39 protein-coding genes (2 of these 39 running past the window's edge) are annotated in these 57,671 nt (G+C 69.7%); 27 read left to right on the top strand and 12 right to left on the bottom strand.

Going from position 1 to position 57,671, the window contains the following annotated elements:
* From ACPCUW_RS24400 to ACPCUW_RS24375, 6 genes are all read left to right on the top strand, one after another.
* Positions 1-13,856, top strand: partial view of an amino acid adenylation domain-containing protein gene (locus ACPCUW_RS24400; protein WP_423427319.1) — the 3' portion only. It extends 4,390 nt beyond the left edge of the window; only the last 13,856 of its 18,246 coding nucleotides appear in the window; the start codon falls outside the window, past its left edge; it ends in the stop codon at positions 13,854-13,856.
* A 498-nt stretch (positions 13,857-14,354) separates the two neighbouring features.
* Positions 14,355-16,085 carry an FAD-dependent oxidoreductase gene (locus tag ACPCUW_RS24395; protein WP_423427318.1) on the top strand — a complete coding sequence of 577 codons (1,731 nt, stop codon included), beginning with the start codon at positions 14,355-14,357 and terminating at the stop codon, positions 16,083-16,085.
* A 193-nt stretch (positions 16,086-16,278) separates the two neighbouring features.
* On the top strand, positions 16,279-16,980 hold the full coding sequence (locus tag ACPCUW_RS24390; protein ID WP_082857229.1) for a type 1 glutamine amidotransferase domain-containing protein: 702 nt from the start codon (positions 16,279-16,281) through the stop codon (positions 16,978-16,980).
* On the top strand, positions 16,977-17,327 hold the full coding sequence (locus ACPCUW_RS24385; RefSeq protein WP_063016149.1) for a UBP-type zinc finger domain-containing protein: 351 nt from the start codon (positions 16,977-16,979) through the stop codon (positions 17,325-17,327). The genes ACPCUW_RS24390 and ACPCUW_RS24385 overlap by 4 nt, the downstream gene beginning before the upstream one ends.
* Positions 17,328-17,447: 120 nt before the next feature.
* On the top strand, positions 17,448-18,002 hold the full coding sequence (locus ACPCUW_RS24380) for a flavodoxin domain-containing protein (protein WP_063016147.1): 555 nt from the start codon (positions 17,448-17,450) through the stop codon (positions 18,000-18,002).
* Positions 18,003-18,037: 35 nt separating this feature from the next.
* On the top strand, positions 18,038-18,550 hold the full coding sequence (locus tag ACPCUW_RS24375) for a flavodoxin domain-containing protein (RefSeq protein WP_423427316.1): 513 nt from the start codon (positions 18,038-18,040) through the stop codon (positions 18,548-18,550).
* 31 nt (positions 18,551-18,581) lie between these two features.
* Here ACPCUW_RS24375 and ACPCUW_RS24370 read toward each other — a convergent pair whose 3' ends face one another.
* Entirely contained in the window at positions 18,582-19,043 is a 462-nt protein-coding gene (locus ACPCUW_RS24370; RefSeq protein WP_063016143.1) for a cupin domain-containing protein, read from the bottom strand.
* A gap of 74 nt (positions 19,044-19,117) precedes the next feature.
* On the opposite strand from ACPCUW_RS24370, the gene ACPCUW_RS24365 reads away from it, so the two are divergent.
* Entirely contained in the window at positions 19,118-19,696 is a 579-nt protein-coding gene (locus ACPCUW_RS24365) for a TetR/AcrR family transcriptional regulator (RefSeq protein ID WP_423427314.1), read from the top strand.
* 10 nt (positions 19,697-19,706) lie between these two features.
* On the opposite strand, the gene ACPCUW_RS24360 is transcribed toward ACPCUW_RS24365, so the two are convergent.
* Positions 19,707-20,609: a LysR substrate-binding domain-containing protein gene (locus ACPCUW_RS24360; protein ID WP_423427312.1), complete on the bottom strand. Its 903-nt coding sequence runs from the start codon at positions 20,607-20,609 to the stop codon at positions 19,707-19,709.
* A gap of 79 nt (positions 20,610-20,688) precedes the next feature.
* Between ACPCUW_RS24360 and ACPCUW_RS24355 the strand changes: the two genes are divergently transcribed.
* The 4 genes from ACPCUW_RS24355 to ACPCUW_RS24340 all read left to right on the top strand — a co-directional run bounded on the left by ACPCUW_RS24355 (position 20,689) and on the right by ACPCUW_RS24340 (position 24,482).
* On the top strand, positions 20,689-21,345 hold the full coding sequence (locus ACPCUW_RS24355; RefSeq protein ID WP_423427310.1) for an SDR family oxidoreductase: 657 nt from the start codon (positions 20,689-20,691) through the stop codon (positions 21,343-21,345).
* Positions 21,342-21,899: an ester cyclase gene (locus tag ACPCUW_RS24350; RefSeq protein ID WP_423427308.1), complete on the top strand. Its 558-nt coding sequence runs from the start codon at positions 21,342-21,344 to the stop codon at positions 21,897-21,899. The genes ACPCUW_RS24355 and ACPCUW_RS24350 overlap by 4 nt, the downstream gene beginning before the upstream one ends.
* A gap of 169 nt (positions 21,900-22,068) precedes the next feature.
* On the top strand, positions 22,069-23,295 hold the full coding sequence (locus ACPCUW_RS24345) for a cytochrome P450 (protein WP_423427306.1): 1,227 nt from the start codon (positions 22,069-22,071) through the stop codon (positions 23,293-23,295).
* A 47-nt stretch (positions 23,296-23,342) separates the two neighbouring features.
* Entirely contained in the window at positions 23,343-24,482 is a 1,140-nt protein-coding gene (locus tag ACPCUW_RS24340) for a phosphotransferase family protein (protein ID WP_423427305.1), read from the top strand.
* Between the two features lie 7 nt (positions 24,483-24,489).
* Here the strand turns inward: ACPCUW_RS24340 and ACPCUW_RS24335 are convergent, their stop codons facing one another.
* Positions 24,490-25,392 carry an alpha/beta fold hydrolase gene (locus ACPCUW_RS24335; RefSeq protein WP_423427303.1) on the bottom strand — a complete coding sequence of 301 codons (903 nt, stop codon included), beginning with the start codon at positions 25,390-25,392 and terminating at the stop codon, positions 24,490-24,492.
* Positions 25,393-25,473: 81 nt separating this feature from the next.
* On the opposite strand from ACPCUW_RS24335, the gene ACPCUW_RS24330 reads away from it, so the two are divergent.
* From ACPCUW_RS24330 to ACPCUW_RS24320, 3 genes are all read left to right on the top strand, one after another.
* Entirely contained in the window at positions 25,474-26,061 is a 588-nt protein-coding gene (locus ACPCUW_RS24330; protein WP_423427302.1) for a TetR/AcrR family transcriptional regulator, read from the top strand.
* Positions 26,062-26,284: 223 nt separating this feature from the next.
* Positions 26,285-27,400, top strand: a complete 1,116-nt coding sequence (locus ACPCUW_RS24325; RefSeq protein ID WP_423427300.1) for a GGDEF domain-containing protein — start codon at positions 26,285-26,287, stop codon at positions 27,398-27,400.
* Between the two features lie 136 nt (positions 27,401-27,536).
* Complete coding sequence (locus ACPCUW_RS24320) at positions 27,537-27,836, top strand: hypothetical protein (RefSeq protein ID WP_063016746.1); 300 nt, start codon at positions 27,537-27,539, stop codon at positions 27,834-27,836.
* A gap of 53 nt (positions 27,837-27,889) precedes the next feature.
* On the opposite strand, the gene ACPCUW_RS24315 is transcribed toward ACPCUW_RS24320, so the two are convergent.
* Together ACPCUW_RS24315 and ACPCUW_RS24310 are read right to left on the bottom strand one after the other, a co-directional pair.
* Positions 27,890-28,717, bottom strand: coding sequence for a class I SAM-dependent methyltransferase (locus ACPCUW_RS24315; RefSeq protein ID WP_423427299.1), 828 nt, complete (start codon positions 28,715-28,717; stop codon positions 27,890-27,892).
* A gap of 55 nt (positions 28,718-28,772) precedes the next feature.
* A complete protein-coding gene (locus tag ACPCUW_RS24310; RefSeq protein ID WP_064904366.1) occupies positions 28,773-30,302 on the bottom strand; it encodes a PucR family transcriptional regulator in 1,530 nt (509 codons plus the stop codon).
* Between the two features lie 199 nt (positions 30,303-30,501).
* Here ACPCUW_RS24310 and ACPCUW_RS24305 point away from each other — a divergent pair, with 199 nt between their 5' ends.
* Both ACPCUW_RS24305 and ACPCUW_RS24300 read left to right on the top strand, forming a co-directional pair.
* On the top strand, positions 30,502-30,948 hold the full coding sequence (locus ACPCUW_RS24305) for a GreA/GreB family elongation factor (RefSeq protein ID WP_423427297.1): 447 nt from the start codon (positions 30,502-30,504) through the stop codon (positions 30,946-30,948).
* A gap of 45 nt (positions 30,949-30,993) precedes the next feature.
* Positions 30,994-31,245 (top strand): hypothetical protein, encoded by a 252-nt coding sequence (locus ACPCUW_RS24300; RefSeq protein WP_423427295.1) that lies wholly within the window; start codon positions 30,994-30,996, stop codon positions 31,243-31,245.
* Positions 31,246-31,251: 6 nt separating this feature from the next.
* Here ACPCUW_RS24300 and ACPCUW_RS24295 read toward each other — a convergent pair whose 3' ends face one another.
* A complete protein-coding gene (locus tag ACPCUW_RS24295; protein ID WP_227463174.1) occupies positions 31,252-31,494 on the bottom strand; it encodes a hypothetical protein in 243 nt (80 codons plus the stop codon).
* Between the two features lie 237 nt (positions 31,495-31,731).
* Here ACPCUW_RS24295 and ACPCUW_RS24290 point away from each other — a divergent pair, with 237 nt between their 5' ends.
* From ACPCUW_RS24290 to ACPCUW_RS24280, 3 genes are all read left to right on the top strand, one after another.
* A complete protein-coding gene (locus tag ACPCUW_RS24290; RefSeq protein WP_423427294.1) occupies positions 31,732-32,601 on the top strand; it encodes a class II glutamine amidotransferase in 870 nt (289 codons plus the stop codon).
* Positions 32,602-32,692: 91 nt separating this feature from the next.
* A complete protein-coding gene (locus ACPCUW_RS24285; protein ID WP_423427355.1) occupies positions 32,693-34,216 on the top strand; it encodes an acetyl-CoA acetyltransferase in 1,524 nt (507 codons plus the stop codon).
* A gap of 30 nt (positions 34,217-34,246) precedes the next feature.
* Positions 34,247-36,004 carry a DUF3556 domain-containing protein gene (locus tag ACPCUW_RS24280; RefSeq protein ID WP_423427293.1) on the top strand — a complete coding sequence of 586 codons (1,758 nt, stop codon included), beginning with the start codon at positions 34,247-34,249 and terminating at the stop codon, positions 36,002-36,004.
* Between the two features lie 29 nt (positions 36,005-36,033).
* Here the strand turns inward: ACPCUW_RS24280 and ACPCUW_RS24275 are convergent, their stop codons facing one another.
* Complete coding sequence (locus ACPCUW_RS24275) at positions 36,034-38,331, bottom strand: hypothetical protein (protein ID WP_423427291.1); 2,298 nt, start codon at positions 38,329-38,331, stop codon at positions 36,034-36,036.
* Between the two features lie 290 nt (positions 38,332-38,621).
* Between ACPCUW_RS24275 and ACPCUW_RS24270 the strand changes: the two genes are divergently transcribed.
* Positions 38,622-39,617, top strand: coding sequence for an SMP-30/gluconolactonase/LRE family protein (locus tag ACPCUW_RS24270; protein WP_423427289.1), 996 nt, complete (start codon positions 38,622-38,624; stop codon positions 39,615-39,617).
* Between the two features lie 37 nt (positions 39,618-39,654).
* Here ACPCUW_RS24270 and ACPCUW_RS24265 read toward each other — a convergent pair whose 3' ends face one another.
* On the bottom strand, positions 39,655-41,403 hold the full coding sequence (locus ACPCUW_RS24265) for a serine/threonine-protein kinase (protein ID WP_423427288.1): 1,749 nt from the start codon (positions 41,401-41,403) through the stop codon (positions 39,655-39,657).
* A 110-nt stretch (positions 41,404-41,513) separates the two neighbouring features.
* Positions 41,514-42,776: an MFS transporter gene (locus ACPCUW_RS24260; protein WP_063016801.1), complete on the bottom strand. Its 1,263-nt coding sequence runs from the start codon at positions 42,774-42,776 to the stop codon at positions 41,514-41,516.
* 520 nt (positions 42,777-43,296) lie between these two features.
* Here ACPCUW_RS24260 and ACPCUW_RS24255 point away from each other — a divergent pair.
* From ACPCUW_RS24255 to ACPCUW_RS24245, 3 genes are all read left to right on the top strand, one after another.
* Positions 43,297-45,168: an amino acid transporter gene (locus tag ACPCUW_RS24255; RefSeq protein ID WP_423427353.1), complete on the top strand. Its 1,872-nt coding sequence runs from the start codon at positions 43,297-43,299 to the stop codon at positions 45,166-45,168.
* Between the two features lie 405 nt (positions 45,169-45,573).
* Entirely contained in the window at positions 45,574-49,629 is a 4,056-nt protein-coding gene (locus ACPCUW_RS24250) for a Pls/PosA family non-ribosomal peptide synthetase (RefSeq protein ID WP_423427287.1), read from the top strand.
* A 13-nt stretch (positions 49,630-49,642) separates the two neighbouring features.
* Positions 49,643-51,001, top strand: a complete 1,359-nt coding sequence (locus ACPCUW_RS24245) for a M1 family metallopeptidase (protein WP_423427285.1) — start codon at positions 49,643-49,645, stop codon at positions 50,999-51,001.
* 1 nt (position 51,002) lies between these two features.
* Here ACPCUW_RS24245 and ACPCUW_RS24240 read toward each other — a convergent pair whose 3' ends face one another.
* On the bottom strand, positions 51,003-51,842 hold the full coding sequence (locus ACPCUW_RS24240; RefSeq protein ID WP_423427284.1) for a patatin-like phospholipase family protein: 840 nt from the start codon (positions 51,840-51,842) through the stop codon (positions 51,003-51,005).
* An 86-nt stretch (positions 51,843-51,928) separates the two neighbouring features.
* Here ACPCUW_RS24240 and ACPCUW_RS24235 point away from each other — a divergent pair, with 86 nt between their 5' ends.
* Positions 51,929-52,549, top strand: a complete 621-nt coding sequence (locus ACPCUW_RS24235; protein WP_423427283.1) for a helix-turn-helix domain-containing protein — start codon at positions 51,929-51,931, stop codon at positions 52,547-52,549.
* 47 nt (positions 52,550-52,596) lie between these two features.
* Positions 52,597-53,250, top strand: coding sequence for an enoyl-CoA hydratase-related protein (locus ACPCUW_RS24230; RefSeq protein WP_423427282.1), 654 nt, complete (start codon positions 52,597-52,599; stop codon positions 53,248-53,250).
* A gap of 9 nt (positions 53,251-53,259) precedes the next feature.
* Here the strand turns inward: ACPCUW_RS24230 and ACPCUW_RS24225 are convergent, their stop codons facing one another.
* Positions 53,260-56,235, bottom strand: a complete 2,976-nt coding sequence (locus ACPCUW_RS24225; RefSeq protein ID WP_423427280.1) for a type II toxin-antitoxin system Rv0910 family toxin — start codon at positions 56,233-56,235, stop codon at positions 53,260-53,262.
* A 99-nt stretch (positions 56,236-56,334) separates the two neighbouring features.
* On the opposite strand from ACPCUW_RS24225, the gene ACPCUW_RS24220 reads away from it, so the two are divergent.
* Positions 56,335-56,697: an ArsR/SmtB family transcription factor gene (locus tag ACPCUW_RS24220; protein ID WP_423427278.1), complete on the top strand. Its 363-nt coding sequence runs from the start codon at positions 56,335-56,337 to the stop codon at positions 56,695-56,697.
* Positions 56,694-57,179, top strand: coding sequence for an SRPBCC family protein (locus ACPCUW_RS24215; protein WP_063016773.1), 486 nt, complete (start codon positions 56,694-56,696; stop codon positions 57,177-57,179). The genes ACPCUW_RS24220 and ACPCUW_RS24215 overlap by 4 nt, the downstream gene beginning before the upstream one ends.
* A gap of 190 nt (positions 57,180-57,369) precedes the next feature.
* On the opposite strand, the gene mshC is transcribed toward ACPCUW_RS24215, so the two are convergent.
* A protein-coding gene (gene mshC, locus ACPCUW_RS24210; RefSeq protein ID WP_063016775.1) for a cysteine--1-D-myo-inosityl 2-amino-2-deoxy-alpha-D-glucopyranoside ligase crosses the window boundary here: on the bottom strand, positions 57,370-57,671 show its 3' portion. It continues 937 nt past the right edge of the window; 302 of the gene's 1,239 nt are visible here — the last part of the coding sequence; its start codon lies beyond the right edge, outside the window; its stop codon occupies positions 57,370-57,372.

The raw sequence follows: 57,671 nt of genomic DNA, 5'->3' as shown, positions 1-57,671 counted from the left end.
TCGGCGTCCACGAACAGTCCGGGCCGTGGACACCGACCACGGAATTCACCTCCCTCACCGCGACCGGCGACCCGGCGATGGCGCTGCCCGCCGTCCTGGATGTCAACGCCATTGCCGAACCGGGACCCGACGGCCTCGAACTCGACGCCACCTGGGAATTCGCCACCGACGTGCTGAACAGCGCGGACGTGGAGGAACTGGCCGGACTGTGGGTGCGGGCGCTGCGCGGGCTCGCCGACCACGCCCGCAGCGAAACCGCCGGCGGCTTCACCCCGTCGGATTTCCCGCTCGTGGACCTCACCCAGGACGAGATCGACCGCTGGCAGCTGGAATATCCGACCATGACCGACGTGTGGCCGCTGACCGCACTGCAGTCCGGTCTGCTGTTCCACGCCGTCTACGACACCGACCGCGTCGACGGCTACACCGTGCAGGCGACACTGACCCTCGCCGGGAACGTCGACACCGCCCGCATGCGGGCCGCGGCGCAGGCGGTGATCGACCGGCACGACAGCCTGCGCACCGCATTTGTCGAAAGCGCCGCCGGGCCCCGCCAGATCGTGATGAGCGGCGTGCGCGCCGACTGGCACGACAGCGACCTCACCGAAATCGCCGACGCCGGGGAACGCGACCGCGAACGACGCCGCATCATCGACGCCGCGTCGGCCCCCTTCGATCCGGCCCGGCCGCCGCTGCTGCGTTTCCACCTGATCCGCACCGGCGCAACCGAATTCGAACTGCTGCTCACCAACCATCACATCGTGCTCGACGGCTGGTCGATGCCGCTGCTGATCCACGAACTGCTCACGGTGTACGCCGCGGACGGCGATCCGGCCGCACTGGCACCCGCCGGCACCTACCGCGACTACCTGCACTGGCTGCACAGCCAGGACCGCGACGCCGCGATCACCGCCTGGCAGAGTGTGCTCGCCGGCATCGAAAGCCCGACCCTGGTGACCGGACGCCCGGACCGGACCGTGCCCGCCGACAACGCCGAAGTCAGCCGCAACCTCTCCGCCGAGACGACCGCCGCGATCACCGACCTGTCGCGCGCCTACGGTGTCACCGCCAACACCACCGTGCAGGTGGCATGGGCGCTGCTGCTGACCACCTTGACCGGCCGCTCCGACATCGTGTTCGGCAACACCGTCTCCGACCGCCCACCCCAGCTGCCGGGAGTCGAACGCATGGTGGGGCTGTTCATCAACACCCTGCCCGTGCGGGTCCGGCTCGAACCCGCCGAAACCGTCGCCGACCTGCTGGCCCGGGTGCAGTCCGAACAGGCCGCCACCCTCGATCACCGCCATCTCGGGCTGGCCGAACTGCAACGCGCCACCGGATTCGCCGACATGTTCGACACGGTGACCGTGCTCGAGTCCTATCCGCTCGACCGCGAACAGCTGACCCACAATCTGCGCGAGGCCGGACTGCGGCTCGTCGACGTCGACGCCCACGACGCCACCCCGTATCCGCTGAGCCTGCAGGTGACTCCGCCGCGGCCCGGCCGCGCCGGCGACCCGGATTCGGCCACCTCCGCCACCCACACCGTGATGTTGCGCTTCTCCTGCGACCGGCTCGACATCGAGACCGCCCGCATCCTGCTCGACCGCTACGAACGGATCCTCGACCAGATCGCCGCCGACCCCACCGCCACCGTCGCCGCCATCAGCCCCTGCGCGAATGCCGAACTCGCCGAACTGATTCCGGCGCCACGCAGTGCACCGGCCGGACGCACCCTGCGCGACATCCTCACCGACACCGCCCGCACCCACCCGGACGCGGTGGCCGTGCGGTCGGGAACCACCACGCTCACCTATCGGGCACTCGCCGCGCGGGCGCACCGGCTCGCACAACGGCTACTCACCCGCGGCGCACGCCCGGAAACCGTTGTCGCCGTGGTCGTTCCGCGTTCGATCGAGCTGGCCGTCGCGATCTGGGCGGTCGCCGAAACCGGCGCGGCGTTCCTGCCACTGGATCCGGCCAACCCCGGCGAACGCCTCGCCGAACTGCTCGCCGATTCGGGCACCGCCCTCGGCGTCACCACCCGCGCCCTCACACAGGGGCTTCCCGCCACCGTCGACTGGACCCTCGCCGACACCGACCTGCCCGCCGAACCCGACACCACCGCCGCGCCCGACGAGCTGCGGCTCGACCACGCCGCCTACCTGATCTACACCTCCGGATCGACCGGAACCCCCAAAGCCGTGCACCTGACCCACCGCGGCCTCGCCGGCCTGGCCGCCGCCCACGCCGACGCGTTCGGCGTGAACACCACCTCGGCCGTCTTGCAGGTCGCCTCACCGGGATTCGACGCCTGCCTGTCGGAACTGCTGCTCGCCCACGGCCACGGCGCCTGCCTGGTGATCGCACCGCCCGACGTCTACGGCGGCGCCGCACTCGAGGAACTGCTGCGCGCCCAACGGGTGACCCATGCCATCATCACCCCGTCGGTGCTCAACACGATGGACCCCGCGCAGCTGCCCGCACTGACGACGATCGCGGTCGTCGGGGAGGCCACCGCAGCCGACCTCGTCACCCGCTGGGCGCCCGGGCGGCGGCTGATGAACCACTACGGCCCCACCGAATGCACCGTGTGGGCCACCGGATCCGACGCCCTCACACCCGGGCAACCCGTCACCATCGGCACCCCGATCCCCGGACTGTCGGTGACCGTGCGCGACATGTGGCTGCGGCCGGTCCCCGCCGGCGTCGCCGGCGAACTGTATGTGCGCGGCCCCGCCCTGGCCCGCGGCTACCTCGACCGACCCGCCACCACCGCGGCCCGCTTCGTCGCCGACCCGGAATCGGCTCGCGGAGAACGGATCTACCGCACCGGTGACAGCGTGCGCTGGCTGCACACCTCCCGCGGACCGCAACTGGAATACCTGGGCCGCAGCGACCAGCAGGTCAAGATCCACGGCCTGCGCATCGAACCGGGGGAGATCGACGCCCGCCTGGCCCGCCACGACACCGTGGCCGTCGCCGCCACCGTCGACCGCCCCGGACCCGCCGGTGAACCCGTGCTGGTGTCCTATGTCGTCACCGCACCGGGGGCCACCCTCGACCCGGCCGCCCTGCACGCCGACCTGGAACGCGAACTGGCCCACTACATGAACCCCGCCGCCATCGTGGAACTGGCGGACATGCCCCGCACCCCGGTCGGCAAGATCGACCGGAAAGCGTTGCGCGAACTAGACTTCCGATCCGACGAGGACGCCGGACGGGCACCGGCCACCGCCGACGAACAGCTCATGGCGAAACTGTTCGCCGAAGTCCTGCACCTGGACACCGTGTACGCCGACAGCAACTTCTTCACCCTCGGCGGCGACAGCATCGTATCCATGCGGCTGGTGGCGTTGGCCCGCTCGGCCGGGCTCACCCTCACCCCGCGCGACGTCTTCGAAGCCAAAACCGTTGCCGCACTGGCGGAGCTGGTCGGCGGCACCGTCGCCGTCGACCCGTCGCCGACCCGTGAACCGGCCCACCGCGCCGAAGGCCGCTCCCCGCGCCCATCGGACTTCCCGCTGGTCGAGCTGACCGCCGCCGACGTCGAACGGCTCGACCACCGCTACCCGGACCTGGCCGACGTGTGGCCGCTGTCGCCGATGCAGGCCGGAATCCGATTCCACTCCACCTACAACCCCGGCGCCGGCGACAACTACACCGTGCAAACCGCGATCGGCTTCACCGGCACCGTCGACGCCGAACGCCTGCGCCGCGCCGCCCAAGCCCTCGTCGACCGCCACGACATCCTGCGCGCCGCCTTCACCGACACCAGCGCCGGACCCTGCCAGATCGTGCTCGGCCACGCGCCCGTCCGCTTCCGGCACATCGACCTCACCTCCGGCGCCGACAACGCCGGCCTCGATCAGGTCGCCGCCGACGACGCCGCCGAAGGGTTCGACCTGTCGGCGCCGCCGCTGATCCGATTCACCCTGATCACCGTGCGCCCCGACCGCTACCGGCTGCTCGTCACCAACCACCACGTGATCCTCGACGGCTGGTCCATGCCGCTGCTGATGAGCGAACTGCTCGCCGACTACAGCACCCCCGCCCACATCGACACCGCCGAACCCGCACCCAGCTACCGTGACTACCTGGCCTGGCTGCACCGCCAAGACCTCGCCGCCTCCACCGCCGCCTGGACCGACGAATACGCCGACGTCGAATCACCCACCCGCGTCGCCCGCGCCGACGCCGCCCACCGCGACACCTCCGCCGGCGAAATCGACACCCTGCTACCCGCCCACCGGGCCGCGGACCTGCGCCGCGTCGCCGCCGACGCGGCCGTCACCGTCAACACCGCCGTCGCCGCGGCATGGGCGCTGACCCTGCGCGAACTGACCGGCGACACCGACGTCATCTTCGGATCAGCCGTCTCCGGCCGGCCCCCCGAACTCCCGCAGGTCGACCGCACCCTCGGCATGTTCCTCAACACCGTCCCCGTGCGCGTGCCCCTCGACCCCGCCCACACCGTCGAGCAGCTGCTGACCCGCATCCAGCAACACCAGGCCCGCATGCTCGACCACCACCACATCGGGCTGGCAGACATCCACCGCGCCCTCGGAATGACCGCCCTGTTCGACACCGCCGTCGCCTTCCAGTCCTTCCCCGTCGACCGGCCCGCCCTGCAGCACCTCGTCGACGCCGCGGGCCTGCACATCGACGACATCACCGGCGTCGACGCCACCCCTTACCCGCTCAGCCTCGTCGTCGCCCCCGAATCCGGCGACACCGAACACACCGACACCACCCACACCGACCCGGCCGCGGCACCGGGACTGCGCATCACCCTGCGCTACCTCGACGACGAATTCGACACCCACCGCGCACAGTGGATCCTCGACCGGTTCGTCGCACTCCTGCACCACATCGCCGACGACCCGGCCACCCCGCTGGCACGGCTCACCGCCGCCGACGACACCGAACCCGTCCACCCGGCCCGCGCGCACCGCCGGCCGCGAACCTTCGACGACATCCTCACCGCCACCGCCGCCACCCACCCCGACGCCGTCGCCGCCACCTGCGGCACAGACACCCTCACCTACCGCGACCTCGACCAGCGATCCAACCGGCTGGCCCGGCTGCTGCTGCGCCGCGGCCTCACCCCGCACACCGTGCTCGCCAGCGCCCTGCCACGCTCCCTCGACGCCGTCGTCACCGTGTGGGCAGCCGCGAAAACCGGCGCCACGTTCGTGCCCATCGACCCCCGCCTGCCCGCCGACCGCATCGCCTTCCTGCTCGACGACTCCGGCGCCACCCTCGGCATCACCCACACCGGCACCGCCGACACCGGCACGATCCACCCGCACCGGCACATCGACCGGCTCGTCCTCGACGACCCCGACACCGTCCACGCCCTCGACACCGAATCCGCCGCACCGATCACCGACACCGAACGCGGCGCGACACTCACCCCCGACCGCACCGCCTACCTCATCTACACCTCCGGATCCACCGGAACACCCAAAGGCGTGCTCGTCACCCACCGCGGCCTCACCGACCTCGTCGCCGCCCAGCACCGCATCCTAGGCGTCACCGCCGACTCCGCGGTGCTGCAGGTCGCCTCACCCAGCTTCGACGCCTCGATCTTCGAACTGCTCATGGCCCACGGCGCGGGCGGCCGGCTCGTCGTCTCCCCGCCCGACGTGTACGGCGGGCCCGAACTGGCGAAACTGATTCAGCGCGAACACATCTCGCACGCCGTGCTGACACCGTCGGCGCTGGCGACGATCCCCGGCGACCACGTCGACACCCTGCGGGTACTGGCCACCGCCGGCGAACCCGTCGGCCCCGAACTGGTCGACCGGTGGGCACCCGGACGCACCATGGTCAACCTCTACGGACCCACCGAATCCACCATCTGGGCCACCGCGAGCGCACCGCTGACCCCGGGCGCACCGATCACCATCGGCGCCCCCGCCGGCCCCGTCACCACCACCGTCCTCGACACCTGGCTGCGGCCCGTCCCGCACGGCGTCGCGGGAGAGCTGTACCTGCTCGGCCCCGGACTCGCCGACGGCTACAAAGACCGCACCGCACTGACCGCGACCCGATTCGTCGCCTGCCCGTTCGGCGCACCCGGCACCCGCATGTACCGCACCGGCGACATCGTGCGCCGCACCACCGGCGGCGACCTGGAATTCGTGGGACGCAACGACTTCCAGGTCAAAGTGCGCGGCAACCGCATCGAACTCGCCGAAATCGACGCCGCCCTGGCCGCCCACCCCGGCGTCGCCTTCGCCGTCACCGTCCCACGCACCGACGACGGCCGCCCCACCACCCTCGTGTCCTACGTGACCCCCGCCGCCGACGCCACCCTCTCCGACGCGGACCTGAAAACCGCACTCGCCCAGGCACTTCCGCCCTACATGGTGCCCGCCGCCGTCATGATCCTCGACGAGGTGCCGCTCACCCCGACCGGAAAACTCGACCGCGACCGACTACCCCGGCCACCCGCCACCGCCCGCGCCTTCCGCGCACCCACCACCTGGCAGGAAGACGTCGTCGCCCGCGCCTACGAACAGGTCCTCGACGCCGAACACGTCGGCGCCGACGACGACTTCTTCGCCCTCGGCGGCGACTCGCTCAGCGCCGCCCTCGTCGCCGCCCGCATCGGCGCCGCCCTCGACGTGCGCATCCCCGTGCGCACCATCTTCGAAGAACCCACCGTCGCCGCCCTCGCCCGCCGCGCCCGCACCCTGCACGGCACCGCCCGCCTCCCACTCACCGCAGGGGAGCGCCCCGAACCGCTGCCGCTGTCGCTGGCCCAGCAACGCATGTGGTTCCTCAACCGGTTCGAACCCGAATCGGCCGCCTACAACATCCCCGTCATGCTGCACCTGTCCGGGCGCCTCGACACCACCGCACTGAGCGCCGCCCTCGACGACGTCATCGCCCGCCACGAAGTACTGCGCACCATCTACCCCGAAACCGACGGCGAACCACGCCAGCTCATCCTCGACCGGGCACCGATCACCCTCGAAACCGGCCACCCCGCCCGCGACACCCTCCCACAGCTGCTCACCGAATTCGTGCGCCGCGGCTTCGACGTCGCCACCCAGGTACCGATCCGCGTCGCCCTGTTCGACATCACCACCGACACCGACGACACCGGTCAGTACATGCTCGTCCTGGTCGTGCACCACATCGCCGGCGACGGACAATCCATGGGCCCGCTGGCCCGCGACGTCATGACCGCCTACGCCGCCCGCCACACCGGACAACCCCCGCAGTGGCAGCCCCTGCCGGTGCAGTACGCCGACTTCGCGCTGTGGCAACGCCGCATCCTCGGCGCCGCCGACGACCCCACCTCGCTGATGTCCACCCAGCTCGACTACTGGCGCACCACCCTCGACCGGGTACCCGACCTGCTCGACCTGCCCACCGACCGGCCCCGCCCCACCGTCGCCACCCTCACCGGCGGCCGCGTCCCCCTCGACATCCCCGCACCCCTGCACCGGCAACTGCAGACAGTGGCCCGCGACCACGGCACCTCCCTGTTCATGGTCGTCCACGCCGCATTCGCAGTGCTGCTCGGGCGGCTCGCCGACACCGACGACATCGTCATCGGCACCCCCGTCGCCGGCCGCGGCGAACCCGGCCTCGACGACCTCGTCGGCATGTTCGTCAACACCCTCGCCCTGCGCACACCCATCGACCGCAGCGAACCGTTCACCCAACTGCTGGCCCGCACCCGCGACACCGACCTGCACGCCCTCGACCACGCCGACGTCCCCTTCGAACGCATCGTCGAAGAACTCAACCCGCACCGCACCACCGCCGCGCACCCCCTGTTCCAAGTGGTGCTCGCCTTCCAGAACACCGGCGCCATCGACATCGCCCTGCCCGACGTCGCCGTCTCCCGCGCCGACGTCGACACCGGCACAAGCCAATTCGACCTTCAGCTCGTCATCTCCGACACCAGCACCGAAACCGGTGCCGCCCAAGGCCTGTCCGGCATGATGATGTACGCCCGCGACCTGTTCGACCCCGACACCGTCACCAGCTTCGTCCAGCGACTGCTGCGGATCCTCGACACCGTCGCCACCAGCCCCGACACACCCGTCGGCGACATCGACTGGCTGCACCCCCGCGAACACCACGCCCTGCTCACCAGCATCGGCCCACGCACCGCACCCACCCCCGAATCACCACTGCTGCCCGACGTATTCGCCGACGCCGTGCGCCGCAACCCCGACGGCCTCGCCGTCCGCACCGGCGAGGACGGCCTCACCTACACCGAACTCGACCAGCGCTCCAACCGCCTGGCCCGGCTGCTCATCGAACACGGCGCCGGACCCGAAATCCCCGTCCTCGCCGCCGCGCCCCGCTCCGCCGAATCCGTCCTCATCTGGTGGGCCGTGGTGAAAACCGGCGCCACCTACGTCCCCGTCGACCCCGCCTACCCGGCCCACCGCATCGACCACATGATCACCGATTCGGCTGCCGCACTGGGCATCACCGTCACCACCGCACGCCCCGCGCTACCCGACACCGCCGACTGGATCATCCTCGACGCACCCGAAACCACCGCACACCTGCACACCCGCCCCGACAGCCCCCTCGACGACCACGACCGGCTGCGGCCGCTGCGCGCCACCGACACCGCCTACGTGGTCTTCACCTCCGGATCCACCGGACGCCCCAAAGGCGTCGCCGTCACCCACACCGGCATCGCCGACCTCATCGCCACCCAACGCGCCGACTACCACATCGAACCCGGCTCCCGATTCCTGCACTTCGCCTCACCGTCCTTCGACGCCGCACTGATGGAGATCCTGTTCGCCACCGCCGGCGCCGCCACCCTCGTCATCGCACCCACCGGAACCTACGGCGGCGAGGACCTCGCCGACCTGCTGCGCACCCAGCACGTCACCCACGCCTTCGTCACCCCCGCCGCCCTCGCCTCCGTCGACCCCACCGGACTCGACGACCTGCAACTGGTGCTGTCCGGCGGCGAAGAAGTCCCCGCCGAACTCGTCAAACGCTGGGCAGGCACCGACCGCCGCGGCACCCGCGAATTCCGCATCCTCTACGGACCCACCGAAACCACCATCCTCGCCACCGCCACCCGGGCCCTGAACGCGGGGGACCGGCCCACCATCGGCACCCCACTACCCGGCATGCAGGCCTTGATCCTCGACACCCGCCTGCATCCCGTCCCCGCCGGCGTGGTCGGCGAGCTCTACCTCGCCGGCCCCGCACCGGCCCGCGGCTACCTCAACCGCCCCGCCACCACCGCCGCCCGATTCGTGCCCTGCCCGGCCGGCGAACCCGGCACCCGCATGTACCGCACCGGCGACCTCGTCCGCTGGAACACCCACGGCGACATCGAATTCGTCGGACGCAACGACTTCCAGGTCAAAGTCCGCGGCTACCGCATCGAACTCGGCGAAATCGACGCCGTCCTCGACGCCCGCGCCGACACCGCCTTCGCCGCCACCATCGCCCACCGGCAAGGCAACGCCCCCGCCATGCTGGTCACCTACGTCGTGCCCGCACCCGGCGCCACACCCACCGCCGCCGAACTCACCACCGCACTCGCCGACGCGCTCCCGCCCTACATGGTGCCCGCCGCCGTCATGATCCTCGACGCGATCCCACTGTCGCCCAACGGAAAACTCGACCGCAACGCACTACCCGAACCCATCCTGCACACCGAAACATTCCGCGCACCCGCCTCACCGGTCGAAGAAATCGTCGCCGGCATCTTCGCCGACCTCCTCGGCCTCGACACCACCATCGGCGCCGACGACAACTTCTTCGACCTCGGCGGCAACAGCCTCGTCGCCACCCGCGCCGCCGCCCGCATCGGCGCCGCCCTCGACACCCGCGTCCCCGTGTCGATGATCTTCGACGCGCCCACCGTCGCCAAACTCGCCGCCCGCGCCGAATCCCACGCCGACACCCGCCGCATCGCCCTCACCGAACAACCACGCCCACAACACATCCCACTGTCCTACGCACAACAGCGGATGTGGTTCCTCAACCGCTTCGAACCCGACACCCCCGCCTACAGCATCCCCATCGTCATCCGGCTCACCGGCCGCCTCGACACCCACGCCCTGCACGCCGGCATCGGCGACGTCATCGCCCGCCACGAAGTACTGCGCACCATCTACCCAGCCGTCGACGGCGAACCCACCCAGAAGATCCTCCCACCCGCCGAAGCCGTCCCACCCCTCACCATCACCCGCATCCCCGAAACCGAACTCCCACACACCCTCTCGGCGCTACTGGCCACCGTCTTCGACGTCACCACCACCGTGCCCCTGCGCATCCGGCTCTACGAGATCGCCGACGACACCTGGATCCTCGCCCTCGTCGTCCACCACATCGCCGGCGACGGATCCTCCCTGGCACCACTGGCCCGCGACCTCACCCTCGCCTACACCGCACGACTCGACGGCGACGCCCCCGCCTGGCCGCCGCTGCCCGTCCAATACGCCGACTACGCCCTCTGGCAACGCACCGTCCTCGGCGGCGACGACGACCCCGACTCGCTGCTGCACGCCCAAATCGACTACTGGACAACCCAACTCGCCGACGCGCCCGCACTGCTCGCCCTGCCGACCGACCGGCCGCGACCGCCCGTGCAAACCTACGCCGGCGCCACCGTCCCCCTCACCGTCGACCCCGAACTCCACGCCCGGCTGCAACACATCGCCCGCGCCCACAACACCACCCTGTTCATGGTGTTCCACGCCGCACTCGCCGCCGTCCTCGCCCGCCTCGCCGGCACCGACGACATCACCATCGGCACCCCCTACGCCGGACGCGGCGAACCCGAACTCGACGAACTCGTCGGCATGTTCGTCAACACCCTCGTCCTGCGCAGCCACCTGCGCACCGACATGACGTTCACCGACCTGCTCGACCAGGTCCGCGACACCGACCTCGCCGCCTTCGGACACGCCGACGTCCCCTTCGAACGACTCGTGCAAGAACTCAACCCCGCCCGCTCCCACGCCCACCACCCGCTGTTCCAGGTGATGCTCGCCTTCCAAAACCTCACCGGCACCGAATTCGAACTCCCCGAACTCACCCTCTCCGCCGTCGAAGCCGACATCGACACCTCACTGTTCGACCTGCAGATCACCGTCTCCGACAGCTACGACGACCACGGCGGCCCCGCCGGCATCACCGGCGGCATCACCTACGCCCGCGACCTGTTCGACCCCGACACCGTCACCGGCATCGCCGCCCGCCTCGACCGGCTGCTGCGCGCCCTCGTCGCCGACCCCACCGGCCTCGTCTACGACGTCGACCTGCTCGACGCCGACGAACACCACAACGTCGTGGACCGCTGGAACACCACCCACCACACCATGCCCACCGACGAAACACTGACCTCCATGTTCGCCGACGCGGTACCGGCATACCGCGACCGCACCGCCGTCACCTACGGCGACCTGTCGCTGACCTACGCGCAGTTCTCCGCCCGCGTCAACCGGCTCGCCCGCTGGCTCATCAGTCGCGGCGTCGGCCCGGAAAAGCTGGTCGCCGTGCGGATGCGCCGCTCGCTCGACCAGGTCACCGCCCTCTACGCCGTGCTCGCCGCCGGCGGCGGCTACGTCCCCGTCGACCCCGACCTGCCCGCCGACCGCATCGACTACATGCTGGCCACCGCCACACCCGTCGTCGTCCTGTCCACCCTCGACGACATCGACCTGTCCGCATTCGACGACACACCCGTCACCGACCACGACCGCCACGCCCCACTGCGACCGACCAACGTCGCCTACGTGCTGTTCACCTCCGGATCCACCGGCCGCCCCAAAGGCGTCGCCGTCCCGCACGGCGCCGCAGTCAACCAGATCCGCTGGCTCAGCGACGAATACGGCCTCGACACGGACGATGTGGTCCTGCAGAAGACACCGGCCACCTTCGACGTCTCGGTGTGGGAACTGTTCGCCACCCTGGGCGTGGGCGCCCACCTCGTCATCGCCCGCTCCGACGGCCACACCGATCCCGCCTACCTCGCCGAAACCATTGCCGCACAACAGATCACGATCACCTCGTTCGTGCCGTCCATGCTCGCCGTCTTCGCCGAAGCCGCACCCGTCCGCACCCTGACCTCGCTGCGCGCACTGCTCATCGGGGGAGAGGCATTCGGGTCCGACACCGTGGCCGCCGTCCGGCGCGTGCTGCCCGACGTCGAACTGCACAACCTGTACGGGCCCACCGAATTCACCGTGCACGTCACCTCCCACCACGTCACCGACACCGACCAGGGCAGCGTGCCGATGGGCATGCCCGTCTGGAACGCGCGCGCCTACGTCCTCGACGCCCGGCTCAACCCGGTACCGCCCGGCGTGGCGGGGGAGCTGTACCTCGCGGGCACCCAGATCGCGCGCGGCTACCACGCCCGCCCCGTCCTCACCGCCGAACGGTTCGTGCCCGACCCCTACAACAACGGCGGACGCATGTACCGCACCGGCGACCTCGTGCGGCGCCGCCGCCGCGACGGCGAACTGGAATACCTGGGCCGCACCGACTTCCAGGTCAAACTGCGCGGATTGCGCATCGAACTCGGCGAAATCGAGACCGTGCTCGCCGAATACCCCGGCGTCGCCCGCGCCATCGCCGTGGTCCACTCCAGCGAGATCGCCGCCCAGCTCGTCGGCTATCTCGTGCCCGCTGCCGGCGCCACCGTCGACACCGCCGCGGTCCTCGCGCACGCCGCCGCCGAACTGCCCAACTACATGGTGCCCAGCACCCTCATGGTGCTCGACACCGTGCCGCTCACCGCCTCCGGCAAACTCGACCGCGCCCGGCTGCCCGAACCGGTGGCCGCGGTAGGGGAGTTCCGCGAACCGTCGACCTGGCTCGAAGGTCAGGTCGCGCGCGCCTTCGAACACGTCCTCGGCCTCACCCACGTCGGCGCCGACGACGACTTCTACGCCCTCGGCGGCAACTCGCTGCGCTCGGTGCAGGTCGCCAGCGAACTCACCAAGGAACTCCACTTCGAGATCCCACTGGGGTGGATGCTGTCGGATCCGAATCCGGCCGACCTGGCCAAGCGCATCGAAACCGGAATGAGCAACGGCCACCACGAATCCGGGCCGGCGGCATTCGGTCTGGACGTCGTGCTGCCCATCCGGACGGGCGGCAGCCGGCCACCGCTGTTCTGCATCCATCCCGCGTCGGGCCTGTCGTGGTGCTACTACACCTTCGGCGACCACCTCGCCGGCGACCGCCCGATCTACGGTCTGCAGGCGCCGCAGATCGGTGGGGAAGTGCCGGGCCCGCAAACGTTCGAGGAGATCGCGCGCCGCTACTTCCAGGAAATCCGCGCCCTCCAGCCGCACGGGCCCTACCATCTGCTCGGCTGGTCGCTCGGCGGGCAGATCGCACACGCCGTCGCCGCCGAAATACGTTCGGCCGGTGAGGAAGTCGCACTGCTGGCGCTGCTGGACGCCGAGGCCGAAGGGATCGACGCCACGGAGGTCATCGAGGCCACGCCAGGGGAGCTGATCAGCAATCTCGGCCCGGTCATGGGCATCGACGTCGTCGGCGCCGACGCGACCGCGGAAGAGGCCGCCGAACTGATCCGGCAGCAGCTGGGGGACAGCTTCGCCATCGACGCCGCGACCATCGAACGCATGACCGACGCCTACAACCTGTCCATCCGCGCCGCGAGCGCCTGGCGGCCACCGGTCATCGACGCCGACATGCTGTATTTCACCGCCACGAAGGACCGGCGTGACGACGCCGCGGGCCACGAGGGTTGGGCCCGGTTCGTCACTGGTCAGATCTCCAACGTCGACATCGCGGCCGAGCATCTGGCGATGACCGAACCCGGTGTGGTCGCCGAGATCGCGAAGATCCTCAATCGTCGGCTGGATCGGTGAGGGGATCGGGCCAGACCGGCGTTACTTGACATAATGTAGATTATCGGCGCAATGGAGCGGGTGCCGGAGGCTGCATTTACCCTTGCGTGTCAGCATGTTTCGGCATCCGTCTTCCGTGCCTCGGCCGGGCTGCTCGGCTGTCCCGCATTCCGCCGACATCGGTGTTCGGCGCCGCCGTCTCGCGTAAATCTGCCGGATCCCTCCTGATGAACTTTTTCGCCTCCGGTCCGATTTGCCGGAAAATTTACTGAGGAGTCCTTCGAGTTGATCTCCATTCCTGTGCGCCACTTCCCTAGCTTCCCGGATTCCCTTCGCGAAACGTCACAGTGACGTATTGGGGGCGCTTGGGCGGTCTGCCGTTGACGGATCCGATACACATCACCGCGCCTCCCAGACGTCTTGTGATTCGAAGGCAGTGCGCATCGCCCGGTTTGGTACCCGCCACGAGACCGTCGCGGCCGCGGTGGTGACTTGTTAGCGTCCTCGGTAGGAGGTGTCATGAAGGCAGCGCGGCCTTTCGATGTCGATGTGGTGATCGTCGGATCCGGATTCGGCGGCAGTGTGACGGCATTGCGATTGGTGGAGAAGGGATATTCGGTCGCGGTACTCGAGGCCGGGCGACGCTACGAAGACGCCGACTTCGCCACCACGAGCTGGGATCTGCGGCGATATCTGTGGGCGCCGGCACTGGGCTGCTACGGCATCCAGCGAATCCACCGGCTGCGCGACTGCTTCATCCTCGCCGGCGCCGGAGTCGGCGGCGGCTCGCTCAACTACGCCAACACCCTCTACAAACCGGGACGCGCGTTCTTCGAGGACCGGCAGTGGGCCGAGATCACCGACTGGGACGCCGAACTCACCCCGCACTACGACCAGGCCCGGCGCATGCTCGGTGTCGTGGAGAATCCGCACACCACCCCGGCCGATGAGATCATCCGCTCGGTGGCCGAGGATATGGGCGTCGCCGATACTTACGTCCCGACGCCGGTCGGCGTGTACTTCGGCGCGCCCGGAGTCGTGAGCGCAGACCCCTATTTCGGTGGCGTCGGACCGGAGCGCACGGGGTGTATCGAATGCGGCGAGTGCATGACCGGTTGCCGGCACGGCGCGAAGAACACGCTGGTCAAGAACTATCTCGGTTTGGCCGAAAGCGCTGGGGCGCAGATACATCCGATGACGACGGTGACCGCGCTGCGACCGCAGGACGACGGCGGCTGGCGCGTCGACACGCGCCGGACGGGCCGATGGCGGGGTGGCAAGCGCAGCTTCTCGGCGCGGTACGTGGTGCTGGCGGCGGGGACCTGGGGTACGCAGCGATTGCTGTTCCGGATGCGTGATACGGGGGTGCTGCCGGCGCTCTCGCCGCAGCTGGGCGTGCTGACCCGCACGAATTCTGAGGCGATTCTGGGCGCGGGCCGCACCCGGGTGGACACCGGCCTGGATCTGACGGCGGGTGTGGCGATCACCTCGTCGTTCCATCCGACCGCCGATACCCATATCGAACCGGTGCGCTACGGCAAGGGCTCGAACACGATGGGGTTGTTGCAGACCTATCTGGTCGACGGCGGGAAGGCCGTGCCGCGGTGGGTGCGGGTGCTGGCGATCGCGGCCACCCATCCGGTGCGGACGGTGCGGTTGCTGCGGACGCGGCGCTGGAGTGAGCGGACGTTGATTCTGCTGGTGATGCAGAGTCTGGACAATTCGATCACCACCTTCACCCGGCGGGGGCTGTTCGGTCGCCGCTACACCAGCAGACAGGGCTACGGCGAGCCGAATCCGTCGTGGATTCCGGCCGGGCACGAGGTGACGCGGCGGGTGGCCGGCAAACTCGGCGCCACGGCGGGCAGTACCTGGCCGGATATTTTCGGTGTGCCGATGACGGCGCATTTCATCGGTGGGTGCGTGATCGGCGGCGACCGCGAGCACGGTGTGATCGATCCGTATCACCGTGTGCACGGTTATCCGACGTTGAGCATCGTGGACGGGTCGGCGATTTCGGCGAATCTCGGTGTGAATCCGTCGTTGACGATCGCCGCTCAGGCCGAGCGGGCGGCGTCGATGTGGCCGAACAAGAACGAGCGGGATTCGCGTCCGCCGATGGATCTGCCCTACCGGCGCATCGATCCGGTCCCGCCGGTGGCGCCGGTGGTTCCGCCCTCCTCCCCTGCCGCGTTGCGGCTGCCGATCGTGGAGGTCCGTCACACGGCCGCGAATGGTCGCCCGGCCTGAACAGGCGCGGCTGCGGTTCTGGGCGTCAACGTGTGAGGAGCCCCAACAGTGCTGAGGCACAGGCGGGGCGGCTCCGGCGATCACTCCTGTGTTACGTTGTGATCGACATCACGCGGCCGGCGGTGTTCCCGGATTGGACGCCAGTGATCTCGGACGGCCGGTCGCCCATCGCACGGACCGGAAGGAGATCGCTGTGGCCACCGACCGGATTCTGGTCATCGTCACCAATGCCGGAGAGTACGAGAAGGTCGGCTATCGCACCGGGCTGTGGCTCGGCGAGCTGACCCATTTCTACGACTATGTCACCGAACAGGGCTATACCGTCGACATCGCCAGTCCCGCAGGCGGATTCGTGCCCATCGACCCGGAGAGCCTGGCGCACGACGTCCTGGCCGACCTCGGCACCGACCGCCGTTACCGCGACCGGGAATTCATGGATCTGCTCGACCGTACGCGCAGCATCGGCGAGGTCGAGGTCGAGGATTACGACGCGATCTACTTCACCGGCGGGCACGGGGTCATGTTCGACTTCGGCGGCGACGATCTCGGCGCGCTGACCGCGGCGTTCCACGACAGCGGCCGCGTGGTGTCGGCGGTGTGCCACGGGCCGGTCGGTTTGCTGAACGTCCCGTTGGAAAGCGGGGCCGCGCTGATCGCCGGGCGGCGGGTGACCGGGTTCTCGTGGCCGGAGGAGGAAGCCGCCCAGCGTGCGGACGCGGTACCGTTCAACCTTCAGGACGAACTCGTGAAAGTGGGCGCCGACTACAGCATGGCCGACGAGCCGTTCGGGGTTCACGTCGTGACGGACGGGCGGCTGATCACCGGTCAGAATCCCGCCAGTGCCCGCGGCGTGGCCGAAGCTGTGGTGGCGGCCCTGAGAGGAGATCAGCGGTGAGCGATTCCGGCAGCGATATCGATGTCGAGGTGCCCGCCAGCGGGACCGGTTGCGCGGAGTGTGTGGCCGCCGGCGGTTGGTGGGTGCATCTGCGTCGGTGCGCGCGCTGCGGGCATGTGGGTTGCTGCGACACCTCCCCCGCCCAGCACGCCACCGCCCACTTCCGCAGTACCGGCCATCCGATCATCCAGAGCTTCGAGCCGGGTGAGGACTGGTTCTACGACTACCGCGACGGCGCGGTCGGTGAGGGGCCGCAATTGGCGCCGCCGACCAGCCGTCCGGAGACGCAGCCGGTGCCGGGTCCGGCGGGGAAGGTGCCCGCCGACTGGCAGGACCATATCCACTGACGCATGCGCGGCGCCGGGCCCCGGCGGTGTGGCGAGGCCGCCCACTGGGGACGTTCGTCCTCATCGCATGAGGTACGCCGCCTCTGGGAGGGGTCGCGCGCCGGGGCGCAGGCTCGACGTATGACTCACGAAACTGTTCGCATCGCAGTCGTTTTCGCCACCGCGCAGGGCTCGACCCGTGAGATCGCCGACTATATCGGGGCGGCGCTGGCCAACCGCGGGGCGGATGTGGAGGTCGCCGATGTGGCGCATGCGCCCGAGTTGTCGCGGTTCGACGCGGTGATCCTCGGCAGTGCCGTGCACAACATGGATGTGCTTCCCGAGATGTCGGGGTTCGTTCGGAGTCATCGCTACGAGCTGGCCGCGACGAATGTGTGGCTGTTCACCGTGGGGCTCGGACCGGCGCTGCGGGGGCCGCTCGGGCGGCGGATGGGCAGAATCGTGCCGCCGAAGATCGCCGCGTTGCGCGATTCGATCCATCCGGTCGGCTACCGCGCCTTCGCAGGCCATTTCGAGAACGTGGGGGTGTCGTTGAAGGCGCGGATCATCTACCGCCTGCTCGGCGGGGGTCGCTTCGGTGACCTGCGCGACTGGCCCGCGATCGGCGAATGGACGGCCACGATCGGCCGGATCCTGCTTCTGCCCCAGCCCGCCGCGAATATCGCCTACCCGTAGTCCGCCCCTTGCGGCCGGTGAGAGGAAGGTGCGCCGTGACATCGGAACCTGTTCTCGTGGCGTACGGCTCCACACGGGGCGGTACTGCCGAAATGGCGGAGTGGATCGGCGAGTCGCTGCGCTCGGCCGGTGTCGACGCCGAGGTCCGCAATGCGCGTGAAGTCCGCTCCCTCGACGGCTATGGGGCGGTGGTCCTCGGTGGTGCGATCTACACCGGTCGCTGGCATCGTCACGCCCGCCGCTTCGCCCGTCGTTTCGCGCGGCAGATGCGCATGCGGCCGGTCTGGCTGTTCGCCAGTGGGCCGCTGGACGACTCGCTCACCTCCGGCGGTCCCGAAAAGGTGCCGGGGGTCAAAGCCGTCGAGCGAGCCGCCCGTCGCCTGAATGCCCGGGATTACACGATTTTCGGTGGCCGCCTGCGGGCCGATGCCCACGGTTTCCCGGCCGCGGCGATGGCCAAGACGATGGCGGGTGATTTCCGTGACCCCCAGCATGTGCGCGAGTGGGCGAGCGGTCTGGCCGCCGAGCTCGTTCCGGGCCCGCGTTGATCGCTGCGCCGGGCCCGTATCGGGTTGTCGTTCAGGACTCCTCGTAGCGGATGCTGTGGGCCGCGGCGATGGGGTTGATCTTGCGTGGGTCGAGCGCGCCGTCGGTGAGCACGGTGGGTCCCGCGTCGAACAGATCTTCCAGATAGCATTCCCATCCGCCCGGTGACGATATCTGGATCACTGTGGGCGGCGGGTTCGAGACCGCGCGCAGGGCGTGCGGGATGCCGTGCGGCAGCAGGACGAACGTTCCGGCGGGCGCGACGTACGACCGGTCGTCGAAGTCGACGCCGAGTTCACCGCTGAGCACATAGATGGCTTCGTCGGCCACCTCGTGGGTGTGTCGCGGGATATCGCGGGCCAGGGTCACCTCGAGCAAGGAGAACCGGCCCTCGGTGTCGGCGGTCGTGGCCTTGACCGCGAAGGCGGGCGGCATCGGAATCCGGCCCGGGCGTACCTGGCCCGGGGCCAGTCGGAGAAATCTGTTGTGCGGCATCGTGCTACCCTTCCGGCGACAAAACGGAATCGGAATCCGCTTCCGTTTAGATGGTAGCCGGAAAGGACGCATGGATGTCAACGCCCCCGACGCCTCGAAAGACGCGCGCCGACGCGGCACGCAACCGCGACCGCCTCCTCGAGGCTGCTCGGGAATTGTTCGCCGAGAAGGGCTCTCAGGTGCAGTTGCCCGACGTTGCACGCGCGGCGGGTGTCGGGGTCGGCACGGTCTATCGCCACTTCCCCACCCTCGCGGAACTGGTCGACGCGGCCGCCGAACAGCGCTTCGCGCAGATCGAGAACTACGCGCGCACAGAATGTCTCACGCATGCCGGTGCCGGCGAGGGGCTGCGACGCTATCTGATGCATGTCGGTGAGCTGCTCAGCGCCGATCGCGGCCTGTCCGCGGCCGTCGAAGCCGCCCGCCGCTCGCCCGGTAGCGAGCCGCGCGGAATGTCTCGTGCCCGGCTGGAAGCCGTTGTCGGCGAGATCATCGCGGGCGATCGCGAGGCCGGTACGCTGCGGGAGGACTGCACCGCCGCGGACGCCTACCTGCTCGTCGGTGCGATCTCGGCGACGATCCGCACGGGCAGCGGGGACTGGCGGCGCCTGCTCGACCTGATGCTCGACGGCCTACGGCCGCGTACGTCGTAGCCGTCGCGGATCAGCCGAGTTGTCGTGCGGCCGAGGGGTTCACGGGGACACCGCGGTCGACGAGGTCGGCGGCGAAGCGGCGCAGCAGTGGATCGGCGGGGGTGGCGAGCAGGCAGACGAGATCGCGGGACACGCTGGGGTGCAAGCGTTTCAGGGTCGCGGGCAGGCCGGGGCCCAGAGCGGTGACGGGGACCAGGGCGATGCCGAGTCCGGCCGCGGCCAGTTGTGCCGCGGTGCCGGCCTGCCGGGTGCGCATGACCGGGCCGAGGGTGACGCCGTGGACCGCGGCTCGGGCGTCGAGCCAGCCGGCGAGGCCGTTGTCGGGGTGGTAGTGCACCACCGGTTGGTCGTGGAGGTCGTCGAAGCCGAGCCGATCCTGCCGGGCCAGGGCGTGGTCGGCGGGGAGGACCGCCACGATCTCCTCGGTGCCGACGAGTTCGGATGCGCCGGTCCAGCGAGTCGGCCGCGGCCCCAAAGCCAGGTCGGCCGTTCCGGATTCGAGGTGGCGGACGAGGTCGTCGGCGCTGGTGGCCTCGGTGAGCGTCACGTGCACCGCGGGGTGGCGGCGTAACCAGGTGCGCAGTACGGGGGCGAGCAGACTCGCGGTCAGGCTCTCCGCGCAGGCCAGTCGCAACAGGCCGCTTTCGCCCCGGGCCGCGGCCCGCCCGCCGTCGACGACGCGAGCGGCCGCGGTCAACGCCGCACGAGCGTCGGCCTCGACGGCGCGGCCGATGGCGGTGGCACGCACTCCGCGCGGGAGCCGTTGCAGCACCGGTGCCCCGATCTCGCGTTCGAGCGCCGCCAACTGGTGCGACAGCGCGGGCTGTGACATGTGCAGTGCGGTGGCGGCGTCGGTGATCGAGCCGGCGTCGAGCACGGCGATGAGGCATTCCAGTGCCCGCAGCGTTGGCATTCGTACATCCTATGGCAGCGATCGAAGACATTCATTCGACGAAGGGATTATCCGGCGCTGTCGCGCTGCTGAACCGGGCATGACAACGCTGCAAGACAAGAAGATGGTCATCGTCGGCGCCGGATCGGGCATTGGCCGTCGTCTGGCCGCCGACGCCGAAGCACAAGGAGCGCAGGTGATTTCGGTCGGCCGGCCCGAACTGGACCTGGCCGACGAGGCAACCGTGCGTGCCGTGGCCGAACGTATCGGCGAGGTGGACTACCTGGTGTCACTGGCCGCCGACCACGCCAACGGTCCGGTCACCACACTCGGCCACGATGCGGTGCGCCGCGCCTTCGACGCCAAGGTGATCGGGCCGATCCTGCTCGCCAAACACTTCGCTCCGCGATTCCGCGCCGGAGGTGCGATGCTGCTGTTCTCCGGTGTCGCGGCGTGGCGGCCGTCCACTGGACGGTCGGTCATGGCCACCACCAACGCCGCGGCCGCCGCTCTGGCCGAGGCGCTGGCGGTCGAGTTGGCGCCGGTGCGCGTCACCGCGATCTCCCCCGGCATCGTCGACTCGGGTGTGTGGGACGGCCCCGGCAAGGAGGAGTTCTTCCGGACCGTCGCCGATCGCAATCCGGCTCGCCGGATCGGGACACCGGCCGACATCTCCGCCGCGGCACTGCTGGCGCTGACCAACCCCTTCCTCACCGGCACCACCCTGCATGTCGACGGCGGCGGGAGACTGGCATGAGGATCGCGCTGTTCGTCTGCGCCGCACTGCTTCTCGGTGCCTGCTCGGCGCAGCCGCCGCACCCGGCCGACCCCGTCGACCGTTCCGGCGACCTGGTCGTACCGCGAGCCGTGCACATCGACGGCGGACTCGACGCCGACCGGGCCGCACGCGAAGTTCGTGCGGCACAACGGCTCTACACCTTCTGGAACACCGGCAACGTCGACTACCTCCAGCAGGCTGTCACACCGTCGTTCCGGGACAACACCCTGCCGCCGGGCCGGCCGCAGGGACCGGCCGGACCCGCCGCGGCGTCGAAGGCCTTCCGCGCCGCCGTCCCCGACCTCACCTGTGAGCTGTCGGATCTGTACGTCACCGAGGACACCCTCACGGCCCGGCTGGTCTTCCGCGGCCATTTCACCGGCAGCTACAACGGGGCCGGCGGTTCCGGACAGGCCGTCGAATTCGACGCCATCGACATCCAGCACCTCGGCGACGACCACGCCCGGATCATCGAGGATTGGCATATCGAGGACAACCTGAGGTTCCTGCGCCAGATCGGGCAGACACCGTGACCGCCGTCCCGATCGGCGGGGTGGGACCGAGCGCTCCCGATATCGCCTTACGGCCGGATTGACACCTGTAAGGTGCAGGCTGCCGGGGTCGTGCGACGGCGCCCGGCAGCCGCCGACAGGCGATCTCGTGATGTGGGCAAGCGTGATGTGGGCAAGGAGGTGACACGTCGTGCACGAGGACATCGACCTCACCGACCTGGACCGGTTCACCAACGGCTTCCCGCATCGGATATTCGATCGGCTGCGGCGCGAAACGCCGGTCTGGCTCCATCCGCCCACCGCGCACAGCCCCGGCGGCGACGGTTTCTGGGTGCTCAGCCGATACGCCGACATCGTCGCCGCGGCCACCGACACCACGGTATTCTCCTCCGAATCCGGCGGCGGACGCGATGGCGGCGGCACCACGCTCGAGGATATGCCGCTGGGTGTGCCGGTCGGGGCGCTGCTGAACATGATGGACGATCCCCGCCACGCGAAAATCCGTCGCCTGCTCGCCCCCAGCACCACTCCCCGAGCGCTGCGGCGGATCGAGAACGACCTGCGCCGGCGCGCGGCCGATATCGTCGACGCGGCCGTGGCGAAGGGAGACTGCGACTTCCTCACCGACGTGGCCGCGGAACTGCCGCTGCAGGCCGTCGCCGAACTGGCCGGTGTGCCGCAAGCCGATCGCCACGAACTGATGAACTGGGCGAACGTCACCCTGGACTACGACGGCCGCGAAGTCGGTGAGGTCGACGACCGTCTCGCTCGGGCGCAGGCTCGCATGTTCGCCTATGCCGCGGATCTGCTGCAGCGCAAACGCGTCGCGCCGGGTGAGGATCTGCTGTCGGTGATCACGCACGCACTCGTCGACGACGAGCCGCTGACCGATGCCGAACAACACCTGTTCCTGTCCCTCGTCGTGGCCGCGGGCAGCGAGACGACACGCAACTCCATCGCCATCGGCACGGCCGCGCTCAGCGCATCGCCGCAGCTGTGGAAACGGTTGCAGCAGGACAGGTCTCGCCTTCCGGCTGCCGTGGAGGAGATGCTGCGCTGGGCGTCCTCGACGCCCTACAACCGGCGCACGGCCACCGCGGACGTGTGGATCGGCGGCCACCGCATCGCCGCCGGTGACAAGGTCACGCTGTGGTGGGCCTCGGCCAACCGCGACGACAGTGTGTTCACCGACCCGCATCGCTTCGACATCACCAGAAACCCCAACCCGCACGTGGCGTTCGGGCGCGGCGTGCACTTCTGCCTGGGCGCGTCGCTGGCGCGGATGGAAATGCGGGTCATGTTCGACGCGCTGCTGGATCGGGTCGAAACCCTCACTCCGCGTGGGCCCGTCGAGTACGTCCGCAGCAACAAACACACCGGTATCCGGCATATGCCGGTCACGATCAGCGCCCGATGAGACCGCGCGGCCCGTGGGTGACCCGCCCGAGTGAAAGGAGGCAGCCAGTGGCTACCGAACCGACCGTGGAGAACGTCAGCCGGCTGCAGAGCTCGAGCCGCGACGTCACCCAGTTGCCCTCGATCCTCGCCGACTGGCTGGCCACGGTCATGCCGAACGGGCAGCGGCCCGAGATCACCGTGGTCGGCGGGATCGACGCCAACGGCATGTCCTCGGAGACGATCGTGCTCACCGCCCACTGGGACGACGACGGCGCGCCCGTGGACCGGAAATGGGTGATGCGGGTGGCGCCCACCGAGGCCGACGTCCCGGTCTTCCCGGTCTACCGCCTGGATCATCAGGCCCAGGTGATCGAGGCCGCCGGTACGAGGGCCGGCATTCCGGTCCCGCGGGTGCGGTTTCTGGAGAACACGGGAACGGTGCTGGGGGCGCCGTTCTTCATCATGGACTACGTCGAGGGAATCGTCCCGCCCGATGTGATGCCGTATACGTTCGGCGGCAACTGGTTCTACGACGCGGCCCCCGAACAGCAGCGCGAACTGCAGGACGCCACCATCGAGGTGCTCGCGAAGCTGCACTCGATTCCCGACGCGGACAGCGCATTCGGGTTCCTGGTCGCCGACCGCGCCGGCGACACCGCGCTGGGCAGGAATCTGGCCTGGCTGCGGGCGTGGTACGAGTTCTCGGTACCCCACATCGGGGGTTCAGCGCTGGTGGAGCGCGCCTTCGACTGGCTCGACACCCACTGGCCCGAGCAGATCGCGGCCGGTGAGACCGTGCTGTTGTGGGGTGACGCGCGGATAGGCAATGTGCTCTACCGCGACTTCCGTCCGGCCGCGGTCCTCGATTGGGAGATGACCACGGTGGGCCCCCGCGAACTCGACGTCGCGTGGTGTGTGTTCGCGCATCTGGTGTTTCAGGAACTGAGCGGGCTGGCCGGGCTGCCGGGGTTGCCGAATGTGCTGCGCGAGAACGATGTTCGCGACACGTATCGTCGCCTCACCGGTGTCGAACTCGGTGACCTGCGGTGGTTCTACGTCTACTCGGCCGTGGTCTGGGCGTGTGTGTTCCTGCGCACCGGCGCCCGCCGGGTGCACTTCGGGGAGATGCAGCGACCCGAGGATGTCGAGTCGCTGTTCTACCACGCGGGGTTGCTGCGCCGGCTGATCGGGGAAACGGCGCAGTGAACCGCGGCTACCGGCCCGGGCCGAGGTAGTCGAGGATGATCCGGTCGACCTCCTCCGGCTTCTCCAGATGCAGGAAATGCCCCGCGTCGGCGATGCGGACGACGCGGCTTCCCGCGGGCAGGTGGCGCTCCAGATCGTGGAAGAAGCCGGGGCGCAGGCATCCATCGGTGGCGCCGTAGAGCTGCAGTATGGGGTGGATCGGTGGGCTCATCAGCAGTCGGTCGAGGTCGCGGGGTCGCGTCGGCCGCGGCCGGACCAGTTGCCGGTAGTAGCCGATGATCGCCGAGCGGTGTTGCGGCGGTGCGGCCGCGGCGAGGTGAGCGAGGTCGTCGGTGGCGTCGTAGCCGGGAGACCATCGCCGCCACAGGAATGCCGTCATCGGGGTGAACAACCGTTCGGGAACGGCGGGAAACTGGTTGGCGAGGATGTACCAGCTGTTCACCGACTGCGCCAGCGTCCGCCCGACCTGGCGGGCGAGGTCGCCGCGGGTGATCCGGACGCTCGCCAGAGGCGGAACGGCCGCGGCGACGAAGGCCCGGAACGGTGATTCGGGCAGTGCGGCAATGGCGTTCGCGGTGAAGGCGCCCCAGTCGTGGCCGATGACGACGGCCCGGTCGGCGCCGAGGCGTTCGGCGATGCCGAGAGCGTCGGCGACGCGCGAACCGGTCGACAGGTCACCGTCGGCCGGCACCGACGACGGAGCGTATCCGCGGCTGAACGGTGCGACGGCGTAGTACCCGTGCTCTGCCAGTGCGGGTCCGAGATGGCGCCACGTCCAGGCGGTGTCGGGGTAGCCGTGCAGGCACAGTGCGAGCGGCGCCGCGGGGTCGCCCCAGGTGAGGGCGTGCAGGGTGACCTGTCCCAGATCGAATTCGGTGCGCCCCGGCGCGGGAGTGGAGGTGGATGCCATCGTGCCTCGTCGGTCGTTCCGCACCCGCTGGGTCCGGCGTCGGCTTTGCTGTTTACAGGCGTATATCCTAGTGTCTGACCCATGGTGGAGGCCGCGATACATCCTCGCCCGCCCCGGCGATCTCTGGCCGGGCGCTCCGCCGAGACCGTGGACCGCCTGCTCGACGCCGGTCTGGACGTGCTGCGCGAACAGGGCTACGACCAGTTGTCGATGCGGGAGGTGTGCCGGCGCGCCGGGCTCACCCACGCCACGGCCTACGGCTACTTCTCGGCGAAACAGCATCTGGTGGCCGAGGCGTACTGGCGCCGGATCCGCACCTGGTGTGCGCGGCCGGTCACCGGAGATACGCCGACGCAGCGACTGGCGGCCGTGTTCATCGAGATGGGTGACCTGATGGCCGAGGAACCGGAACTGAGCCTGGCCGCCTCCGCCGCGATCCTCAGCCACGACCCCGACGTGTCGGCCCTGCGCACCCGCATCGGTGCCGCCCTGAGCGAACGCGTCCGCACCGCCCTGGGCGACGCGTGCACCGGCGAGCTTCTCGACGCCCTGAACATTGCCGTCAGCGGGGCGATGATCCAGGCCGGGATGGGCTACTACAGCTACCGGGAGATGGCGAACCGGCTGACCTCGGTGGCGCGTCTGCTGCTGGCGGCCGGCGATCGCTGAGCCGATGCGCGCGATCCCGGCGAGGCGGCACGCGCGGGATGCGCGCGGGCCGGTCGCTCGCGGCGGCCGTCGCGCAAGTGCCACATTTTTGCCCGATGGGCCCGAGTTGCCGGTCTAGACTGCTGCGGATCAGCTGGTGAGATTCCTGAGGTCCTCGCACAAGGATTCTCGCACCGGTAACGAGCGACGGCCGGGCAACCCGGCCGGGTGCGAGGGTGAGTCGATGAATGGCGGCAAGACACTGCGGGCCTGGTGGAACGATCCGGTCGACTACTGCTGGCTGGTACGCAGCCTGACGGCCCGATCGGCGCTGGGTCCGCTGAAAGTGCTGGTCGGTGTCGCCGGGGCGATGATCGCGGCGATGGGAGCGGTGATCACGGGCTCACCGGTGGGACCGCCCGGCCATCCCGGCGTCGCGTCCGCGGTCGGAGTGTCGTGCGGGGTGCTGTGGGCACTGCGCTGGTGGCTGCTGCGCTGGCCCGGCAAAACCGAATCGCTGCTGCTGATCGGCGGCGCCGATGTGCTGTTCATCCTGGAATTCCTGCAGGTGCCGGATCGGGTGTTCGCGGCGATGGGCACGGTACTGCTCGTGGTCACCGGCAGCTACCTCGGTTTCTTCCACAATGCACGGGTGCTGGCCGCGCATTCGGCGTGGTCGCTGCTGGCGGTGGTCGTGGTGTCGGTGCGCATCGCCACCGGCGGCGGGCAACTGCGCCTGGCGCTCGCGGTCGGGCTGCTGCTGTTCGTGTCGGTGGTCAGTGCCCTGCCCGCGTTGCAGATCCTCTACTGGCTGCTGCGCACCGAATCGCTGTCGGACCCGCTCACCGAACTGCTGAATCGCCGCGGCCTCGAGATTCGGCTCCCGCTCCTGGTCGACCGGCACCCGGCGATCAGCGTCATGACCTTCGACCTCGACAAATTCAAAAGCGTCAACGACACCTGGGGTCACCGCGTCGGTGACACCGTGCTGGCGCGAACCGCCCGGCGCCTGCACGAGGCGGCGGGACGCTCCGCGGTGGTGGCTCGCACGGGCGGAGAGGAATTCGTGGTCGCCGCGCCGATCGCCGCCGATCTCGCTCGCGCGGAGGCCGAGCGCCTGCGCCGCACGGTCGCCGAACCGTCGGACACCGCGGTCGAGGTCACCGCGAGCGTCGGTGTCGCCGTATACGACGCCAGGATCTGCCCGCAATGTCCGCGACCGACCCCGGACCGGCTGCTGCAGTCCGCCGACGCCGCCATGTACCGGGCCAAACAGGCCGGGGGAAATCTGGTGGTGCTCGACGATCTCACCCCGCCGCCGGATCACCACCGGGCAACCGGATCACCCGTCCGCGGGTGATGTCACACCCGGGCGGTTCGGGGACTCTGTGTGGCAGACGATCGAACGGCCGAGTGGGAGCAACCCCTTCGCAAATGCCTCGATGCCTGCGAGGATACGAAGTATCGAGGGAGCCGTAGCGAAGGGAGCAACGCCGATGACGAGCAGTGGGCACACCACCCATCCCGGACACGAGCACACCCACGGCGAGGGCTGCGGGCACGTCGCGGTGCCGCACGGCGACCACGTCGACTACCTGCACGACGGCCATATCCACCGAGTGCACGGGGACCACGTCGACGAATGCGAACCGAGCGGGCACACCGAACACGCCGGACACGAGCACGTGCACGGCGAAGGCTGCGGGCACGTCGCCATCCCGCACGGCGATCATGTCGACTATCTCCACGACGGGCATCGGCACGCGCCCCACGACGGCCACTACGACGAACACTGACAGCGACACCCGCTACCGAATGTTCGGCGAAAGCCCCACGGCGCCGGCGTGTTTCAGCAGTCGTCCGGTTTCGATGCCCGGAGCGAGAACAGCAACGGAACCCGCGGCTGCCCGGGCGGCAGACGGTACCGGCCGCCGTCCGCGACCAGGTTGCGGAACCGCGGATACAGGGTGAAGTCGTGTTCGTGGAGGAACTCCAGGCGCAACCCGGCACCGGCGAGTGCGCTGATGATGTCGCCGATGCCGTGCTGCCACTGCACTGTCATGTTCGCAGTGGTCGCCGCGTCCGGGTCGGTGTAGGTGCCGGGCTCGTCGAACACCTGCGGCGCGGGATCGAAATAGTCGTAGGCGACGGTGCGGCCGTCGTCCTCGGCGAGAATGTCGCCGAACGGGTGGAATTCGGTCAGGTAGACGAAGCCGCCCGGCGTGAGCGACTCGGCCACCACCGACGCCCAGCGCACCAGATCCGGCAACCAGACCAGGGCGCCGACACCGGTGTAGACGATGTCGTAGCGGTCGCGGTCCAGTGCCGTCACCGCGTCGTAGACGTTGGCGGTCACGAACCGCGCGCCGGTGATACCGATGCGGGCGGCCAGGTCGGTCGCGGTGCGGACAGCGGGCTCGGAGAAGTCCACGCCGGTGACGCTCGCACCGCGACGCGCCCACGCCAAGGTATCGGTGCCGATATGACATTGCAGGTGCAGCAGGCGTTTTCCGCGCACGTCGCCGACCTCGTCGGGTTCGAAGTCGCGCAGCGCTTCGGCGCCGGAGACGAAACCGTCCAGATCGTAGAACTCGCTCGTGACGTGAATCGGTACGCGCTCGTCCCAATTGGCGCGGTTGAGTTCCACCCACTTGCCGGCTTGCGCGTCGATGCTCACGCCGCGCGACGTTAGCCCGGCTGAGTCACCGTCTCCACCGATTTTCCGCCCGAGCTCAGCCGGTGTGGATCGACAAGGCGATGAGCATCGCCGTGCGTTTGGCCGGATCATCCGGGTCGAGAAAGTCCAGCTCGCGCATGCGCCGCATCCGATGACGCACGGTATTGGGGTGCACGGCCAGGGTGCGGGCCGCGGTGGCGGGATCGCCGTGGGCTTCGAGCCAGGCCTTCAACGTGGGCAGGTACTGGGTGCCGGCCCGCTCGTCGATCTCGGCCAGCTGGGCGACGGGATCTCGGGACGGGAGCCGGCCGGTGGAGGCCATCGAGCGCAGGCGCTGGATCAGGACCCGGTCCCAGGCGGTGTCGTAGCAGGCCGGTTCCGGGGTGGCGGTCGCCGGCAGTGCCATGCACTCGTCGGCCTCCTGGCGGCTCGCGGGCAGCTCCCGCGCGTCGGCGGTGCCGCCGATTCCGGCGACCACGGTCATGTGTGCGGGCAGGCTCGCGGCGATGTCGGCGATCCACCGATATGCCGGCGCCGGGTCCTCACCGGCCGGCAGCAGCGTGTAGACGGTATTGCCGAACAGCGTGCTGCGACCCACGCGCGACCAGCCGAAACCGGTGGTGGCGCGCTCGAACGCGAGCAGGATGCCGGCGTTGCGTTCCTGCTCGGCGTGGGCCTGCAACGCGATGACACGCAGATCGCGCGCCGGGATGCCGAGCTTGCCGATCGCGGCCTCCGCGTCGGGACTGCCTTCGATCAGTTCGATGACCAGCTCCGACTCGACCTGCCGTTCCAGATCGGCACTGACGCGCGACCGCAGCAGATGCAGCGCGACGGTGTGCGCGCCCTCCTGCAGGATTCTGGCCCGATCCGCCGAGAGCGGCTCACGGCCGGACACCCACACCGAGCCCAGCAGCTCCCGGCCCGCGCGCACCGCGGCCACGGTGCGCCCGTGCAACCCGTGCTCGGGCGCGGGCGGGATGTAGCGCGGCGCGTCGGAGCGCGCGAGATGGGCGAAAATGCCCTGCTCCTCGAAGAATCGGCGTACCCGATCGGGCATGCGGCGGCCCAGAATGGTGTCCGAGCGCACCGGGTCGGTGTCGTGGTGCGCGGTCGAGTAGGCCATCACGCGCGAGAGCTGATCCTCGATCGTGACCGGCCCGTCCAGGGACGCCGAGATGGTATCGGCCAGGGCGAACAGGTCGCTGGGACCGCGCCCGGATTCGGTTTCGCGGCCCTCGAGGACGAGCCCGTAGACCACCGAGGCGATCTGGCTCCAGGACACGCTCGGATCGACGGTCATCAGAGCCGGGCCGCGATCGTCGAGCAGCTGCCGGATCCGGGCGTCCGGTGTCTCGGAGGTGCGGGCCACGATCACGCCGGCGCGGGCGTCGATGCCCAGGGCGAGCGCTTCGGCCAGGTCGGCCGCGCCGACGGCGAGGAACACGTCGCCGGTGGCCGCGTGCGGGCGAATCGGATCGTGGACCGCGACGCTGTGGATCTCGACGGTGCGGTCCACGACGGTGCCGTGCAGGCGGGCGCCGTAGCGGCTCACGATATTGATCAACCGATCCAGTTTCACCATCGGCGCAGATCACCGCTCCTTCCTGGACACGGGGCGAGCGCCATGCTGTTCGCCATTGACAATCTGTGCGATCGAGATTGTTTCCTGCTGACAATGTAGCCGGTGTGCCGGCGGGTCACTCTGGAGATGGACCTCGGTGCGGCGGATGTGGTGCCGTCCGGGGTCCGGGGTGTTGTCGGCAGTGGACGAAGAGAATGAGATGACCGGAACGGAAGGCGTCTGGTTGACGCAGGACGCGTACGAGCGGCTACGGCGGGAATTACTGGAGTTGCGGTCGGCGCAGCACGGTCCCGGGGACGAGGACGGACAGTCCGCGGCCGGGCGGCGGTTGCGCCGGCTGGAGTTGGAGGAGTTGCTGGATCGTGCCGTGGTCGGGCAGGCGCCCGCCGACGACGGCATCGCCGAACCCGGGATGGTGCTGACCGTCCGGTTCGACGACGAGCAGACCGAAACCTTCCTGCTGGGCCGGCGCGACGGTGCCGACACCGAGGAGCTGGAGGTCTATTCGCCCGAGTCGCCGCTGGGCACCGCGCTCACCGGCGCCCGGCCCGGGCAGGTGTGCTCGTACCGGATTCCCAGCGGGGCGACGGTGAACGTGACATTGCTCGAGGCGGTCCCCTACGGCATGCACCTGCGACGGCGTTGATCGCGGTCGGCCGCGGCGGACTGGGCCGGAAAGTGAGGTCGTGAAATGGATTGGCCACATCTGCTCAGGTTCGTCGGTGTCACCGTCGCGTTCTCGGCACTGGTGCTGCTGGTTCTGGTGCCGCGGAAGGTGACGCGCCGACTGTGCTCGCACTGCGGGCACTCCAATATCGTGCACGACCCGGTATCGGGCCGCTGCCGCAGCGCCGTGGACGCCGGAGTCCTGGTCTCGCGCGACGGCGGCGCCGGGCCGGCGGACGAGCGCTGCCGATGCCAGGACTATCGCGGCGAACGGTGACCGGCCTCAGGAGGGGGTGCGGCCCGGTTGCCGGCGTCCGGCGAGGAAGTAGGCGATCGGCACCGTACCCGCCGAGTTGAGCAGTGTCACCGCGGTCGCCCACCGCAGTTTCGACCCCCGGATCTCCGCGGCCGGCCGGCGCGCGATATCGATCAGCGCCGCGATTTTCAAGATCCCTTCGACCACCGTCGCGGCCACGATCAGCCGCCGTGTCCGCTCGTCCAGCTCGCTCCACCGTTTCCTCGCCACGAGCACCCCTTTCCGGTTCCGCCAGATTTCGATCACCTCATAGTGCACGGCGGGCAACCGCCGATCCAGGGCCGAAGGGCCTCGCGTTTCGCCGCAGCCGGGTAGGGTCGGTCCGGCGGCCGTGGCCGCGTCATCGGCGAGAATCCCCGATGGCCGTGCACTGAATATCGAAGCGCGACAAGCATTTTCGTCCGAGGCGGATGTTCGGTCCGTGCCGGCGCGGCGAAAGGTGAATCGATGTGCCGATTGTTCGGGCTCAGCGCGGCACCACAGCGGGTGCACGCGACATTCTGGTTGCTGGAGGCCTCCGACAGCCTGGCGCGGCAGAGCCGCCGCGAACCCGACGGCACCGGGCTGGGCACCTTCGAACCCGACGGCCGGCCCCTGGTGCGCAAGCAGCCCATCGCCGCCTACGAGGACAAGCAGTTCGTGCGCGAGGCCATGGAGTGCGAATCGGCGACCTTCCTCGCTCACGTGCGCTACGCCTCCACCGGGGCGACGGTCGCGGCCAACACCCACCCGTTCCAGCAACACGGGCGGCTGTTCGCCCACAACGGTGTCGTCGGAGGTCTGCCGGAACTGGAACGCGCGCTGGGTGACTACCGCGATCTGGTCGCCGGGCAAACCGATTCCGAACGGGTCTTCGCGCTCATCACCCGGTGCATCGACGAACACGACGGCGATGTCGTCGCCGGGATCGGCGCGGCGGTCGGGTGGATCGCCGACAACCTGCCGGTGTTCGCGCTGAACTTCGTGCTCACCACCGCACAGGATCTGTGGGCGCTGCGCTATCCCGACACCCACGACCTGTTCGTCCTCGAACGCGCCGCGGGCGGACCCGGCGGCGGCAAACACCTCGACCACGCCGGCACCGGCCCCATCCGCGCCCACTCCCCCGCGCTCGCCGACCATCCGGCCGTAGTCATCGCCACCGAACGCATGGACCGCGATCCCGGCTGGCGTGATCTGCCGGTGGGCCGGTTGCTGCACGTGGGACCCGATCTGGTGACCACCCGCCACACCGTCGTCGACCACGCGCCGCGGCACCGGCTCACTCTCGCCGATCTCGGCGAGCACGCCGCGGCCTCACAACGAGCCACCACCTGAGACAAACGTCTGTAACAGGTTCTATTTCCCGTGTTACTGTCACTGCCATGAGACGGGCAGCCGGCACGACCGCACGCAGTGGTGGGGTCCGCTGATGGTGGATTCGCGTACGCCGGTCGTCGTGGGCGTCGGACAGGCCATCGACCGCATCGACAGTTCCGAATACCGGCAGATGTCGTCGGTCGACCTCGCCGCCGCGGCCGCCCGCGCCGCCCTCGAGGACACCGAGGTTCGCTACGCCGATGCCGCCGCGAGCGTCGAACTCATCGCCGGGGTGCGCCAATTCGAGATCTCGGCGCCGGTGCGCGCCCCGCTCGGCCGCTCCGACAACTACCCGCGTTCGGTGGCGCGGCGACTGGGCATCGACCCGCCCCGCGCCGTGCTCGAGGTGGTCGGCGGGCAGGGCCCGCAACATCTGCTCACCGAGTTCGCCGCCGACATCGCCGCCGGGCGACTGGAATCGGTGCTCATCACCGGATCGGACGCGATCTCGACCGAGCGCCACTACGCCGGGCGAGACGACCGACCCGACTTCACCGAAACCGCGACCGGGCGGCTCGAGGACCGCGGCTTCGGATACGAATCGTTCGTCGACGACAACCTGATCGCCCACGCCGTCATGGGCGCACCCACCCAGTACGGCCTGCTCGAGAACGCTCGCCGCGCGCGCGTGGGCGCGACACCGCAGCAGTATCGCCTGGAAATGGGAAAACTGCTGGCGCCGTTCACCTCCGTGGCCGCCAAGAACCCCCTCGCCGCCGCACCGGTCGAGCGCAGCGCCGAGGAACTGGCGACCGTCACCGACTCGAACCGGATGATCTGCGACCCGTTTCCACGCCTGATGGTGGCTCGCGATCTGGTCAACCTCGGCGCCGCGGCCGTGGTGATGTCGCTGGGCAAAGCCCGCCGGCTCGGCGTCCCCGACGACAAACTGGTGTATCTGCGCGGCCACGCCGACCTCGAGGAGCAGACCCTGCTCGCCCGCCCCGACCTCGGCGCCGCGCCCACCGCGTGGACGGCGGCGCGAGAAGCGTTGCGGGTGGCCGGAATCGGGCTCGACGACCTCACCACCCTCGATCTCTACAGCTGCTTCCCCGTCGCGGTGTTCAACTTCTGCGACGGCACCGGACTGGCCACCGACGACCCGCGCGGGCTCACCGTGACCGGCGGGCTGCCGTTCTTCGGCGGCCCCGGAAACAACTACTCGATGCACGCGATCGCCGAGACCGTGGCTCGGATGCGTGACCAGCCGGGCGCTTTCGGCCTGGTGGGCGCCAACGGCGGCATCATGAGCAAATACTCGGTCGGGGTGTATTCGACCACGCCGGCGCCCTGGGAGCCCGACCGCAGCGCACACCTGCAGCGCGCCGTGGCGTCGGCCCCGCAGGCGCCCAGCCGGGCGCGCGCCGACGGGCCGGCCCGGATCGAAACCTACACCGTGCGCCACGCATTCGAGCCGCGCACCGGACTGGTCGTCGGGCGCCTGCACGCCGACGACAGCCGGTTCCTGGCGATCATGGCGTCGGAAAGCCTTGCCGCGGTGGACGATCCGATCGGCCGCGACATCCTCGTCACGTCGAGCGAGAAGGGCAACACCGCGGTCATGGTGCCGTGACCGGCCGCGGACGCGGGAACGGAGAGATTGATGGGGTTCGTCCAGCCGGAACTGCCGGTCGTCGATCAACAGCAGTGGGAGAACAGCGGCCGCAGTGAGCGCATCCGGCTCATGGCGCGGCACTGGGCCGAGGTCGGCTTCGGCACGCCGGTGGTGCTGCATCTGTTCTACGTCGTCAAGATCTGCCTCTACATCCTCGGTGGCTGGCTGTTCGCGCTGAACACCAGCGGCATCGACGGATTCACCGATGTGGGCAGCTGGTGGTCGGAACCGATCGTTTTCGAAAAAGCCGTGCTCTACACGATGCTGTTCGAGGTGATCGGGCTCGGCTGCGGATTCGGGCCGCTCAACAACCGCTACTTCCCGCCGATGGGATCGATCCTGTACTGGCTGCGGCCCGGAACGATCCGGCTCCCACCGTGGCCGCGCGTGGTCCCGCTCACCCGCGGCACCGCCCGCACCCCGGTCGACGCCGCGCTCTACGCGCTGCTGCTGGTGGTGCTGCTGTGGGCGCTGCTGTCCGACGGCACCGGCCCGATCCCCGCCCTCGACACCACCGTCGGACTGTTGCCGGCCTGGCAGGTCGGCCTCGTCGTCGCCGTGCTGGCGGTGCTGGGACTGCGCGACAAGGTGATCTTCCTGGCCGCGCGCGGCGAGGTCTACGGCTCGCTGGCGGTGGCGTTCCTGTTCGGCGGCGCCGATGCGATCCTGGCCGCCAAACTCGTCTTCGTCGTCATCTGGATGGGTGCGGCGACCTCGAAACTGAACCGGCACTTCCCGTTCGTGGTCTCGACCATGATGTCCAACAGCCCGATCGTGCGCCCGCGATGGCTGAAGCGCCGCTTCTTCGCCGACTTCCCCGACGACCTGCGGCCCGGCTGGTTGTCGCGATTCGTCGCCCACAGCGGCACCGCGGTCGAGATGTGCGCGCCGATCGTGCTGTTCTTCTCCCACGGCGGCCGGCCCACCGCGGTGGCGGCGGTGATCCTGCTGTGCTTCCACCTGGCGATCCTGACCGCCATCCCGATGGGCGTCCCGCTCGAGTGGAACGTGTTCATGATGTTCGGGCTCGGGGTGCTGTTCGTCGCCCACGCCGACATCGGCTTCGCCGACGCTACGCATCCCTGGCTGCCGGTGCTGCTGTTCGCGGTCCTCGTCGCGATCGTGATCACCGGCAACCTGCTGCCCTCCCGGATCTCGTTCCTGCCCGGGATGCGCTACTACGCCGGCAACTGGGACACCACGGTGTGGTGCGTCAAACCCTCGGCGGCGCAGAAGATCGACCGCAACATCGTCGCGATCGCGAGCATGCCGCAGGCGCAGATGGAGCGCTACTACGGCAAGGACCGGGCCCAGATCCCGCTGTATCTGGGCTACGCCTTCCGCGCCATGAACACCCACGGCCGCGCCCTGTTCACCCTCGTGCACCGCGCCATGCCCGCCGGCCGCGAGGACGAATACACCATCACCGACGGTGAACGCATCTGCAGCACCGCCATCGGCTGGAACTTCGGCGACGGGCACATGCACAACGAACAACTCATCGCCGCCCTGCAGCAACGCTGCCACTTCGAACCCGGCGAAGTGCGGGTCGTGCTGCTCGACGCCCAGCCCATCCACACCCAGGTCCAGGCCTACCGCCTCGTCGACGCCGCCACCGGCGAATTCGAAAGGGGCACAGTCCGAGTCGCCGACATGGTGGAAAGCCAGCCGTGGGCCGACAACCTCCCCGTCCACGTCACCAGCACCGCGGGCCCGGCCGTCACGGATTCGCACCCAGCTCCCTGACGACCTCCTCGGCGACGGATCGATCGGCATCAGAACGTCGGAATGGCCTTGGACGGAGTCAGTTTGCTGGTCCCCAGCCAGTACTCGGGCAAGGCCATCTTCCGCAGAATCTCCGACGCAGCCGGCAGATCCTCCGCCTGTGCGGCCGCGAGATAGCTGCGGCTGAGATGCACATTGATGAAGCGGTTCATCAATGCCGCGCGTTCGGGTTCGACGGTGCCGGTGATTCCGGGCAGCGTGGTCGCCGAACCGGTGGCGACCTGGTTGATTCGTTCGATCACCGGCTTGCTCGGGTTGGCGAAGTAGGCGCGCAGCAACGCCTGCTCCTCGGCGGCGAAACTGGTGAACCGCAACTGCGGGTCGGCGAACCGGCGGTTGGCCAGCCGGTGGGCCGTGCGCTGGAACAACGCCACGTTCGCCGGTGTGCGCCCGAGTTTGAGGACGTTCATCGAGGCGATCGCCTGGCCGATATGTTTGTCTCCGTCCCACATGTTGGGGCCCCAGCTGGTGCGGTAGTTGTAGGCGCGAATGGCATCCAGACGCATCTGCTTGTCGGTGAAACCGGCGCTGGTCAGGGCGGAATCGGCGTCACCGAGGCCGCCGCCGCGGTCGACGACGCGATCCACCGCGACCGCGGCGCCCAGCGGCGTGTGGCCGTATTCGCCGGCAGCCGAGCGAGCCGAGTCGATGATCTGTTCCCTGGTCCGGTTGTAGTTCAGGATCCAGCCTCGGCGCCCCGACTCCGCGGCGATGCGCATATTGGCCGTCTCCGCGTCCTGCCGCAGCCGCGAGCGCGAGCTGAGCGGAAAACGCCTGCGCCCCATCATGTATTCGGCCACCGGGTTCGCGTTGACGGTGTTGATCGCCGCCAGCGCGGTGAGCAGCCGCTCCGAACCCGAGGGCGCGCCCGCGGCCGTCGCCGCAGCCGCACCACCGGCACCGGACTGCCCGCCCGCGAGAACCGAACCGATCCGCGCCACAGCCTGATTGCCGCGCGTGGCGACGTTCTTGCCCACTCGGCGCAACAACACCACGCCGACGACCATCACCGCACCGCCGACGAAGATCACCTCCATCCCCTGGCCGGGGGTCTGCCGGAACAGATCGTCGAGCACCAGCGCGTACACACCGAGATAGATGGTGAACGCGACCATCTTGCCCGCCGAGACGAACGCGTCGACCAGATTGCGGACCAGGAAGGTCTGCGTCGGCCCGTAGACGAAACCGCCTGCCGCGAAACCGAATATCGCCATGAACGCGTGATAGATCGCCTCGGCCGCCGCCACCACGATCTTGCCCGACAGATACACCCCGAACAGCAGCAGCACCGCCGCGAAGAGCAACAGCAGCAGACCGGTGCAGACCTGCCCGGCATTGGGGTTCTGAGATTTGGTGTAGGCCGCGGTATCGCCGCAGCGCTGCATGCCGCGCGCGACACGGGCGTCACTGCCCGCCGCGACTCCTGCCGACCATTCGGCCCGGCACGCCGGCGAGCGATCGACGACATGCCCGAAATTCCAGACCTGCAACGGGTGGCGCACGAAATTGTCGGCCAGCGTGTTCTCCATCGTGGCAATCACCGATTGGGGGTTCGGATTCGCATCGCCGTTCAGCCCGGCCGCCACCGCGACTCCCACATCGCGGCCCTCGGCGAGCAGCCCGTGGGGCGACAGCACATCGGCCATCGGATGCGCGAGATAGCCGACCCCGAACAGCGCGACCGCCAGCATCGTCAGTACCTGCAGCGTGGCCTTGCTGAACAGCCCCCGCAGGACGAACCACGCGACGAAGAACGCGCCGACACTGGCGGCTACCGTCATGACCATCGGGGTGCCGATCTGTCCGGCGAGGGTATCGGCGACTTCGGTCAGCGGCACCGAGACCAATTGCAGCCAGCGAAAACTGATCGCGTACCCGATCAGCCAGATCGCGGTGACAGCGATCGCCATGAAACCGGCGAACTCCAAATCCAGCACCGTCGACAGCGCGGTGTTCCCAGGGTGCAGCAGGCTGCCGTGGTTGGTGGCGAAGACGTAGTCCGAGACCGCTGTTCCGGACGAATCCCGTACGTCCATCCAGCCGATCGCATCGATTGTCGAGGCACCCGCGGCGTCGGTCCGCGACTGCGCGGTCGCTACCGCACCCACACCGATCGGCGCGACGAACAGCAACAGGACCGTCAGCAGCAGCCACGCCGCGACCCGTCGTCCCCGGCTCGCGCCGAGACACCGCGCCCAGCGCCCGGCCACGACTGCGGGCCGCCACCGCGCCGTATCCCAGAAATCGCCCTCCGCACCGCTTCGCTCCGGAGCCCTGACACTCGTCACACCACTATCCCGTCGAAACCGAAACCAGGACCGGCGGAACCACGCGCCGGTGCCGCCACATGCCGACAGCGCATCGACGTGCTCGCCGGCGCTGATGATCACCGGGCACTGTACGGCCGGGCGGGAAGGCCGTAACCCGTTGCACTCGAGGTGATTCCATCGACTCGCTCGACGCGGCGACTGCTGTGCACCACCGACCGCCGGGCCTGCCCGCCGACACCGGGGTGATCACCCGCCTGCGCCGAAGGTGGTGACGCCTCGGGGCCGCCGCCCGGTGGATAAGGTGAGTCATGTCTTTCCAGCCGACCCGGTGGACTCCCCCGCCGGCGCCCGCACGGGCGCGCGCCCCGCACAGCGATCCGCCCATGCCCGACCTGCGGCTGCTCGAACTGCCCGGGGACGGTCCCGAGGATGTAGTGCTCGCACCCGACGGGCGGGTCGTCACCGGCATCGCCGACGGCGCCGTCCTCGCGGTCGACCCGGCCACCGGGGCGGTCGAGCAGATCGCGCACACCGGCGGGCGGCCGCTGGGCCTGCACGCCGAGGCCGACGGATCGCTGCTGATCTGCGACGCCGAGCGCGGACTGCTGCGCCTGGACCGCCCGCACGGCACCCTGGAAACCCTGTGCGACCGGGTCGACGGCGTAGCGCTGAACTTCGCCAGCAACGTCGTCGCCGACACCGACGGCACCGTGTACTTCTCCGAATCGAGCCGTCGCTACCCGCTCGACGACTACATGGGCGACATCCTCGAACACTCCGGCACCGGCCGGCTGTTCCGCCGCGGCCCCGACGGCCGAGTCGAAACCCTGGTCGACGGACTGCAATTCGCCAACGGGATCGTCCTGGCCCCCGACCGCTCCTGTGTGCTGGTCGCCGAAACGGGCGGCTACCGCATCGCCCGCCACCACCTCACCGGCCCCCGCGCCGGCGAGACCGACCATCTGGTGGAGAACCTGCCCGGCTGCCCCGACAATCTCGGGCTCGGCAGCGACGGCCTCGTCTGGGCGGCGCTCGTCACACCGCGGAACCCGGTGCTGGACACGTTGCTTCCGCTGCCCGGTGTGCTGCGCCGTCTCGTGCGCGCCATCCCGCCGGCCCTGCAGCCCAAACCCGCCCGCACCGTCTGGGTACAGGCCTACGACTTCGACGGCACCCTCGTCCACGACCTGCAACGCGAACCCGACCGGTACGCGATGGTCACCGGCGTCGCCGAAACCGACGGGACCCTGTACCTGGGCAGCCTCAGCGAACCGGCGATCGCGGTGGTGCGCCTGCCGTCATGAGACGGCCGAGGCGACAACCGTTGTGCCGCAGCCGGTTTCACTGCCGCCGCAGCGTTCCCGTGATGGCGCCGATCGGGCCGGTCATCGAATAGGCGACGGTGTGGTCCGGGTTCAGCGTAAGGGTGGAGGACTGGCCGTCGTCCATGCAGGTCGCGCCCGAGACCAAGCGGGCCCGCAGCGTGATCGCAGAATTGCTCGCCGAGGTGAGGGTTTCGGCGCGCCGGCAGGTGAGACCACTGGTCCGGCCGGTATTGCTCGCCGTACCCAGTTCCGTGCCCACCGCGCCCGCGCGCAGGGTGACGACGATGTCGTAGGTGGCCAGCCCGTCGGTGGCGGTGCCCTTCCAGGTGCCCGCGTAATCGGCGGGCAGCGCCGCCAACTCGCTTCCCGCGGCCGTCGTCTCGGCGGCGGTGGCCTCCGGGGCCGACGTGTCCTCGGTCTCGACCGAGGTTTCGGTACCGGGAGCAGACGCCGGCCGATCCGATGACGCGCTGCGGAAGGCGAGCGTGGCACTGATCACCGCCGCCGCCACCAACACCACGGCCAGGCATCCGATCATCACCATCCGGCGCCGCGACGAATTGCTGTGTGCGGGAGGGCTTTCAGCGTGTGCGCCGGCCTGGGTGTAGCCGTGGGGATCGCATGGTGCGGACGGTTGCGACGGCGCGCCGGGCCACGAACCCGTCCGCCCGGGCATACCGGTGTTCGGGAAGTGGCCGGGGGTGAAGGTCGATGACCGGCCCGCATCGCCCGGAAACGACCGCCGTACGGTCGGCGGTGACGCCTCGGTCGGCGGCACGGGCGTGTGCGGGTGCCCTACGGCGCCGGAGCCGATCAGCGTCGAGGGAATGTCGGGCGCGCTCTGCGGCGTGACCGGCGGAACGTTCGGCACCGGACCGGAATCCAGATCGAGCAGCATCACCGCCTGACGGCTGACCGCCTCCAGGATCGGTCCCGGCAACCACCCCGACCGGGCGTCACCCAATGCCACACACTGCCTTTCGACCTCGGCTGGCGTCGGGCGATTACCGGGTTGTTTGTCCAGGCATGCTCCCGCGAGCGGACGCAACGCCGCCGGCAGGCCATCCAGGCGCGCCGGTTCCTGCATCACCCGCCACAGCATCGGGATCGAATCACCCGAACCGAACGGCCCACTGCCGCTGGCGGCATACACCAGCACCCCGCCGAGGGCGAACACATCGACCGCCGGCCCCACCGGCGCATCGCCCGAAATATGTTCCGGCGCCATATAACCCGGCGAACCGATCACCTTGCCGGTCGTGGTCAGCGTGCCGTCGTCGTCGGCGGCGCGCGCGATACCGAAATCGATCAGCCGCGGCCCGTCGAGAGTCAGCAGCACATTGGACGGTTTCAGATCGCGGTGCACCACCCCGGCCGCGTGTACATCGGCCAGCGCCCGCGCCAGGCCCGCGGCCAGCGGAACCAGCGCCGATTCCGGCAACGGCCCGAACGAGTCCACGGCCTCGCGCAACGACAACCCCGCGACGTACCCGGTGGCCAGCCACGGCCGCTCCGCCTCCACATCGGCGTCCAGCACCGGCACCGCATGCGCGCCCGTCACCCGCCGCGCGGCGGCCACCTCCCGCCGGAACCGGGTGCGGAATTCGGGATCATCCGACAGATCCGGTCGCACCACCTTCACCGCGACGGTGCGGCCACCGGCGTTGCGGCCCAGATAGACTCGGCCCATTCCGCCGGAGCCGAGTACCCCGAGCAGCCGGTAGGGGCCGATGGTCGCCGGATCACCGGACTCCAGTGGGAGCATCTGGACTCGTCGTTCCTTCCGGGCCGTGCCCTGCCGCGTGCGGGCTCGCTCGATCACACACGAGCGCGGCATCCGCCGCAAGCGGTGGACCTAGGCAAGCTCAGGAAGCTCTAGCTGGGCTGCGGAACCGGTTCCTCGTCGGCCGCGTCGGGAACCTCGGTGCCGGCCAGCGAGACGCCCGCGGTCTCGCGCAGGAAGAACCAGGCCACCAGGCCGACCAGGCACGCGCCCACCATGTAGTAGGCGGGGAACAGATGCCAGCCGGTGGCGTCGATGACCGACTCGTTGATCAGCGGTGCGGTACCGCCGAACGCGGCGGTGGAGATGTTGTAGCCCAACGCGAATCCCGCGTACCGCACCTGCGTCGGGAAGATCGCCGGGAAGGTCGCCGAGATCGTGGACAGCTGGGGAACGTAGAGCAGGCCCAGCACGACGAAGCCGACGATCGCCCACACCGCGCCCTGAGCCATCAGCCAGTACATGGGGATGGCCAGGATCGCCAGCCCCACCAGCGACACCAGCCACATCGGCCGCCGACCCACCCGGTCGGAGACCGCCCCCGACACCGGCAGCACCAGCGCCATCACGATCTGGCCGACCAGCACCATCGCCGTGGTCTCGGAATCGCCCATGCCCAGGGTGTTGTGCAGATAGGTCGGCTGATACGCCAGCAGCGTGTAGTTGACGACGTTGAGCGCGACCACCAGTCCGGCGATGGTCAGCAGTTCGCGGCGGTAGTCGCGCAGCAGCACCCGCAGCCCGCCCTGGGCCTTCTGATGCTCGGCGACCTCGGTGAATACCGGTGATTCGTCGAGCTTGCTGCGCAGATACCAGCCGATCAGGCCCAGCGGCACCGCCAGCAGGAACGGAATGCGCCAGCCCCACGATTGCATCGCGTCGTCGGAGAGCAGAACCTGCAGGATCAGTACCACCGTGGAGCCACCGACGAATCCGGACAGGGTGCCGAATTCGAGGAAGCTGCCGAGGAATCCGCGGCGGCGCTCATCGGTCGATTCCGCGATGTAGGTGGCCGCGCCGCCGTATTCGCCGCCGGTCGAGAATCCCTGCACGACGCGCAGCAGGATCAGCAGGATCGGCGCGGCGATACCCACCGCCGAATGGGTGGGCAGGATGCCGATGCAGCCCGTGGCCGCGGCCATCAGCAGGATCGTGGTGGCCAGCACCAGTTTGCGGCCGACTCGGTCGCCGAGCGGGCCCCACACCATGCCGCCGATCGGGCGCAGCACGAAGGAGATGGCGAAACCGAGCAGCGTGCCCAGCGTGCCGAGCGAGCCGGGGAAGAACGCGTCGGTCAGATAGGAGGCGGTGGCCGCGTAGACGCCGTAGTCGTACCACTCGGTGGCGTTGCCCATGGCCGCGGCGGCCACCGAACGTCGTTGCTGGGCGTGCGGCAGGCTGGTGCTCACGCGCGCTCCTCCTCACCTGTTTTCGGTTGCTGCGCGCCCGGCCGCGATGCTGCGACGTGGGACACGAAACACTCGGGTACCCGGTGGGTGGTCCGGCAAACCGGACGCAGGCAGCGCGGCCGGCTCGGTCGGTGGGATCCACCTGCGATGATATCGGGGTGGGTGACTCCGCTCACAGCGCGACGCGGCCGGTGAACGGTAGTCATCGGCCGGGCCTGCGCCGGATTTGCCGGATTGTGTGTCTGATTTGCCGTTTTGCGCTGACGCGCACGACATCCGGTCTGCGTGGCTGCGGTGGCGGCCCACGTACATTGACCCGGATATCGCTGGACTCCGGGATGCCCGGACAGATGCTCCCGAGGGGGATCACGTGACCGCCACCGCCACCGGACGACCGCGTTCGGCTTTGACGGACTGGTTGCTGCAGGGCGCCGACGAGGACCGCTACTCCCGCCATCCCGGCCCGATGGTGAAGCAGGCCGAAGAGCAGCATCAACGGTCGTGGTGGCAGGTGATGTGCCTGACCGGTGTCGACTACTTCTCCACCCTCGGCTATCAGCCCGGCATCGCCGCACTGGCCGCCGGCGTGCTGTCCCCGCTGGCGACGCTGGTGCTGGTCGCGCTGACGTTGCTGGGCGCGCTGCCGGTGTATCGGCGAGTGGCCCGCGAATCTCCGCACGGCGGCGGATCGCTGGCCATGTTCGCCGATATCCTGCCCCGCTGGACCGGCAAACTGTTCATCCTCGTCCTGCTAGGATTCGCCGCCACCGACTTCGTGATCACCATGACGCTGTCGGCAGCCGACGGCGCCGCCCACATCGTCGAGAATCCGTTCGTGCCGCACGCGCTGCACGGGCACGGGCTCGCGATCACCCTCACCCTGCTGGCACTGCTGGCCGCGATCTTTCTCAAAGGATTCGCCGAGGCGATCCGGATCGCGATCGGGCTGGTCGGGGTCTACCTGGCGCTGAACCTGGTGGTCGCTGTCGTCGGGGTGTGGAAGGTCGCCACCGCCTCGCACCTGGTCGTCGACTGGGGCCACGCCATGACCGCCCAGCACGGCAGCGTCTTCGCGATGGTGGGCATCTCGCTGCTCGTCTTCCCCAAACTCGCGCTCGGACTCTCGGGTTTCGAAACGGGTGTGGCGGTGATGCCGCAGATCAAAGGCGGCCCCGGCGACACCGAGGAGCACCCGGAGCGGCGGATCGGCGGCGCGCGCAAACTGCTGACCACGGCCGCGCTGATCATGAGCGCATTCCTCATCGTCACCAGCTTCATCACCGTGGTGCTGATCCCGGAACGCGAATTCGAATCCGGCGGATCGGCCAACGGCCGCGCGCTGGCCTATCTGGCCCACGAGTATCTGGGCAACGGATTCGGCACCGTCTACGACATCTCCACCATCGCCATCCTGTGGTTCGCCGGCGCCTCGGCCATGGCCGGACTGCTCAACCTGGTGCCGCGGTACCTGCCCCGCTACGGCATGGCGCCGGAATGGGCGCGCGCCACCCGTCCGCTGGTGCTGGTGTTCGCGGTGATCGCTTTCGGCATCACCTGGTACTTCGACGCCGACGTCGACGCCCAGGGCGGCGCCTACGCCACCGGTGTGCTCGTGCTGATCACCTCCGCCGCCGTCGCCGTCACCCTGTCCGCGGCACGAAAACGCCAGCGCGGCAAGGTTTTCGGATTCGGTGCCGTGGCGGCCGTATTCGTCTACACCACCATCGCCAATATCGTGGAACGCCCCGAGGGCGTGCAGCTGGCCTCGCTGTTCATCATCGCCATCATCGTGGTGTCGTTCGTGTCGCGGGCGCGGCGCGCGTTCGAGCTGCGGGCCATCGAGGTCGACTTCGACGACAAGGCGGCCTGGCTCATCGACAAGATCGCCGCCTCGGGCACCATCCGCATCGTCACCCACGACCTCGACGACGTCGACGCCCGCCGGCCCGACGACTACCGGCAGAAGGAAGCCGAACAGCGGATCGAAAGCCACATCCCCGCCAAGGAACCGATCCTGTTCCTCGAGGTGATCGTCAAGGACGCCTCGGAATTCTCCACCGACCTCAACGTCGGCGCGGTCGAGATCGACTGCTACAAAATCCTCTCCGTCGAAGCCGCCGCGGTGCCCAACTCGATCGCCGCGATCCTGCTCGCGATACGCGATCGCACCGGCATGAATCCGCACGTGTATTTCGAATGGACCGAGGGCAATCCGCTGCTCAACCTGCTGAAATTCCTGTTCGTCGGTGAGGGCGAGGTCGCGCCGGTGACCCGGGAGATTCTGCGGCGCGCTGTCGCCGATCCGAATCAGCGCCCGCACGTACACGTCGACAGCTGACCGGGCGCTCGCAGGAGGCAGTGCGTGGTCGGCGAGACCCCGGCATATCGCGGGCGAACGCGCCCGTCGCCCCCGCGAGAGTCCACGTGCGGTTGTGTTGGGACAATAGGGCGGGCCGACGGTGCGATCGTCGGGGGCTGCGGCGGCCCGGACGCGCGTGAACCGGACAGCTGGTGTTTGCGCAACGGTAACCCCAATGTGAGAGAACCGGACGTCCGATAGCCGGGAACGGGAGAGGCAGGCAGCAACGTGATCGTCGGTTCGCAGTCGGGCGCGGGCGCTACCGACGCGCCACTCACCGCGCCCCCGGGCAGCGACACGAATGGTGAGCCCCCCGAACCCACAGGCTCTGCGGACTCCCCGGTCTCGACGGACTCCCAGACCGCGACGGACCCCGAAGCTCCGATGAGCTCCGAGACCGCGACGGATTCCCGAACCCGCGCAGATGCCGGCCCCTCCGCCTCGGCGGTGACCGAAACCGACGGGACCGAGGTCGCCGACCCGGACTCCGGCCGGCGTACCGCGCAGGCTCCCGCCTCGCCGCTGCTGCGCGGCGCCGCCGCGGCGCAGCCTCGCACACTGGTCGACATCCTCGCCGAAACAGCACACGCGCACCCCGACGCCGATGCCGTCGACGACGGCACGGAGGTACTGACCTATCGGGAGTTGCTCGCGGCGATCGACGCGACGGTAACCGAGTTGCGGGCGGCGGGCATCCGGCGCGGCGACCGGGTCGGAGTGCGGATCCCCTCGGGAACCGCACGGCTGTATGTGACCATCCTCGCCGTCCTGCGCGCCGGGGCCGCCTACGTCCCCGTCGACGCCGACGACCCGGAGGAACGCGCCGAACTGGTCTTCGGCGAGGCCGCGGTCGCCGCCGTCGTCACTGCCGACGGCATCACCGCCGTGCGCCGAGACGACACCGCCATGCGCGCGGACGACACCGCCGTGGGCCGAGACGGCACCGACCCGCGTGGAGACGGCAACCGCGCGCCGGCCGATCCCGACGCGCCCGGCCCCACGATCGACGACGACGCGTGGATCATCTTCACCTCCGGCTCCACGGGAACCCCCAAGGGGGTGGCGGTCACCCACCGCAACGCCGCCGCATTCGTCGACGCCGAAGCGCGAATGTTTTTGCGGCAGGACCCGATCGGGCCCGGCGACCGGGTGCTGGCCGGACTGTCGGTGGCCTTCGACGCGTCCTGCGAGGAGATGTGGCTGGCGTGGCGGCACGGCGCGTGCCTGGTGCCGGCGCCGCGTGCGCTGGTACGTAGCGGGATGGATCTGGGGCCCTGGCTGGTGCGCCGCGAGATCAGCATCGTGTCCACGGTGCCCACCCTGGCCGCCATGTGGCCGCCGGAAGCGCTCGACGCGGTGCGGCTGCTGATCTTCGGCGGCGAGGCGGTGCCCCCGGAACTGGCCGAGCGGCTCGCCGGCAGCGACGACCGCGAGGTGTGGAACACCTACGGCCCCACCGAGGCCACCGTGGTGGCGTGCGCGGCACAGCTCACCGGCACGCCGCCGGTGCGCATCGGATTACCGCTGGACGGCTGGGATCTGGCCGTCGTCGACGCCGACGGCGCACCGGTCGCCGAAGGGGAAGCCGGTGAACTGGTGATCGGCGGCGTCGGGTTGGCCCGCTACCTCGACCCGGCCAAGGACGCCGAGAAGTACGCGCCGATGCCGACCCTCGGATGGCAGCGCGCCTACCGCTCCGGCGATATGGTGCGCAACGACCCCGCGGGGCTGATCTTCCTCGGCCGCGCCGACGACCAGGTCAAAGTCGGGGGACGGCGGATCGAACTCGGCGAACTCGACGCCGCGCTGCAACATCTGCCCGGCGTCACCGCCGCCGCGGCCGCCGTGCGCACCACCGCCACCGGCACCCCGATCCTCGTGGGCTACCTGTCCACCGGCGACGACGGCATCGACCTGTCGCACGCGCGGGAACTGCTCGCCGAACGACTGCCCGCGGCTCTCGTGCCCCGGCTGGCCGTGCTGGACGAATTACCCACGCGCACATCGGGAAAGGTCGACCGTGACGCGCTGCCGTGGCCGCTGCCCGGCGCCGACCGCGAACCCGGCGCGGGTTTGGACGGCACCGCGTATTGGCTTGCGGGACTGTGGCATTCGGTGCTCGGCGCCGATGTCGACGACTTGGACTCGGACTTCTTCGACCTCGGCGGCGGTTCGCTGTCGGCGGCGCAGCTGGTCACCGCGCTGCGCGAACGGCTCCCGCAGATCACCGTCGCCGACCTCTACGATCATCCGCGCCTCGGCGCGCTGGCCGAATTCATCGACGCCGCCGCCCCCACCGAACAAGCGCCCACCCGCCACGTCACCCCGACACCGCGGCGCGCGCAATGGTTCCAGGTGCTGGCCTCGGTGCCGCTGACCACCCTCACCGGCCTGCAATGGCTCACCTGGCTCGGTGTGGTCACCAACATCGCCTCCCGCTTCGGTGCGCTGCCGTGGATGCCGGGACTGTCGTGGTGGTGGGCGCTGGCCGGATTCGTGCTGTTCATCTCACCGCCCGGCCGGATGGCGATCTGCGTGGCCGGCGCCCGCATCCTGCTGCGCGGCGTGCGAGCCGGCAGCTACCCACGCGGCGGCTCGGTCCATCTGCGCCTGTGGACGGCGGTGCGGATGGCCGAGGCCGCGGGCGCGGAAAACCTCTCCGGCGCACCGTGGATGGTGCCGTTCGCCCGCGCGCTCGGGGCACGCATCGGGCGCGGCGTCGACCTGCACACGCTGCCGCCGGTCACCGGGATGCTCGAACTCGGCGACGGCTGCAGCGTCGAACCCGAAGTGGACCTGGCCGGATACTGGATCGACGGCGACCTCGTGCACATCGGGGAAATCCGCATCGGGCCCGGCGCGGTGGTCGGTTCCCGCTCCACGGTGATGCCCGGCGCGGTGATCGGCAAGAACGCCGTCGTGGAACCGGGCTCGGCGGTATTCGGGAAGGTGAAAGCGGGCCAGAGCTGGGCCGGATCGCCCGCGGTGAAAGTCGGTCCCGCCGAACATCGCTGGCCCGCCGGCACACCGCCGCGCGCACTGCACTGGGTGCTCGTCTTCGGCGTCACCTCGATGCTGCTGTCGGCGCTGCCGGTGTTCGCCCTGGCCGCGGGCGGACTGCTGCTGGCCTGGTGGATCCGCGACGAAACAACGCTGACCGGGGCGCTGGCACACGCGATGCTGGTGCTGCCGGTGGCCGCGCTGATCGTGCTCGCGGTCTTCGCTGTGGTGACCGTCGTCGCGATCCGCGTGCTCGCGATCGGATTGGCCGAGGGCTACCACCCCGTGCGTAGTCGTGTCGGCTGGCAGGCCTGGGCCACCGAACGGCTCACCGACTCCGCGCGGACCTTCCTGTTCCCGCTGTATGCCAGCCTGCTCACTCCGCTGTGGCTGCGGCTGCTCGGGGCCGACGTGGGCAAGGGCGTCGAGGCGTCGACGGTGCTGCTGCTGCCGAAATTCACCAAGGTCGCCGACGGGGCCTTCCTCGCCGACGACACCATGATCGCCGGCTACGAACTCGGCGGCGGCTGGATGCACATCGGTGGCGCCAAGGTGGGAAAGCGGGCCTTTCTGGGTAACTCCGGTATGACCGCGCCCGGACGGCGGGTGCCCAAGAACGGTTTGGTGGCGGTGTTGTCGGCGGCGCCGGAGAAGGCGAAGGCGGGTTCGTCGTGGCTGGGCAGCCCGCCGGTGCGGTTGCGCCGCACCGCCGGCGATTCCGACACCGCGCGCACCTTCGATCCGCCGCTGCGATTGAAACTGGCGCGCGCGCTGGTGGAGACCTGCCGGCTGATCCCGGTGATCCTCAGCTTCGGCATCGGGCTCGGTGTGCTGTTCGCCTTGGCCTGGCTGGCCTCCGGGCCCGGATACTGGCTGGCCGCACTCTGTTCCGGTGTGGTGCTGCTGATCGCCGGCGCCGTGGCCGGCGCGTGCGCGGTGGCGGCGAAATGGCTGATCGTCGGACGTATCCGGAAGGTGGAACATCCGCTCTGGAGTTCGTTCGTGTGGCGCAACGAGGTGTGCGACGCGTTCGTGGAAACCGTTGCCGCGCCGTGGTTCGCGCGCGCGGCCACCGGCACCGCGGTGATGAACATCTGGCTGCGCGGGCTCGGCGCGCGCATCGGGCGCGGAGTATGGTGCGAATCGTACTGGCTGCCCGAGGCCGATCTGGTGAGCCTCGGCGACGGAGCGACGGTGGAACGCGGCTGTGTCGTGCAAACACATCTGTTCCATGATCGGATCATGTCCATGGACAGCGTGACCCTCGAGGCCGGAGCCACCCTCGGCCCGCACTGCGTGGCACTGCCCGCGGCCCGCATCGGCGCCGGTGCGACCGTGGGCCCGGCGTCGCTGGTGATGCGCGGGGACACCGTCCCCGCGTCGACCCGATGGCAGGGCAATCCGATTGCGCCGTGGCCGGATACCCGGCGCGGCAAGTGAAGGCAGGTCGTCGGTGAAGCTGGGCAAAGGTGGCGCCGAGGCGCCGATCGACGACTATCTGCCGCAGAACGGCAACCGCGGCTATCGGGTCTCGCGTTACGAACTGGACCTGGTGTACAAGGTCGCCGCCAACCGGCTGACCGGGCGGGCCACCATCACGGCGGTGACCACCGCGGTGCAACCGCGGTTCGCGCTGGATCTGTCGCAAACGCTCAGTGTGGCAAAGGTTTTCGTCAACGGCGCCAAACCCGCCAAATACACCCACACCCGCGGGAAGCTGACGATCACACCCGCGCGCCAGGTCCCGCCGGGCGCGGCACTGTCAATCGTGGTGCACTACGGCGGCACCCCGAAACCCGTGCGCGGGCCGTGGGGTGAGGTCGGCTGGGAGGAACTCACCGACGGTGTGCTCGTTGCGAGCCAGCCCAACGGCGCGGCGTCCTGGTTCCCGTGCGACGATCATCCCAGCTCCAAGGCGAGCTACCGGATATCGATCACCACCGATTCCCCGTATCACGCGCTCGCCAACGGCGTGCTGACCGCTCGCACCACCAAATCCAGCCAGACCACCTGGGTGTACGAGCAGTCCGAGCCGATGGCCTCCTATCTGGCCACCATCCAGATCGGTCCCTATCGCGCCCACCGCATCGACGCCGGACGCCTCACGAAGGTGCCGATGACCGCGGTGCTACCGCCGCGGCTGCGCACCGCCTTCGACCACGACTTCGCCCGGCAACCACAGATGATGGCCGAATTCGAGCGCCGGTTCGGGCCTTACCCGTTTCCCGGCTACACCGTCGTCGTCACCGACGACGAGCTCGAAATCCCCATCGAGGCACAGGGATTGTCGATCTTCGGCGCCAACCACTGCGACGGGCAGCGCGGCGCGGAACGACTCATCGCGCACGAACTGGCCCACCAGTGGTTCGGCAACAGCCTCACCGTGCGGCAGTGGCGCGACATCTGGCTGCACGAGGGCTTCGCCTGCTACGCCGAATGGATCTGGTCCCAGGCCGGCGGCGGACCCAGCGCCGACCAGCTGGCCCGCGCCGCCCGCCAGAACCTCGCCCGGTCCGCGCAGGATCTCGTGATCGGCGATCCCGGGCCGGCGTCGATGTTCGACGACCGGGTGTACAAACGCGGCGCCCTCACCCTGCACGCGGTGCGCCTGCGCCTCGGCGACGACGCCTTCTTCTCCCTGCTGCGCGACTGGACCGCCCGGCACCGCTACGGCACCGTCGCCGCCGAGGACTTCACCGACCTCGCCGGCCACTACAGCCCCGCCCCGCTGCGCGAGTTGTGGGACAGCTGGCTCTACCGCGCGGCGTTGCCCGAGCTGCCGCAGCACGGGCTGGGCGCGGTCGGCAGCTGACTCAGGCGTCGAATCCGACGTCGGCCAATTGCCGTGCCGCATCGGCGGATTGGCGCAACCCGGCTTCGTAGGCAGGGGTCAGCGCGGCCGGGTTGAACACGTCGATGCCGAAGACGGCCACCGCCTCGGCATCGGGGGCGATGGAGATCTCGGTCTCCGCGCCGTGCGCGCGATCGGTGCGGGTGCGGGGGAACATGTGCGCCAGCGGTTCCATGATCACCACGATCTGCGCGCCGGCGGCCAGGTCGGCATTGAGGGCCGAGCGCACACCGCCGTCGAAATAGCGGGATTCACCGATCGGGATCGGCGGGAAGACGCCCGGGACCGAGGTACTCGCGGCCAGTGCCTGCGGCAACGTCGCCGCGGTGTCGCGGGTCCACACCTGCAGTTCGCCGGTGCCGATATCGACCGTGGTGACGCGCAGGTCGGCCTCCGGCCATTCGGTGACACCGGCCAGCCGGGCGATCCGTTCGACGTGGGCGTCGGGATCTCCGGCCTCGGTGGCCAGCGCCAATTCGCCCATGCGGCGGCGGATTTCGCGCGCGTCGCCGGGGGTGGTTCGCAATGAGAAGATCTCGGCGAGTCGGCGTGGATCCGGTGCGAACGATTCGCCGCCCGACGACCGGGTGGCCCCCAGGTGTTCCAGATCCCCGCCCGCCGCGAGCACCGCACCGACCACCGACCCCGCCGACGTGCCCACGATCCGGTCCGCGCGCGCGGGATCGATCCCGGCGGCACGCAATCCGACCATCACCCCCGCCATCCACGCGATCCCGACGGGACCGCCGCCGCCCAGTACCAATGCGGTGCGGAATCGGTCGGGCGAGAGTGCGGCACACATGAGCGCGACACTACCGGCGCGCTCTCCGCCGCGCATGTGGCGCACACCACCGAGTAATAGAGCAACTGCTCTGTTATGGTGAGGTCGTGCCCCGCCCCCGCATCCACGACCTCGATGTCGTTCTCGACCATGCCGAAGCGCTCGCCGTGGCCGCGGGTGTGCCCGCCGTGACGATTCGCGCGGTCGCGGCTGCCAGCGGCATGTCGAACGGGGCGATCTACCACAGTTTCGGCTCGCGCGCGCAACTGGTGGCGCGCATGTGGATTCGCGCCGCGCTCCGGTTCCTGGACGTGCAGAACGAACTCGTCGACGAGGCGCTGGCGGAGGGGTCCGGCAGCGAGGCCGCCGTGCAGGCGGTGGTGCGCGCGGCCGAGGCGCCCGCGGAGTTCGCCGCACGGTATCCGGCCTCGTCCCGCCTGGTGACGATGCTGCGGCACGACGAGGTGCTCGCCGCGGAGCTGCCCGAGAGTGTGGCCGCCGAGGTGCGCGCACAGCACCGCGGGCTCGTCGCGGTGATGCGGAGGTTGTCGGCGCACCTGTGGCAGCGCGAGGACCGGCGCGCGGTCGAGGTGATCACCGCCTGCATCGTCGATCTGCCCACCGCGCTGTTGCTGTCGCGTGACCGCCTCGCCGACCCCGACACCCGGACGCGGTTGCGGGCCGCCGTCCGTGCCGCCGTCAGCGCCGGACCACCACCGAAACACTGACCCCCACACCACAAACCGGCTACCACCGAAACACCGAAGGAGATCCGATGTCCCCCGCTCTCACCTACCGTGACACCGTCGCCGTCCTCGACCTGGGCGCCGGCGAGAACCGCTTCTCACCCGAGTTCCTCGCCGCCGTGAACGCTCACCTCGACACCGTGCTCGCCGATGGCGCCACCGGATTGATCACCACCGCGAGCGGCAAGTTCTACTCCAACGGACTCGACCTGGAGTGGCTGGGCGCCCACGGCGAGCGCGCCCCGTGGTACGTCGAACAGGTGCAGGGGCTGCTGGCGCGGGTGCTCACGCTGCCGGTGCCGAGTGTGGCGGCCCTGCCCGGTCATGCCTTCGGCGCCGGCGCGATGCTGGCCCTCGCGCACGACCAGCGGGTCATGCGCGCCGATCGTGGCTACTTCTGCTTCCCCGAGGTCGACATTCGCGTGCCGTTCACCCCGGCGCTGGCCGCGCTCGTACAGGCCAAGCTGTCGGCCGAAGCCGTCACCGCCGCGGTGCTCACCGGACGACGATTCGGCGGGGCCGAAGCCCACGAATACGGCCTGGTCGACGCCACCGCCGCCGCGGGCACGGAGGTCGAGACCGCCGCCGCGCTGCTGGCGCCGCTCGGCGCCAAGGACCAAGGCACATTGGGATCGATCAAATCGGTGTTCTACGCCGGCGCCTACACCGCGTTGACCGCCTGATCGCGCTGCTCAGCGGCCCTTCCACTCGGGCGTGCGCTTCTGCGCGAACGCCAGCACACCCTCGGCCGCATCCTCCGACGACAGCGCACTGCCCGACACCTCGAGCTGGCGCGTGAACGCGATATCGGTGGACCAGTCCGGTGATTCGTCGATGATGCGTTTACTCGCCGCCAGACTCAGCGGCGCGTTCACCGCGATCCGCTGCGCCAGCTCCAGTGCGGCGTCGAGGGCCTTCCCCGATTCGGTGACCTGATTGACCAGTCCCAGTGCCGCCGCGCGTTCGGCGGAGATGGGATCACCGGTCAGCGCCAGCTCCATCGCCACCGCCCGCGGTAACCGCTGCGCCAGCCGCAAGACGCCACCGCCGACAGCCACCAGTCCGCGTTTGACCTCGGGGATCCCGAACGTCGAATCCTGTGCTGCCACCACGAGATCGGCGGCCAGCGCCAGTTCGCAGCCACCGGCCAGGGCCGGTCCCTCGACCGCCGCGATCAACGGCTTCACCGGTGGTTTCGCGGTGATACCGAGCGGGCCGCGCTTCTCGGTCATCGGCGTCTCGCCGCGCGAGGCGGCCTTGAGATCCATTCCGGCGCAGAAGTATCCGCCCGCGCCGGTGATGATCGCGACCTGCGCCGACGGATCTGCCTCGTAGGCGTCCAGGGCCCGTTCCAGCCCGAGGGCGGTGGCCAGATTGACGGCATTGCGCACCTGCGGGCGGTTCAAGGTGATGATCGTGACCGGGCCGCGGCGCTCCACCAGCACCGGCGGGGCGGGCGGGGCCGGCAACTCCACCCGCTCGCGCCCCTCGACGCTGATGTCGTGCCCGGACACCGTCACCGGCAGGCCCAGCAGATCGCTGTCGACCAATTGCGTGATCAGCTCGGAATCGGTGTTGCGCAGCAGAATCCGGCCGCCCGCGGGTTCGATCAGGCTCACAATCGCCGCTTCCGGCTGCCCGTCGCGAGCGTAGGAGACGGTGTAGGCCTCCACCACCGCGGGCCCGTCGTGGGTGCTGCGGGCCGAGCGCGCCGGCGGATTCTCGATGATCGGGCGCAGATGCCGGTACGGCCGGGCGGGCGGCAGCGACGAGTACACGCCCAGAGCGTGTTTGGTGACGTACCAGCCCAGCGAACTCGCCAGGCCGAAGGTGCCCGGTTCCGCGCGCAACCGCGCCACCATCGTCGCCACCGCGTGGCCGCCGTAGTTGTTACCCGGACCGCCGCCGAAGGTCAGTCCGCCGGTCACCGACAGCGGACGGGCCGGATCGTCGATCGCCAGCCCCAATTCGCGCGCGGCGATCTGCACCGCCACCGGGAAGCAGGCGTAGAGATCCACGTGGGTCAGCGCCTCGACGCCGATGCCGCTGTGCTCGAGCACCGCCCGGCCCAGCGTCGCGATCGCCGGTGAGGCCGCCAGTTCGGCACGTTCACTGGTGAACCACTCGTCGTGCCCGGATGCGCCGGCGTGGATGAAGATCCACTTGTCCTGCGCGATTCCGGCCTCCTGCGCGGCCGCGGCACTGCACACCACGATGCCGCTGGCCATATCGACGGTCAGATTCGCGCATTCCAGTTTGGTGTAGGGCGTGGAAACCATGCGATTGTCCGGACCGGGGGTGGCGATCCGGTCGGCGTCGAATTCCTCGGGCTGCCAGGCGTATTCGTTGCGCGCCGCCACCGCCGACAGCCGCGACCAGAGTTCGGCCACGGCCTCGGCGTGATCGCCGGGGCTGCGGCCCAGCCGATGCCGGTTCGCCGACTCCAGCAGGGCGTACATGTTGATCGGCGCGATCAGGCCCGCCGCGGTCTCGGCCGGATTGTTGGCCGGTTTGTCGATGCCGATCGAGCGGGTCGGCGCGACCTCGGAACCCTGCTGCGGCCACGACAGCTCCACACCGGCGCGCTGCGCGGCGGCCTGCGTGGCTCCGGCCTCCGCGCCGGTGACCAGCACCATGTCGTACTCACCGGCCGCGATCGCCGCCGCGGCCTCGTTGATCACCAGCTGACCGCCGTCGCCGCCGAAGGGACTCGACTGCGCGGTGTCGACATCGCCCACACCCAGGCGCTGCGCGATCACCGCCCCCATATCCCGGTACTGCCACGACGTGCACGCCACCGCGAACACCGCGTCCGCGCGGCGCAGCAGGTCCTCTCCGGCGCCGGTATCGGCCGCGGCGCGCCGCAACGCGGTCACCGCGAGCGCGGCCGGATCGCCGTAACCGGAATCCGGTGTGCGCTGGGTGATCTGCCCGACGCCCACCAGCACGGGGGTCCGGGGATCGATCTCGGTGCCCGAGGCGCGATGTCGAATGGGCTGTGCCGCACGCTTTTTCACCGGTCCGGCCGCGGCGATCGCGTCGGGTAGCCGGGCCAGGGACTGCTCCATCGCCTCACCGAGGCTGCGGGCCACCGACGCGCCCAGCGGGCCCTCGACCGGCGGGCCGCCGAGCCCGGCATCGAAGTACACCGTCGCCTCGTCGCCGGCACCGGCGACGGTCAGCCAATACCCCATCCGCACTCCCTGCGGACCCTCGCCGCGCAGCGCGAAACCGCGCTCGCCGGCCTCGACGACCGTCCAGCGCAACTCGGCGGGGATGCCCATCACCAGCGCCTGCTGCGTGAACGTCAGGCCCTCGCGCACAGCGCCGGGTGCCTCGCCCCGCCAGCCGGCGTGCAGGGTGAACCAGTCGGCCAGCCGGTTCAGATCCGAGAGATAGGCTGCCACGGCATCGGGTGCCACCCGAATGCCGCGGCGGGCATGTGCGGACCGGGCATAGTCGCTCACACCGGCGGGCGTGAGATAACCGTCTGCCTCTTCGGCCGGTGTGGCCGCCGGGGCGGAGTGCGATCGAGCGGCGCCGATCAGGCCGGTGATCAGGTCACGCGCGATGCGCGGATCCTTGCGCACCGCCGCGAACAGGGCATTTCCCGCCTCGAGCTTGGTGCGTGCGGCGCGGATTCGATCCGATCCCGGCAATGGCGACACCGACAACCTCCTTGTTGCGTCCCGAGACAATTAATCACCCGCTCTTTCGGGGCGTCAAAGACTTGTGACCTGCGTTACGTAAGTCTAGACTTACGGTTCGTGGGGACTTACCAAGATGGTGCGCTCGACGCTCTCGGGGATCCGACCCGGCGAGCGATCTTCGAACGACTCGGGCGCGGACCCTGCGCCGTCGGTGAGCTGGCCGCCGAACTCCCGGTCAGCCGTCCGGCGGTCTCTCAGCACCTGAAAGTGCTCAAACAAGCGGGGCTGGTGGTCGACGAGGCGATCGGCACCCGCCGGATCTACCGGCTCGATCCGAACGGCATCGACGCCCTGCGCGGCTACTTCACCCGGTTCTGGACGACGGCGATGTCGTCGTTTCGCGACCGGGCCGAGGCCGCCGCACGCGCTCAATCGATCGAAACAAGCAGCGGGACAATCATATTCGAGGAGCAGTCATGACACAGCAAACCAGCGAGACCCAGGTCCGCGTCGAACTCACCGTCGAGGCGCCCATCGACACCGCCTTCGACGTCTTCACCACCGGCATGGACAGCTGGTGGCCCCGCGAACACCACATCGGTGCGGGGCCGCTGGCCGAAGTGGTGGTCGAACCCCGCGTCGGCGGACGGTTGTTCGGCCGCGAAGCCGACGGCACCGAATGCCCGTGGGGTCGCGTCCTCGTGTGGGACCGTCCCGGACATTTCGCGTTCTCCTGGGACATCTCCCTGGACTGGAAATACCAGCCCGACCCGGCCCTGACCAGCCGCGTCGATGTCACCTTCACCCCTGTCGATTCCACCCACACCGCCGTCACTCTCGTGCACGGTGACTTCGCCAACCACGGCGAGGGGTGGGAATCCATGCGCGACGCGGTCGGCTCGCCGGGCGGCTGGCCCGGACTGGCGGACACCTACGCACGCGCCGCCGCGGCCGCTGCCTGAACTGCTGCGCGCACTTCCGCGCCCCCATCGCGAGGCGGCGGCAGTGGTGAATCGGTTCAGCGCTGAGGTAAACGATCACAGCTGATCCGCAGGTGCGACACCTGCGGATCAGCTGTCCGGCCTCGAGCCGCGGCGGCCTACTGCCTGCAGTCGTTGCGCATGTGCAGCCAGTGCACCGCGCACCCTCTGTTCAGAGAGTAACGCCCAGCAGGGCATCGACGGCCGTGCGAACCAGGCCCGGCGCCGCGGTGTCCGGCCCGCCGTAAGTCAGGGCCTGCTGCACCCAGCTGTCCACGGCGGCAAGGGCTTTCGGAGTGTCCAGATCATCGGCCAGATGCTGACGCAACCGCGCGACCGTCTCCTCGGCCCCCGGACCCGACTCCAGCGCCGCCGCCTGCCGCCAGCGCGCGAGCCGCTGCTGCGCCTGCTCGAGCACCGCATCCGACCACTGCCGATCGGTGCGGTAGTGGTCGGCGAACAGGCCCAGCCGGA

The organism is Nocardia sp. AB354 (genome assembly GCF_049538315.1).
In the GTDB taxonomy this organism is placed as follows: domain Bacteria; phylum Actinomycetota; class Actinomycetes; order Mycobacteriales; family Mycobacteriaceae; genus Nocardia; species Nocardia nova.
The sequence above is the reverse complement of the archived record's forward strand: the minus strand, read 5'-3'. Positions and strand labels throughout refer to the sequence as shown.

Coding starts and splice junctions, on each gene's coding strand:
- ACPCUW_RS24325 (WP_423427300.1), top strand. CDS start 26,285: ATGAATGGCGGCAAGACACTGCGGGCCTGGTGGAACGATCCGGTCGAC.
- ACPCUW_RS24215 (WP_063016773.1), top strand. CDS start 56,694: ATGACACAGCAAACCAGCGAGACCCAGGTCCGCGTCGAACTCACCGTC.
- ACPCUW_RS24250 (WP_423427287.1), top strand. CDS start 45,574: ATGAGCTCCGAGACCGCGACGGATTCCCGAACCCGCGCAGATGCCGGC.
- ACPCUW_RS24290 (WP_423427294.1), top strand. CDS start 31,732: ATGTGCCGATTGTTCGGGCTCAGCGCGGCACCACAGCGGGTGCACGCG.
- ACPCUW_RS24265 (WP_423427288.1), bottom strand. CDS start 41,403: ATGCTCCCACTGGAGTCCGGTGATCCGGCGACCATCGGCCCCTACCGG.
- ACPCUW_RS24395 (WP_423427318.1), top strand. CDS start 14,355: ATGAAGGCAGCGCGGCCTTTCGATGTCGATGTGGTGATCGTCGGATCC.
- ACPCUW_RS24380 (WP_063016147.1), top strand. CDS start 17,448: ATGACTCACGAAACTGTTCGCATCGCAGTCGTTTTCGCCACCGCGCAG.
- ACPCUW_RS24365 (WP_423427314.1), top strand. CDS start 19,118: ATGTCAACGCCCCCGACGCCTCGAAAGACGCGCGCCGACGCGGCACGC.
- ACPCUW_RS24335 (WP_423427303.1), bottom strand. CDS start 25,392: ATGGCATCCACCTCCACTCCCGCGCCGGGGCGCACCGAATTCGATCTG.
- ACPCUW_RS24270 (WP_423427289.1), top strand. CDS start 38,622: ATGTCTTTCCAGCCGACCCGGTGGACTCCCCCGCCGGCGCCCGCACGG.
- ACPCUW_RS24320 (WP_063016746.1), top strand. CDS start 27,537: ATGACGAGCAGTGGGCACACCACCCATCCCGGACACGAGCACACCCAC.
- ACPCUW_RS24330 (WP_423427302.1), top strand. CDS start 25,474: ATGGTGGAGGCCGCGATACATCCTCGCCCGCCCCGGCGATCTCTGGCC.
- ACPCUW_RS24260 (WP_063016801.1), bottom strand. CDS start 42,776: ATGGGCAACGCCACCGAGTGGTACGACTACGGCGTCTACGCGGCCACC.
- ACPCUW_RS24240 (WP_423427284.1), bottom strand. CDS start 51,842: ATGTGTGCCGCACTCTCGCCCGACCGATTCCGCACCGCATTGGTACTG.
- ACPCUW_RS24230 (WP_423427282.1), top strand. CDS start 52,597: ATGTCCCCCGCTCTCACCTACCGTGACACCGTCGCCGTCCTCGACCTG.
- ACPCUW_RS24310 (WP_064904366.1), bottom strand. CDS start 30,302: ATGGTGAAACTGGATCGGTTGATCAATATCGTGAGCCGCTACGGCGCC.
- ACPCUW_RS24280 (WP_423427293.1), top strand. CDS start 34,247: ATGGGGTTCGTCCAGCCGGAACTGCCGGTCGTCGATCAACAGCAGTGG.
- ACPCUW_RS24360 (WP_423427312.1), bottom strand. CDS start 20,609: ATGCCAACGCTGCGGGCACTGGAATGCCTCATCGCCGTGCTCGACGCC.
- ACPCUW_RS24300 (WP_423427295.1), top strand. CDS start 30,994: ATGGATTGGCCACATCTGCTCAGGTTCGTCGGTGTCACCGTCGCGTTC.
- ACPCUW_RS24255 (WP_423427353.1), top strand. CDS start 43,297: ATGGTGAAGCAGGCCGAAGAGCAGCATCAACGGTCGTGGTGGCAGGTG.
- ACPCUW_RS24305 (WP_423427297.1), top strand. CDS start 30,502: ATGACCGGAACGGAAGGCGTCTGGTTGACGCAGGACGCGTACGAGCGG.
- ACPCUW_RS24370 (WP_063016143.1), bottom strand. CDS start 19,043: ATGCCGCACAACAGATTTCTCCGACTGGCCCCGGGCCAGGTACGCCCG.
- ACPCUW_RS24355 (WP_423427310.1), top strand. CDS start 20,689: ATGACAACGCTGCAAGACAAGAAGATGGTCATCGTCGGCGCCGGATCG.
- ACPCUW_RS24350 (WP_423427308.1), top strand. CDS start 21,342: ATGAGGATCGCGCTGTTCGTCTGCGCCGCACTGCTTCTCGGTGCCTGC.